The organism is Nostoc sp. DedQUE09 (assembly GCF_034530915.1).
Lineage (GTDB): Bacteria > Cyanobacteriota > Cyanobacteriia > Cyanobacteriales > Nostocaceae > Nostoc.
In genome coordinates this window covers 114975-172311 of the sequence record NZ_JAVRCE010000003.1, presented here as the reverse complement: position 1 = coordinate 172311, position 57337 = coordinate 114975, and the positions used below count along the sequence as shown (strand labels likewise).

Annotated in this window: 57 protein-coding genes and 3 pseudogenes (2 of these 60 only partly in view); 34 read left to right on the top strand and 26 right to left on the bottom strand. The window is 42.0% G+C overall.

Features of this window, described 5'->3' with window-relative positions:
- The 3 genes from RMY27_RS03200 to RMY27_RS03190 all read left to right on the top strand — a co-directional run.
- On the top strand, positions 1-334 hold the 3' portion of the coding sequence (locus RMY27_RS03200) for a 2Fe-2S iron-sulfur cluster-binding protein (RefSeq protein WP_322660352.1). The gene continues 20 nt to the left of window position 1, outside the view; only the last 334 of its 354 coding nucleotides appear in the window; its start codon lies beyond the left edge, outside the window; the stop codon is at positions 332-334.
- Positions 335-598: 264 nt separating this feature from the next.
- The gene (locus tag RMY27_RS03195) at positions 599-997 is read left to right on the top strand and encodes a phage holin family protein (RefSeq protein ID WP_322660350.1); all 399 of its coding nucleotides are present in this window, start codon (positions 599-601) and stop codon (positions 995-997) included.
- A gap of 132 nt (positions 998-1129) precedes the next feature.
- Positions 1130-1321, top strand: coding sequence for a YqaE/Pmp3 family membrane protein (locus tag RMY27_RS03190; RefSeq protein WP_100898558.1), 192 nt, complete (start codon positions 1130-1132; stop codon positions 1319-1321).
- Between the two features lie 406 nt (positions 1322-1727).
- On the opposite strand, the gene RMY27_RS03185 is transcribed toward RMY27_RS03190, so the two are convergent.
- Positions 1728-2549 carry a histidine kinase gene (locus RMY27_RS03185; protein WP_322660348.1) on the bottom strand — a complete coding sequence of 274 codons (822 nt, stop codon included), beginning with the start codon at positions 2547-2549 and terminating at the stop codon, positions 1728-1730.
- 191 nt (positions 2550-2740) lie between these two features.
- Here RMY27_RS03185 and RMY27_RS03180 point away from each other — a divergent pair, with 191 nt between their 5' ends.
- The 7 genes from RMY27_RS03180 to RMY27_RS03150 all read left to right on the top strand — a co-directional run bounded on the left by RMY27_RS03180 (position 2741) and on the right by RMY27_RS03150 (position 9578).
- Positions 2741-2965 carry a hypothetical protein gene (locus RMY27_RS03180; protein ID WP_322660346.1) on the top strand — a complete coding sequence of 75 codons (225 nt, stop codon included), beginning with the start codon at positions 2741-2743 and terminating at the stop codon, positions 2963-2965.
- 55 nt (positions 2966-3020) lie between these two features.
- Positions 3021-3356, top strand: a complete 336-nt coding sequence (petJ, locus tag RMY27_RS03175) for a cytochrome c6 PetJ (RefSeq protein WP_322660344.1) — start codon at positions 3021-3023, stop codon at positions 3354-3356.
- A gap of 97 nt (positions 3357-3453) precedes the next feature.
- Positions 3454-4473, top strand: a complete 1020-nt coding sequence (locus RMY27_RS03170; RefSeq protein WP_322660342.1) for an aldo/keto reductase — start codon at positions 3454-3456, stop codon at positions 4471-4473.
- Between the two features lie 81 nt (positions 4474-4554).
- Entirely contained in the window at positions 4555-8505 is a 3951-nt protein-coding gene (locus RMY27_RS03165) for a tetratricopeptide repeat protein (RefSeq protein ID WP_322660340.1), read from the top strand.
- A gap of 124 nt (positions 8506-8629) precedes the next feature.
- The gene (locus RMY27_RS03160) at positions 8630-8902 is read left to right on the top strand and encodes a hypothetical protein (RefSeq protein WP_322660338.1); all 273 of its coding nucleotides are present in this window, start codon (positions 8630-8632) and stop codon (positions 8900-8902) included.
- Positions 8899-9297 (top strand): type II toxin-antitoxin system VapC family toxin, encoded by a 399-nt coding sequence (locus RMY27_RS03155; protein WP_322660336.1) that lies wholly within the window; start codon positions 8899-8901, stop codon positions 9295-9297. The genes RMY27_RS03160 and RMY27_RS03155 overlap by 4 nt, the downstream gene beginning before the upstream one ends.
- Positions 9288-9578 carry a hypothetical protein gene (locus RMY27_RS03150; protein WP_322660334.1) on the top strand — a complete coding sequence of 97 codons (291 nt, stop codon included), beginning with the start codon at positions 9288-9290 and terminating at the stop codon, positions 9576-9578. The genes RMY27_RS03155 and RMY27_RS03150 overlap by 10 nt, the downstream gene beginning before the upstream one ends.
- A gap of 127 nt (positions 9579-9705) precedes the next feature.
- Here the strand turns inward: RMY27_RS03150 and RMY27_RS03145 are convergent, their stop codons facing one another.
- Positions 9706-10179, bottom strand: a complete 474-nt coding sequence (locus RMY27_RS03145; RefSeq protein WP_322660332.1) for a DUF4385 domain-containing protein — start codon at positions 10177-10179, stop codon at positions 9706-9708.
- A 77-nt stretch (positions 10180-10256) separates the two neighbouring features.
- On the opposite strand from RMY27_RS03145, the gene RMY27_RS03140 reads away from it, so the two are divergent.
- Entirely contained in the window at positions 10257-10724 is a 468-nt protein-coding gene (locus tag RMY27_RS03140; protein ID WP_322660330.1) for a VOC family protein, read from the top strand.
- A gap of 28 nt (positions 10725-10752) precedes the next feature.
- Positions 10753-11049, top strand: a complete 297-nt coding sequence (locus RMY27_RS03135; protein WP_185585967.1) for a hypothetical protein — start codon at positions 10753-10755, stop codon at positions 11047-11049.
- Positions 11050-11127: 78 nt separating this feature from the next.
- Here the strand turns inward: RMY27_RS03135 and RMY27_RS03130 are convergent, their stop codons facing one another.
- Both RMY27_RS03130 and RMY27_RS03125 read right to left on the bottom strand, forming a co-directional pair.
- Positions 11128-11808, bottom strand: coding sequence for a Uma2 family endonuclease (locus RMY27_RS03130; RefSeq protein WP_322660327.1), 681 nt, complete (start codon positions 11806-11808; stop codon positions 11128-11130).
- A 76-nt stretch (positions 11809-11884) separates the two neighbouring features.
- A complete protein-coding gene (locus tag RMY27_RS03125; protein ID WP_322660325.1) occupies positions 11885-12691 on the bottom strand; it encodes a class I SAM-dependent methyltransferase in 807 nt (268 codons plus the stop codon).
- 45 nt (positions 12692-12736) lie between these two features.
- Between RMY27_RS03125 and RMY27_RS03120 the strand changes: the two are divergent.
- From RMY27_RS03120 to RMY27_RS03105, 4 genes and pseudogenes are all read left to right on the top strand, one after another.
- Positions 12737-12988 (top strand): annotated as a pseudogene (locus RMY27_RS03120) (ABC transporter permease); the annotation flags it as partial.
- A 101-nt stretch (positions 12989-13089) separates the two neighbouring features.
- Positions 13090-13848 (top strand): ATP-binding cassette domain-containing protein, encoded by a 759-nt coding sequence (locus tag RMY27_RS03115; RefSeq protein WP_322660324.1) that lies wholly within the window; start codon positions 13090-13092, stop codon positions 13846-13848.
- Positions 13845-14477, top strand: a complete 633-nt coding sequence (locus RMY27_RS03110; RefSeq protein ID WP_322660322.1) for an ABC transporter permease — start codon at positions 13845-13847, stop codon at positions 14475-14477. Before RMY27_RS03115 ends, RMY27_RS03110 begins: the two co-directional genes overlap by 4 nt.
- A gap of 3 nt (positions 14478-14480) precedes the next feature.
- A complete protein-coding gene (locus tag RMY27_RS03105) occupies positions 14481-15380 on the top strand; it encodes a glycine betaine ABC transporter substrate-binding protein (protein WP_322660319.1) in 900 nt (299 codons plus the stop codon).
- A gap of 201 nt (positions 15381-15581) precedes the next feature.
- On the opposite strand, the gene RMY27_RS03100 is transcribed toward RMY27_RS03105, so the two are convergent.
- The 3 genes from RMY27_RS03100 to RMY27_RS03090 form a co-directional block, all read right to left on the bottom strand.
- Positions 15582-17141, bottom strand: coding sequence for a calcium-binding protein (locus tag RMY27_RS03100; RefSeq protein WP_322660317.1), 1560 nt, complete (start codon positions 17139-17141; stop codon positions 15582-15584).
- Between the two features lie 287 nt (positions 17142-17428).
- Positions 17429-20365, bottom strand: a complete 2937-nt coding sequence (locus tag RMY27_RS03095; protein WP_322660315.1) for a calcium-binding protein — start codon at positions 20363-20365, stop codon at positions 17429-17431.
- A 446-nt stretch (positions 20366-20811) separates the two neighbouring features.
- Positions 20812-21543, bottom strand: coding sequence for a phytochelatin synthase family protein (locus RMY27_RS03090; RefSeq protein ID WP_322660313.1), 732 nt, complete (start codon positions 21541-21543; stop codon positions 20812-20814).
- 100 nt (positions 21544-21643) lie between these two features.
- On the opposite strand from RMY27_RS03090, the gene ggt reads away from it, so the two are divergent.
- On the top strand, positions 21644-23401 hold the full coding sequence (ggt, locus tag RMY27_RS03085; RefSeq protein WP_322660311.1) for a gamma-glutamyltransferase: 1758 nt from the start codon (positions 21644-21646) through the stop codon (positions 23399-23401).
- A 54-nt stretch (positions 23402-23455) separates the two neighbouring features.
- Here the strand turns inward: ggt and RMY27_RS03080 are convergent, their stop codons facing one another.
- Together RMY27_RS03080 and RMY27_RS03075 are read right to left on the bottom strand one after the other, a co-directional pair.
- Complete coding sequence (locus RMY27_RS03080; protein WP_322660309.1) at positions 23456-23719, bottom strand: hypothetical protein; 264 nt, start codon at positions 23717-23719, stop codon at positions 23456-23458.
- Positions 23720-24234: 515 nt separating this feature from the next.
- Entirely contained in the window at positions 24235-24834 is a 600-nt protein-coding gene (locus tag RMY27_RS03075) for a DUF1802 family protein (protein WP_322660307.1), read from the bottom strand.
- Between the two features lie 71 nt (positions 24835-24905).
- On the opposite strand from RMY27_RS03075, the pseudogene RMY27_RS03070 reads away from it, so the two are divergent.
- Positions 24906-25433 (top strand): annotated as a pseudogene (locus RMY27_RS03070) (aldo/keto reductase); the annotation flags it as partial.
- Between the two features lie 704 nt (positions 25434-26137).
- Positions 26138-26860 carry a hypothetical protein gene (locus RMY27_RS03065; RefSeq protein ID WP_322660305.1) on the top strand — a complete coding sequence of 241 codons (723 nt, stop codon included), beginning with the start codon at positions 26138-26140 and terminating at the stop codon, positions 26858-26860.
- Positions 26861-27017: 157 nt separating this feature from the next.
- Here the strand turns inward: RMY27_RS03065 and RMY27_RS03060 are convergent, their stop codons facing one another.
- Entirely contained in the window at positions 27018-27950 is a 933-nt protein-coding gene (locus RMY27_RS03060; RefSeq protein ID WP_322660303.1) for an alpha/beta fold hydrolase, read from the bottom strand.
- Positions 27951-28097: 147 nt separating this feature from the next.
- On the opposite strand from RMY27_RS03060, the gene RMY27_RS03055 reads away from it, so the two are divergent.
- Complete coding sequence (locus RMY27_RS03055; RefSeq protein ID WP_322660301.1) at positions 28098-28979, top strand: shikimate dehydrogenase; 882 nt, start codon at positions 28098-28100, stop codon at positions 28977-28979.
- A 111-nt stretch (positions 28980-29090) separates the two neighbouring features.
- Here RMY27_RS03055 and RMY27_RS03050 read toward each other — a convergent pair whose 3' ends face one another.
- Together RMY27_RS03050 and RMY27_RS03045 are read right to left on the bottom strand one after the other, a co-directional pair.
- Entirely contained in the window at positions 29091-30473 is a 1383-nt protein-coding gene (locus RMY27_RS03050; RefSeq protein ID WP_322660299.1) for an aminopeptidase P family protein, read from the bottom strand.
- Positions 30474-30511: 38 nt separating this feature from the next.
- On the bottom strand, positions 30512-30766 hold the full coding sequence (locus tag RMY27_RS03045; protein ID WP_322660297.1) for a hypothetical protein: 255 nt from the start codon (positions 30764-30766) through the stop codon (positions 30512-30514).
- Between the two features lie 173 nt (positions 30767-30939).
- On the opposite strand from RMY27_RS03045, the gene RMY27_RS03040 reads away from it, so the two are divergent.
- Positions 30940-31746 carry a PhzF family phenazine biosynthesis protein gene (locus tag RMY27_RS03040; protein WP_322660295.1) on the top strand — a complete coding sequence of 269 codons (807 nt, stop codon included), beginning with the start codon at positions 30940-30942 and terminating at the stop codon, positions 31744-31746.
- A 455-nt stretch (positions 31747-32201) separates the two neighbouring features.
- Complete coding sequence (locus RMY27_RS03035) at positions 32202-32651, top strand: DUF4332 domain-containing protein (protein WP_322660293.1); 450 nt, start codon at positions 32202-32204, stop codon at positions 32649-32651.
- Between the two features lie 78 nt (positions 32652-32729).
- On the opposite strand, the gene RMY27_RS03030 is transcribed toward RMY27_RS03035, so the two are convergent.
- The gene (locus tag RMY27_RS03030; RefSeq protein ID WP_322660291.1) at positions 32730-33344 is read right to left on the bottom strand and encodes a TetR/AcrR family transcriptional regulator; all 615 of its coding nucleotides are present in this window, start codon (positions 33342-33344) and stop codon (positions 32730-32732) included.
- 151 nt (positions 33345-33495) lie between these two features.
- Between RMY27_RS03030 and RMY27_RS03025 the strand changes: the two genes are divergently transcribed.
- From RMY27_RS03025 to RMY27_RS03010, 4 genes are all read left to right on the top strand, one after another.
- Positions 33496-35187 carry a pitrilysin family protein gene (locus tag RMY27_RS03025; RefSeq protein WP_322660289.1) on the top strand — a complete coding sequence of 564 codons (1692 nt, stop codon included), beginning with the start codon at positions 33496-33498 and terminating at the stop codon, positions 35185-35187.
- 35 nt (positions 35188-35222) lie between these two features.
- On the top strand, positions 35223-36722 hold the full coding sequence (locus RMY27_RS03020; RefSeq protein ID WP_322660287.1) for a pitrilysin family protein: 1500 nt from the start codon (positions 35223-35225) through the stop codon (positions 36720-36722).
- Between the two features lie 401 nt (positions 36723-37123).
- Entirely contained in the window at positions 37124-37771 is a 648-nt protein-coding gene (locus RMY27_RS03015) for a Uma2 family endonuclease (protein ID WP_322660449.1), read from the top strand.
- 254 nt (positions 37772-38025) lie between these two features.
- Entirely contained in the window at positions 38026-39225 is a 1200-nt protein-coding gene (locus RMY27_RS03010; protein WP_322660285.1) for an alpha/beta hydrolase, read from the top strand.
- Positions 39226-39270: 45 nt separating this feature from the next.
- Here the strand turns inward: RMY27_RS03010 and RMY27_RS03005 are convergent, their stop codons facing one another.
- Positions 39271-39885, bottom strand: a complete 615-nt coding sequence (locus tag RMY27_RS03005) for a hypothetical protein (RefSeq protein WP_322660283.1) — start codon at positions 39883-39885, stop codon at positions 39271-39273.
- A 194-nt stretch (positions 39886-40079) separates the two neighbouring features.
- Between RMY27_RS03005 and RMY27_RS03000 the strand changes: the two are divergent.
- Positions 40080-40202, top strand: a pseudogene (locus RMY27_RS03000) (Uma2 family endonuclease); the annotation flags it as partial.
- Positions 40203-40368: 166 nt separating this feature from the next.
- Positions 40369-40800 (top strand): biotin carboxylase, encoded by a 432-nt coding sequence (locus RMY27_RS02995; RefSeq protein WP_322660281.1) that lies wholly within the window; start codon positions 40369-40371, stop codon positions 40798-40800.
- A gap of 195 nt (positions 40801-40995) precedes the next feature.
- On the opposite strand, the gene RMY27_RS02990 is transcribed toward RMY27_RS02995, so the two are convergent.
- The 3 genes from RMY27_RS02990 to upp all read right to left on the bottom strand — a co-directional run bounded on the left by RMY27_RS02990 (position 40996) and on the right by upp (position 42473).
- Positions 40996-41265, bottom strand: a complete 270-nt coding sequence (locus RMY27_RS02990) for a YggT family protein (RefSeq protein ID WP_322660280.1) — start codon at positions 41263-41265, stop codon at positions 40996-40998.
- 128 nt (positions 41266-41393) lie between these two features.
- Positions 41394-41747, bottom strand: coding sequence for a hypothetical protein (locus RMY27_RS02985; RefSeq protein WP_322660447.1), 354 nt, complete (start codon positions 41745-41747; stop codon positions 41394-41396).
- 75 nt (positions 41748-41822) lie between these two features.
- Entirely contained in the window at positions 41823-42473 is a 651-nt protein-coding gene (gene upp / locus RMY27_RS02980; protein ID WP_322660278.1) for a uracil phosphoribosyltransferase, read from the bottom strand.
- A 391-nt stretch (positions 42474-42864) separates the two neighbouring features.
- Here upp and crtH point away from each other — a divergent pair, with 391 nt between their 5' ends.
- On the top strand, positions 42865-44355 hold the full coding sequence (gene crtH / locus RMY27_RS02975; RefSeq protein WP_322660276.1) for a carotenoid isomerase: 1491 nt from the start codon (positions 42865-42867) through the stop codon (positions 44353-44355).
- A gap of 21 nt (positions 44356-44376) precedes the next feature.
- Here the strand turns inward: crtH and RMY27_RS02970 are convergent, their stop codons facing one another.
- Complete coding sequence (locus RMY27_RS02970; RefSeq protein WP_322660275.1) at positions 44377-44949, bottom strand: carboxymuconolactone decarboxylase family protein; 573 nt, start codon at positions 44947-44949, stop codon at positions 44377-44379.
- Between the two features lie 101 nt (positions 44950-45050).
- Between RMY27_RS02970 and RMY27_RS02965 the strand changes: the two genes are divergently transcribed.
- Positions 45051-45626: a TetR/AcrR family transcriptional regulator gene (locus tag RMY27_RS02965; RefSeq protein ID WP_322660273.1), complete on the top strand. Its 576-nt coding sequence runs from the start codon at positions 45051-45053 to the stop codon at positions 45624-45626.
- 114 nt (positions 45627-45740) lie between these two features.
- Here the strand turns inward: RMY27_RS02965 and purT are convergent, their stop codons facing one another.
- The 4 genes from purT to RMY27_RS02945 all read right to left on the bottom strand — a co-directional run bounded on the left by purT (position 45741) and on the right by RMY27_RS02945 (position 50409).
- A complete protein-coding gene (purT, locus tag RMY27_RS02960; RefSeq protein WP_322660271.1) occupies positions 45741-46904 on the bottom strand; it encodes a formate-dependent phosphoribosylglycinamide formyltransferase in 1164 nt (387 codons plus the stop codon).
- A 65-nt stretch (positions 46905-46969) separates the two neighbouring features.
- Positions 46970-47452 (bottom strand): pentapeptide repeat-containing protein, encoded by a 483-nt coding sequence (locus tag RMY27_RS02955; RefSeq protein ID WP_322660269.1) that lies wholly within the window; start codon positions 47450-47452, stop codon positions 46970-46972.
- Between the two features lie 203 nt (positions 47453-47655).
- On the bottom strand, positions 47656-49413 hold the full coding sequence (locus RMY27_RS02950; protein WP_322660267.1) for an ABC transporter permease subunit: 1758 nt from the start codon (positions 49411-49413) through the stop codon (positions 47656-47658).
- A 45-nt stretch (positions 49414-49458) separates the two neighbouring features.
- Positions 49459-50409: an ABC transporter ATP-binding protein gene (locus RMY27_RS02945; protein ID WP_322660264.1), complete on the bottom strand. Its 951-nt coding sequence runs from the start codon at positions 50407-50409 to the stop codon at positions 49459-49461.
- A 231-nt stretch (positions 50410-50640) separates the two neighbouring features.
- Here RMY27_RS02945 and RMY27_RS02940 point away from each other — a divergent pair, with 231 nt between their 5' ends.
- Positions 50641-50823, top strand: coding sequence for a hypothetical protein (locus RMY27_RS02940; protein WP_322660262.1), 183 nt, complete (start codon positions 50641-50643; stop codon positions 50821-50823).
- A 138-nt stretch (positions 50824-50961) separates the two neighbouring features.
- Here the strand turns inward: RMY27_RS02940 and RMY27_RS02935 are convergent, their stop codons facing one another.
- Together RMY27_RS02935 and rppA are read right to left on the bottom strand one after the other, a co-directional pair.
- The gene (locus RMY27_RS02935) at positions 50962-52242 is read right to left on the bottom strand and encodes a HAMP domain-containing sensor histidine kinase (RefSeq protein WP_322660260.1); all 1281 of its coding nucleotides are present in this window, start codon (positions 52240-52242) and stop codon (positions 50962-50964) included.
- An 81-nt stretch (positions 52243-52323) separates the two neighbouring features.
- Positions 52324-53004: a two-component system response regulator RppA gene (rppA, locus tag RMY27_RS02930; protein WP_322660258.1), complete on the bottom strand. Its 681-nt coding sequence runs from the start codon at positions 53002-53004 to the stop codon at positions 52324-52326.
- 140 nt (positions 53005-53144) lie between these two features.
- Between rppA and RMY27_RS02925 the strand changes: the two genes are divergently transcribed.
- The gene (locus RMY27_RS02925) at positions 53145-53531 is read left to right on the top strand and encodes a hypothetical protein (protein WP_322660256.1); all 387 of its coding nucleotides are present in this window, start codon (positions 53145-53147) and stop codon (positions 53529-53531) included.
- 44 nt (positions 53532-53575) lie between these two features.
- Here the strand turns inward: RMY27_RS02925 and RMY27_RS02920 are convergent, their stop codons facing one another.
- The gene (locus RMY27_RS02920) at positions 53576-54061 is read right to left on the bottom strand and encodes an SRPBCC domain-containing protein (protein WP_322660254.1); all 486 of its coding nucleotides are present in this window, start codon (positions 54059-54061) and stop codon (positions 53576-53578) included.
- Positions 54062-54228: 167 nt separating this feature from the next.
- The gene (locus RMY27_RS02915) at positions 54229-54411 is read right to left on the bottom strand and encodes a universal stress protein (protein ID WP_322660252.1); all 183 of its coding nucleotides are present in this window, start codon (positions 54409-54411) and stop codon (positions 54229-54231) included.
- A 290-nt stretch (positions 54412-54701) separates the two neighbouring features.
- On the opposite strand from RMY27_RS02915, the gene RMY27_RS02910 reads away from it, so the two are divergent.
- Entirely contained in the window at positions 54702-55259 is a 558-nt protein-coding gene (locus RMY27_RS02910) for a hypothetical protein (RefSeq protein WP_322660250.1), read from the top strand.
- 94 nt (positions 55260-55353) lie between these two features.
- On the top strand, positions 55354-57337 hold the 5' portion of the coding sequence (locus RMY27_RS02905; protein ID WP_322660248.1) for an HAD-IC family P-type ATPase. The gene runs 764 nt beyond the window's last position; the window shows 1984 of its 2748 coding nt (coding positions 1-1984); its start codon is at positions 55354-55356; its stop codon lies off the right edge, out of view.

Genomic DNA, 57337 nt, shown 5'->3' with positions numbered 1-57337 from the left:
ATTTATCAATCCTACACTTGGATTAGATCGCACCATTTCAGTACCAGACGAGCAATATATTCTGGATATGGCGGAAGAAGCTGGTATCCGCCTACCATCTGGGTGTAAACAAGGCGAATGTTCTGCGTGTATTGCTAAACTTATTAGTGGTGAAGTTGACCAAAGTGAGCAAAAATTTCTGCGTCCAAACGAAGTACAGGCTGGTTATGTTGTTACTTGTGTAACTTACCCTTTGTCTGATTGCACTTTAGAAACCCATCAAGAACAAATCTTGTATAAATCAGCCCTTTACTATCAGCCTGAGTCTGGAAAATCTGAGCGATCGCAACACTAATCAGTTAAGAAGATTTGTAGGTTGGGTTGTAGGTAGTGAAACCCGACAGAATCGTGAAAATGTTGAGTTTAGTTCCTCAACCCAACCTACCTCGGAGTGCTTTTTTAAGTAAAACCTACGCAGGATTGGAACCGCTATATTTTTTTCCATGATCGGCCTAACGGTAGAACCAAATTCTATCTTGCAAGAGAGGTTAAAACCTAGCACATAGTTGAAGATGAGATAAGAAGTTACAAAAAATCTTTTAGTGATTAGGTAAGAAAAATGTTAACACCATTATTAACCGCCCTAGCTACAGCTTTGAGCCTGTTGATTGTTGATTTAGTTGTTCCAGGCGTTAATATTGCTAACTTTCCCGCAGCTATAATTGCTGCTTTAGTAATTGGTCTAATTAACGGTTCAGTTAAACCAGTTTTGTCTGCTCTTTCTCTACCACTTAACTTTCTATCATTTGGAGCATTTTCGCTCGTCGTTAACGGTTTGTGTTTCTGGTTAGCAGCAGCCCTAGTTCCTGGGTTCGCAGTTCGCGGAATTATTGGTTTCCTTCTTGGACCGGTGATTCTAACTTTTGCAAACACTTTCATTAACAACTACTTTGTTGAAAAAAATCTGTTAGCCGGCAGTGGCGATGTAAAAACCCAAGGTGAATTACCTTCTAGATAAGTATTATTAAGGAGTAGAAAGACCAATTTTTTTCACGTCTCTACTCCAAATAAAGTATCCGAAGGTGGATTTACTAATTCTGTATATTCACCAGAATGTAATTAAAGAAACTCACAAAAATACGGCAAAAACATGAAATTAGTTCGTTTTCTTCTAGGTTTGTTAGTGCCTCCTCTAGGCGTTTTCCTGACAGTTGGAATTGGCCCAACCTTGTTTATTAACATCTTGCTTACAGTTTTAGGTTGGCTACCCGGTAGTATTCATGCAATTTGGGTTATTGCCAAGCATGATGAACAACTGAATAGAGAAGGAAATATTTACTAGTACGCAAGATGGATTTTAGGAAATATTAAGTATGGTGCGTTACGGCTTTAGCTGTAACGCACCATTTTAGTTTCTATCAGAATTAGAAGTTATAGCGATTCAAAAAATGTTTGCGATAGATTACCCCACCCTAACCCTCCCCGTATGTATTGGGGAGGGAACTAGATTCTCTTGTTTCCCCCCAATGCATCGGGGGGATTAAGGCGCTATAACAATAGTCCTAGTCCTACAATTATGGTAATTTAGATATTTTTCAGCTTATCAAGCGATGCCTTAGCCTTTAGCCAACGCACCCTACGAAAAGTGAGTATTTAATAATTCTACAAATACGTTAGTAGGGACACAGCATTGCCGTGTCCCTACTAAAATTCTATATGTATCAGGGTTTTGTGAGAAGCAGTCTAGCCTATTTATGAATAGTCTCCCGCTCTTTATTAGCAGGTTCCTTATCTTTGAATAAGTCAGCCGCCGTTAAGAGTAACTCTCTCAATGTTTGTTTGATTTGGCGCTCTTTTCTGGCTAGAGATGTACCAGCTTCACCCAGTTTATCTTCAAGCTGCGATCGCTTCTCTTCTACCTGCACAGCCATAGATTCTGCTTGGGGACGAGCCTTATCGTACCAGTGTTTAGCCTCGTTTAGATAATCCTGAACCTCCATATTACGTCCGCCATAGCGTGCAGCTAAGTTCGCTCGGACAATGGCTAGCTGCGCTTGCAGTTGCGCGTAACGTTTCTTTAACAATCCTGCCTCTTCACTATCTTTAAGGGCGTTGATAGCAGAATCAATTGCAGTTTTGGTACTCGCAGGTTTTTCCTTACTCGTCTCTTCAATTTCTGCCAAAATTACATCAACTTCTTGTTGAAGTTGTTCTTCTTCACCATCTAGTTGAGCTTGTAGCCTTTTTATATCTGTTTGAGTTTGAGCAATACTTTCGTGTCTTTTGCTATTAATCCCTTCCAGCGCTCCTTCAATAGAAGCTGTCACTTCATCTTTGAGTTCAGTACCCTTTTCTTTAAGTTCGCTACCTTTTTCTTGGAAGTTTTCAATTACAGCAGAAACTGCATCTCTAACAAGGGTACGAACTTCACTAGAACCTTGTTTGAACTCAGAAGCTACTTGAGAAACTGCGGATTTTACTATTTCTCGAATCCGCTCAGTTCTTAATTGTCCAGTTTCTTTTGCTTGTTGTAAGTCTGCTTGAATTTGTTGCTTGATATTGTTAGGCATTTTCAACTCGTAGAATTTAACTAATTGGGATAATATTTTCTAGAAATGTTCCTACATCCACATTATGGCGTAGCCCGATCGGGCTTGGTACTTCCTTAAGATAGAAAATTACAGTCTCAAAGAGGTGATGTGTAAGATGTTGCCCATTTGTGGGATGATGAATATTTAGTGGTAGTAATTGAGAGTGAAATATGTGGCGAGTAAATATTACTTGTTCGGCTGATGCCTGGAAAATCTATGGTGTTGATTTTAAAGTGATCGCAGAGAAATATAAAGGTGAATTAATTGGTTCCAAAAAAATGCCAGATGGTACGCGCATCATGTCTTATAAAATTGAAGATGTTAATGATGCAGAAGCTTTTCAAGAAGATTGTGCAAATTTTGCTGGATTTACAACTGACTTTGAATCCCTTTAGTATTGGTTTTGATACTTATGCTTACAACTAGTTTGTCAAAATCTGGAGAAGTTCATTGAAGAAACTACTTACATTAATCTTAATAACGTTTTTGTTATTTATCAGTGCTTTTACTTTGCCCGTTAGTGCAGCAGACACAGTTAATGGTGAACAAATATTTAGTGTTCATTGTGCTGGTTGTCATATCAATGGCAGCAACATAATTAGGCGAGGTAAAAATCTCAAAAAGCAAGCCCTGAAAAAGTATGGTATGGATTCAATAGAGGCAGTTACATCTATAGTTACCAATGGTAAAAATAATATGTCAGCCTACAAAGAACGCCTCAGCAAACAGCAAATCCAAGACGTTGCTGCTTACGTTCTCGAACAAGCTGAAAAAGGCTGGCATTAAAAAGTTAGGAGTTGGGAGTTAGGAATTATCAGTTATGATTTATCTATTAGTAATTGTTAAGTCTTCCCATTCCTAACTTTTCACTCATAAATTGAAAATGAACTTACCCGCAGCTAGTCGTCTCCAATTTACTCCTGATTTGAACATCTGCCGTATATTAAATGGGATGTGGCAAGTCTCCGGCGCACACGGACAGATCAATCCTCAAGCCGCTATTGAGACTATGTTCAAATATGTAGATGCTGGCTTTACCACTTGGGATTTAGCAGATCATTATGGCCCCGCAGAAGATTTTATTGGTGAGTTTCGCTGTCAACTAATTGATACTCGTGGTAAAGATGCTTTATCTCAGGTGCAAGCCTTTACAAAGTGGGTACCTCGTCCTGGTAAAATGACGAAGAAACTCGTCGAGGAAAATATTGATATTTCCCTGAGAAGAATGAATGTGCAATCGTTAGATTTGATGCAATTTCATTGGTGGGAATATCAGGATAAAAATTATCTGGATGCCCTCAAATATATGGCAGAACTTCAGACGGAGGGTAAAATTAAGCATTTAGGTTTAACTAATTTTGACACGGAAAACTTAAAGATTATTACTGAAGCAGGCATCAAGATCGTTTCTAACCAAGTGCAATTTTCCCTGATTGATCGCCGTCCTGAAGTTAATATGGTGGAGTTTTGTCAGCAGCATGACATAAAACTTTTTACTTACGGTACATTGTGCGGCGGTTTGTTATCAGAAAACTATTTGGGTAAACCGGAACCAAGAGGATTTGATCTCTCTACTGCTAGTTTGAAAAAATATAAAAATATGATTGATGCTTGGGGTGGTTGGCAATTATTTCAAGAGTTACTGGCTATCCTGAAGGAAATTGCTAATAAGCATCGGGTAAGTATTTCTAATGTGGCAGTGCGTTACATTTTAGATCAGCCAACTGTGGGCGGTGTGATAGTTGGTGCAAGACTTGGTGTATCTGAACATATAGAAGATAACGCCAAAGTATTTAGTTTTAGTTTAGATGAAGACGATCGCGATCGCATCAATGCAGTATCTCGCCAATCACGCGATTTGTACCAGCTAATCGGCGATTGCGGCGACGAATATCGACGATAACCATTAAGGCGTTGGCTTTGTTGACGATTGAATTTACTGATAATACGGTGAAGGTTATTGTGCAATCTACCCTTGCAAACCATGCCGCTAAACTTTGCCTTCGCCCTCAGTCAACAGCAAACTTTTGAACTGCGCTGTGATTATGGTTCACGCCGCTTGGATAAAACGGAGTTGGCAGCACTCATTGATTTGTGTGAGCAAAATTACTATGCTCAACAAAGAGATCGTCTACCCTATCTCACCCAGTTGGGACGGCAACTTTATCAATGGCTGGATGGTAAAGAAGGATGGCTGAGAAAGTCGCTGGATGAGGCGGATGAGCAAACGATTTATCTCGATTTGATTCAAACCAGCGAAGCGCAGGGGTTGAACCCGGAAACAGAACGGGTAGCGTTGGGATTGGCACATTTGCCTTGGGAATTGCTACATGATGGTGCAGGGTTTTTAATCGAACGCCAGAATCTTTCCGTTTTGCCAGTGCGTTCTGTGCAACAGCGTCAAACCCAAGTTATCGGCGTGCAAAATCGCCCGTTGCGGTTGCTTTTCATGGCAACTTCTCCTGAAGATCCCAGAGTTCCACCATTAGGGTTTGAGCAGGAAGAAGCGAACATTTTGCAAGCAACTAAAGATCAGCCCTTGGCGTTGATTGTTGAGGAAAGTGGCTCGGTTGCAGAGTTAGCCAATTTGGTGAAATCCTACCCAGAAGACTATTTTGATGTCTTTCACCTTACGGGACACGGGATAATTTATACCCAACAAGGCTACGGCTCTTTGCTGCCAAAAAGTGTAACCCTGGCAGACAATACCCCCTGCTTCATCACTGAAGATGAGGTGGGAAATATGCAACTGACTACCGTCAACGACTTAGCTAGAGCCTTTCACGGACGCTGGCCCCGTGTAACTTTTCTCTCTGGTTGTCATACGGGACAGGTTCCTAACAAGGGGACAGTACCCTCGATGGCGCAGGCATTGGTGAAAGCGGGGGCAGGTATCGTTTTAGGCTGGGCGCGTCCGGTGTATGACCGCACGGGTATTGTAGCGGCACAGGCACTTTATCAAGCTTTGGCGACGGGGGCAACTGTTGAAGAAGCAGTCAAAGCAGCGCAGCAGGAGATGATTGACAAAGAATGCACCGACTGGTATCTGTTGCGGATGTATCGGGATACGCGCCCGATTGCAGAACTGGTGACACCACTGAGAACAAAAAATCGTGAAAAGCTGAAGTTTACAGCGCCAGAGCAAGAATTTCTCGATGAGAATAATCTAGTTAAAGTTGCCAGTCGGTTTGAGTTTGTCGGACGCAGACGACCTTTGCAACGGTGTCTCAGGGCATTGCGGGAAACCAGCGACCAAATCGGGGTGTTTATTGCTGGGATGGGCGGATTGGGAAAAAGTACCCTGGCGGCGCGGTTATGTACGCGGGTGCAGACGCAGCGTGACAATTTTGCGCGAGTCGTTTTGATTGGCCCTCTGGATGAGTGGGGTTTGTTGAATAAGCTTTCTAATAAGTTTGAGCGGTTTGCAGATGTGCCAGCACTTTTGAATGAACCAAAGGTGTCTTTGAAAGGGCGGTTGCAAAACTTTTTTGCAGCGATTGAAAAGGAACACAACCAACCTTTGCTGCTGGTGCTGGATGACTTTGAGCAGAATATCCCCACAGCTAATATTGAAGATGGTTCGCTGTGGATGACGGCAGATGCTTACGAGATTTTAGGGGCGATTTGTGCGGCATTGGCGGAGAACGGGGGAGAAAGTCGGCTGATTGTCACCTGTCGCTATTTGAAATCAGACACTTTGCCACCTCATCGCCTGCATTTGGAACACCTGGAACAGATGAGCAGCAGTGATATTGATAAAATCTGCTTTCCCTTAGATAAAGAAGTTAGGCAGCAGTTAAGAACTCAGCAAATTATTCACATTGCTGATGGTAATCCCCGGTTGCTGAAGTGGCTATTAGAGGTGATTCAGCAGCCGGGATTAGCGGCGGATGAATTATTGAATCGTCTGGAGGAGACTGAGCAGAAATTCCGCGAAGATATTTTGGCACAAACTCTGCTGGATGCTTTGGAACCGGAAGAACAAAAGTTTTTGGCACGGTTGAGTGTGTTTCATCTGCCTGTGACGGAGGAGATTGTCAGGGCAATTTCTACCGCCGGGGGATTGGCAGTTTTGGGCAAGCTAACCAGCCTTAGCCTAGTTGAATCTGCCATCACTCACCCCAACCAGCCAGCTAATTATCGGGTGACGACAATTTTAGAACCGTTGCTGGAACCATTGTTGAGTGAGGAAGAATGGCAAGCAACACGACAGCAGGCGGTAAGGAAAATCCATCAAGTCTGGTGGGGGGAGTCTGAGCAAAAAACGGAAGCAGAAGCACTGGAAATTGTGCGGTTAGGGCTGCTGGCAAAAGAGCAGGAAATTGCTGTCAGCATTGGGGAAAAAATCGCTACTTTTTGGTCGAATACTTACCGTTATGTGGAAGTAGTACAACTTTGTTCTCAAATACTGCAAAATTTCTCGGATTACCGTATCTTGGCAAGCATTGCACCAGCAGAATTTGTATTAGGAAGTGCCGAAAATGCACTTAGCCATTATCAGAAAGCCTTGGATTGTTGTCCTGAGGAGGATGAAATTCGTAAAGCTACTATATTCCATAACACAGCAGGTCTAATGGCCCAACAAGGAGAAATTCATGGAGCGCTACAATTCTGGCAGGAATCACTAAAAATTAAGGAGTGCATTGGCGATTCCGAAGGAAAAGCTCTTACCCTCAACGATATGGCACGGGTGATTGCCCAACAGGGTGACATCCACAAAGCACTTCAACTGTCTAGACAAGCGTTGGAAATCGAGGAGCGCACAGGGAATCTCCAAGGAAAAGCTAATGTTCTCCACCAAATAGCGAGAGTCCTAGCCCAACAGAGTGACATCTCACAAGCACTGCAATTATGGCAGGAATCTTTAGAAATCAAGGACAAAATTGGAGATGCTCTAGGAAGAGCTGCTACACTCCACCAAATGGCAAGAGTCATAGCCCAACAGGGAGACATCCCACAAGCACTGCAATTATGGCAGGAATCTTTAGAAATTGATGAGGGTATAGGCAATGCTCAAGGAATTGCCGCTACTCTCAATGATATGGGACAAGTGATTGCCCAACAGGGTGACATACCGCAAGCACTGAAGTTATGGCAGCAAGCCTTAGAAATTAGTGAGCGCATAGGATCTGCCCAAGACCAAGCTTCCGCCCTCAGCGGTATAGGATGCGTACTTTTCCAAGAAGGCGATATACCGCAAGCACTGAATTTATGGCAACAAGCTTTGGCAATTAATGACCATATTGGCGATGCTAGAGCAAAAGCCTACATCCTAAATAACATGGGGCAAGCAACTCTCAAACAGGGTGACATACCGCAAGCACTGAATTTATGGCAACAAGCTTTGACAATTAGTGAGCATATTGGTGATGCCAGAGGGAAAGGTTTCACACTAAACAATATGGCGTGTACAGCTTTTGAACAAGGTGAAATTTATAGAGGTTCAAAGTTACTGGAATTGTCAGCACGAGCTTTAGGGGAGTCAAAAGCTTATGTAGACTTAGTAAAAGTCCTAATTAATTTGGGCGTAGCATCTGCAAGTAAGTGTCTTCTTTATCTAACTCAAGCTACATGGCTTTGTCTGAGGCTTCAAAGCCCTTTATCAAAGCCTATTGTGCCAATTATTGCTTTATATAATGCAGTACCTCAAGGCGATGAATTACAAGCTTTGCTAGGAGCAACGGCAATGTTCTTGTGCAATTACCGAGATGAAGGTCACCCGCAGTTAGAGGAACTCCAACAGCATAGTTTGAGGATGATATCAGAGGCGGCGGGTAGACAGGGAGTTAAGACACAGGAAGCGTTTGATGCTTGGGTTTTCCAGCAAAGACTAAATGATCCAGAATATTTCCTCCCTCGGCTCAACCAACGCCTAGAGGAGATTGTCGGGGATGGGTGGTTGTTTGACCCCAGTCAAGTTTCAATGGGTGAATAAGGAGAGATGCGATCGCCTTAATCTTAATGATTTTTGTTGGCTTGTCCAGAGAACTGATGCAATGAAGATAAGGGAGATGCGATCGCGTTAATCTTAAATTAATCGCTCACAATCTAACCAGCTTATGCAGTCCTTCAATATTACTCTGCCAGATGCGATCGCTAATGCTCTCAATGCCTATATCAAAGATCAGGAAGTTTCCATACCCGCGAATGTCGTTGCAGAAATTGCTTTAGAAGATTTTCTTTGTCAACGCGGCTATTTGGTTTCACGAAAGCAAGGTCTATCTCTTACTCCTGCACCAAAGGGAAGCGGATTTAAAGATGCATCGGTAAATCACGATAAAATTCTAGCTGAACAAGCATTTTTACAGTCATTACCACCAAACACACCTTGAGAGCCGTATTTGCTGACACTGGACCTTTGTACGCTGCTGTAGATGTAGACGACCAATATCATGAGCGTTCACAAGCTGAACTAAAACGGATCAATACAGAAAATTTAATAATCCTAGTTCCCTTTCCTGTTTACCTGGAAACATATAATCTTTTGCTATATCGTCTCGGAGCTGAACAAGCGATTAGCTTTGCTAAACAGTGTAGAGAAGCAGTTAATTTCGTTAATCCTTCACAGGAGCAATATACAGCAGCAGTGGAAAAAGCTGCAAATTTTCCAGATCAACGGATTACCCTGTGCGATGCTGTCACTGCTATTTTGTCAGAGGAAATGAAGTTACCCGTGTGGACGTATGACTATCATTTCGATTTGATGCTGATTCCGGTATGGCGATAAACAACTATTGCCCAGAGAAAGGATGCGATCGCGTTAATCTTAAATTAATTGGTGACAATACCACGTTCACGAGTATCAAAGACTCATTAAAGGAGTTCAAAGGCTCATTAATGGAGTTCAAAGACTCATTAAAGGAGTTCAAAGACTCATTAATGAAGCTCAAAGACTCATTAATGAAGCTCAAAGGCTCATTAAAGGAGTTCAAAGGCTCATTAATGAAGCTCAAAGACTCATTAAAGGAGTTCAAAGGCTCATTAATGAAGCTCAAAGGCTCGCCCTGACCAATGGAATTCACGGCTATACAGACAAAAGCTACCGATCGTGGGTTTCCAATTCCTGAGTCCGCGCAGGCGGACTTTGTTTGTATAGCCGCGATTTCTAATCGCCCAGTATATTTATTTACAAAGGTCAGATACTCTCATACATCTGCTTATGCTTGGCTAAAAGCTCTTGATATTTCTCATTTGTCTTTGCTTCTACCCACTTAGCTTTAAATATTGCTGCTGATTCCGCTTTAACTGCGTCTACTTCATAAGGAAGAATCTCTTTTTTATCACCTGAAGCATCCGAATTTTGTTTATATTTCCTGCCACTTTTATGATTAGCATAACGGCGAGAGCGAGTATAACCCATTTGGATAAACTTTCGTGCCATATCCGCACCGACAAAATCATCTTGTTCTAGATAATCAAGAAACATCTTGTAGATTTTTTCACTCGACTCTCTAGCAATATCAGGGGTTTTAAACCGCCAGTAAGGAAGAATTTCTGATTTGTATGGTTCAACCAAAAGTACACCCTGCTCACCCTTGCCAACACGATAGAGTTCAGGATGTTGGCGAAAATCAATATTTTTAAAGTCTAAAGAATAATCAAATGCCATGATAGATTTTTATTATGAATACTAAACTTTAAGTAAAAAGTTCAGCTTCTATCAAAATATTGAGATTTTGTTTTACTATGCTATCTAGCACCCAATCCGCGAACAGTGTCCTTGCGCCAGGAAATCTGCGTAAAGTGCATCACATTGCTCTCAACGTCCGGGATATGCAAGCTTCCCGCCACTTTTATGGCACAATTCTGGGTTTGCACGAACTCACAGGTGACGAAGTACCCGCAACCCTGGTGGAACTTGTCGCATCTGGGAAAGTAGCCAACTTCATCACCCCGGATGGTACGATTCTCGATTTATTTGGGGAACCAGAATTATCACCACCAGATCCCAATCCAGAGAAGACATTCACCAGAGCATACCATCTCGCCTTTGATATTGATCCGCAGTTATTTGATCGCGCGGTGACAGTGATCAGAGAAAATAAAATAGCGATCACACATGGCCCAGTCACTCGTCCTACTGGTAGAGGAGTGTATTTTTACGATCCAGATGGCTTTATGATTGAAATTCGTTGCGATCCAGAAGCTAGTTAACTTAGGGGTAATAACAAAAGTATTTACTATGGCTGCAAATCTCACGCAAATCTTTAAAGTAATTGAAGACACAATCACAAAACCGCCAATTCCACACGAACCATACAAGCAATCACTGAAAGCCTGGGCGATGTATTGTTTGCGAGACAAAGGTTTTATAGTCGCTTATGCTCAAAATGCCGACTTTGCCATTGAAAGAAAACGTGAAGAAAAGCTATATTTTAAAGTTTCAAACAGCCCCGATGATTTAGATAATTCTTTTAACTGGATTGTTTGGGATAGTGTAACCAAAAGCGCCAGTCTCATTCCCCAAAAAATAGACTGATGCCAAACTAGTCATCAAATCTTTTCCTGATTCTTTAACTATTCTGACTCCTGTTAGCGCAGCGGAGCATAGCCCATTCTAACTAGACAACTTCTGCACAAATATTTGATGTTCTGGTGAATTTAATCCCAACTGCAATACAGCCAATACTTGTTGCATATTGCCAGCAATTAAATCGGACATTGATAGCCACAAACCAGGAAAGACTTGACTTTTGATAATTCCATCGGCGTTCACTTCCAAGGAGACATATTCTCCTTGTTGCAGGCTAAACCAATCTAATTTGTTTTCAAATATTTGCCAAACAATATATTCTTTTACTCCATTACGACCATAAACTTTTTTCTTGTCATGTAAATCAATAGCAACGCTGCTAGCTGCTATCTCAATTACAAGTTCTGGCGCACCTTCGATGTAATCATCACCACTAAAACGAGATTGTCCTTTAGCTGCTGGTGTGATTAATAGCACTCCATCAGGTTGCGGTTCATTGTCTCGATCTAAGCGGACTGTTGGCTTAATTCCCAATCTCACACCAGGGGTTGATGCTTCATAAACTCCCAACCAAGTTATTGTATGGCCATGTGGTTCAGCATGACTTTCAAAGCGTAACGGCGATGCTAAGTATACAACTCCTTCAATTAATTCTGCCTTTTGATGACGGGGCATTGCTTGATAGCGTCGTTCAAATTCGTAGCGAGTGAGGCGATCGCCATTTTCTAAATGAGGAATTTGCTGCTTGAGTGATAGGTTGACCATGATTTTCTGCTCTGGCAAGGAGTCTTACTTTCTTATGGCTTGGTACATATTTTTCTACGGAAATACTGCCCAAGCCTCATTTTGTTAATAAATCGCTAGAATCAGGTTTTTCAAATATCATTAAATGCTGTTGAGGTAACAGGTTTTTAGTTTCCCGCCAAACCAAACCAACAGCTTGCATTTCTTTACGGGCTTGCTTTTGAGTCATTTTATGCAGACGTTTAATCATAATAAAGGGATTTTCACCCCGATACTCAACCAGCACCACCTTTCCACCTGGTTTAAGTGCTTTCACAACTCCTTGCATCACTTCTTGGGGATACTCAAGTTCATGATAAGCATCTACCATCAAGGCTAAATCGATACTTTCAGATGGTAGGTTGGGGTCAGTAAAAGTTGCTAAAATCGGCTCAACATTGGTGATATTTTTCTCTTTTTTGAATAACCCAATGATTTCCAACATTTCTGGTTGAACATCAACAGCTAACACCTTACCTGTTGTTAATAAAGGTGCGATGCGAAAGCTTAAGTAACCTGTACCAGCGCCAATATCCGCCACCACATCATTAGGTTTCAGATTCAGGAGGCTGACTACCTTACTTGGCTGTTCTTCTCCCTCTCGACTTGGACGTTCTAGCCAGCCTGCGCCAGTGTATCCCATAACTTGGGCTATTTCGCGTCCCATGTAGTATTTGCCGATACCATCTGGACTGTGGATTAGCCGTTGTTCGTAAACTGCGTAGGCGTAGCCCACACTTCGGCAAGGCTCAGTGATCATCGTAGACATCGCACTAGTTGCAGCTTGTGCTGTCAGGCTTGGATTCAGCAGCGAGCAACTCAATATCACAGCAAGAGTTACTATAAAGTGTAGAAAATTTGACATTTGGTTATGACTGATCTAGATACTTATAAGCAACAACTAAGAGAATTTTTTGCGATCGCAGCATTAATTTTTGGCAGATGGCATCCTGTGGGTAGTGCTTTGGCTTGTTTGCTGTTTGGGGCTACAGAAGCTTTACAATTGCGAATTTAGGCATTAGGGGCCAATATCCCTGACCAATTTTTAATAATGCTACCTTATGCGATCGCTTTATTGGCATTAGTGGGTAAATTGGGGAAATCTACACCCCCTAAAGCTTTAGGTACTCCTTACTTTGGAGAAAATCGCCACTCAGACTAATTTAATAATTTGCTCAAACCCCTTATCTGGCAAATCGGGGGTTAGCACGCTAGCAAAATCAGCACATAATACATATAGCTAGCGTCCACCAAAAGCCATTAATGCCGCAAAATAACCAAACAACCGTCGAATTCCGCGATGTTACCTTTAGCCGCAATCATCGCCCCTTGGTGTCAAACCTCAATTTCACCATTCGCCAAGGAGAAGCACTAGTATTACTTGGGCGCAGTGGTAGCGGCAAAACTACAACAATGAAGCTAATTAATCGCCTATTTACACCTACACAAGGCGAAGTTTTATTTGATGGTATTCCCACAACTGAATGGGATGAAATTAAACTGCGGCGAAAAATTGGTTACGTAATTCAAGAAATTGGTTTATTTCCCCATTTCACTGTAGAACGCAATGTGGGTTTAGTCCCGTCTTTAGAAGGTTGGCAACCGAAACAAATTAAAATGCGGGTTTATGAATTGTTGCAACTTGTAGGCTTAGAACCAGCACAATTCGCCGGGCGTTACCCGCACGAACTTTCGGGAGGACAAAAGCAAAGAGTCGGTGTAGCCAGGGCTTTAGCAGCAGATCCGCCAGTGTTGTTGATGGATGAACCCTTTGGCGCACTCGATCCAATTACGCGCCTAGAACTGCAACAAGAGTTTCGGCATTTGCAGCAAGAGTTAGGTAAAACAGTTGTTTTCGTCACCCACGATATTCAAGAAGCCTTTGTCTTAGCATCGAGAATTGGTTTAATGTCTGGCGGAGAATTGATAGTATTGGGGACGACAGATGAATTTATGCGATCGCAACACCCAGAAACCCTTGCCTTTCTTCAATGTCTGCGTTCCTTGCAAGATACTTTATGAAAAATTTCTTCCTCGTTAAGTATGCCCCAGAAATCCTTCAGCATACTCTCGAACATCTATTTTTGGTAGGCATTGCCATTGGAATTGCCATACTTGTAGGCATTCCTTTAGGTATTTTGATTACACGTAAAACCTATCTCCGCCAGCCAATTCTCGGCATAGCAAATATTTTTCAAACTATTCCCAGTTTGGCGCTGTTTGGCTTACTCATTCCTGTTCCCATAATTGGCGGAATTGGCGCAGTACCAGCTATTGTTGCTCTGACTGTATATTCCTTGCTGCCAATAATTCGTAACACTTACACAGGTATTACTGGCGTAGATCCAGCGATTCGAGAAGCTGGGAGAGGCATGGGAATGACAGATAGACAATTATTGTTGCAAGTTGAAATTCCTTTAGCACTGGGATTTATTTTGGCAGGAGTGCGAGTAGCAACAGTCATTGCCATTGGTATTGCAACTATTGCAGCGGCTATTGGTGCAGGTGGTTTAGGAGTGTTTATTTTTCGCGGCATATCAGTAGTGAACAATCAGTTGATTTTAGCTGGTGCAGTTCCGGCGGCGGCAATTGCATTACTCGCTGACTTCGCAATTGGCTTGATGGAGAATAAATTAAAAATTAAAAGTTAAGTAATGAAAAGATTTTTGGCATTGTGCTTTTTAACTTTTGCTTTGTTGCTGGTAATCGCTGGCTGCACGGGAAATATCAATAGTAATAAAGATGCTAATATAGTTGTTGCTTCAAAAGATTTTACTGAACAAGATATTTTAGGCGAATTGTTAGCGCAGCAAATCGAGGCGACAACTAATTTAAAAGTAGCTCGTCGTCCCCGTTTAGGTGGTTCATTTGTTTGCCATAACGCTATTAAGGCTGGCATAATTGATGCTTATATTGAGTATACAGGCACAGCTTTGACTGCAATTTTAAAGCAAAAACCAGTTAATAAATCCGAAGAAGTTTACGAAATCATAAAACAAATATACGCCCAGCAATTCAATCTGGAAGTGATGCCTAGCTTAGGTTTTGAAAATACTTTTGCGATGATTATCCGAGGTGAAGATGCCAAGCAGAACAATATTCAAACTCTCTCCCAAGCTACTCAATATACACCGCAGTGGCGTGGCGGTTTCGGTTACGAATTTTTAGAACGCGAAGATGGTTTCCCAGGATTAGCTAAAACTTACGATTTGCGTTTTGCTAAACCACCCCAAATTATGGACTTGGGTTTAATATATCGTGCTTTGATTCAAAAACAGGTGGATATGGTAGCAGGTAATTCCACTGATGGGCAAATTTCTCGCTTGGGTTTAGTTGTACTCAAGGATGATAAACATTATTTTCCACCTTACGAAACTGTGCCAATTGTTCGACAAGAAATATTAAAAAAATATCCCGAATTAAAAACAGCGATCGCTTCCCTCTCTGGAAAAATTTCGGCAGATGAAATGCGGCAATTAAATTATTTAGTTGAGGGGGAATTACGTGATGTTAAAGATGTTGTTCAGGAGTTTCGCAAATCGAAGGGATTATAATAATTCGTAATTAAGGGTTAGCGTAACTTTCCAATCTCCCAAAAGCTTCAACACCGCGCCAGGTGGTAACTCGATTCTTTCTGCTGTAATTACGGTATCCATAATTAGCTCATATTTTAGATATTGGCGTAGACGCGTTCGCGCAGCGTCTTGTAAAGAAGCGGCTTGTCGCCAGACATCGCATCACATGGAGGACAAGGATTAAACAACCACAAAATTGTTGTTCGTTAGTGACAATCCGGCAGATAATCCGGCAAATTGTACCTGAGTAAATGCGTCTGCACTACCATCAGAGTCAAAGAACAATGCACCTGTAGTGGAGTTATAAATAAATCGCTGGAGAAGAGTGGTTGCAGATTCTCCAAGTGTAAACTGACTTGCCTGAAGTACACCTACTGATAAACCGCCACCAAAACCAGCAGCCGACACCTGAATTAATTCATTCGGTTCATTAATGCTACCGAAGTCACGTATCAGATCAAGACCTTCATCGAAACTATTGAAAACAAAGGTATCAGTGCCACCTTCCCCAAAAAGCCAATCATTACCACCACCGCCTGTAAGGCTATCATCGCCATTACCACCGTTGAGGGTGTTATTACCACTGGCACCAGAGGCTGTTAGAGTATCATTACCATCGCCCCCAGAGAGGAGGTTCTTGCCAGATGAGCGAGAGCTGGAGTAAACATCAAAATATTGGTACGAATCGCCAGAGATATCGAGAAAATCATTGCCATCGCCTCCAAAAAGCAGGTTATCGCCTGATGAACCTGTAGCATCCAAAATATCGTTACCAGCACCACCGTTGAGGGTGTTATCGCCATTTGAGCGAGAGCTAGACGATTGGAGATCAGTGCTGGTTTCATTCCCAGAGATATCTAGAAAATCATTGCCATCGCCCCCATCTAAGAGGTTATCGCCAAGTGAACCGCTAGCATCCAAAGAATCGTCACCAACACCACCGTTGAGGGTATTATTGCCTAAAGAGCGATCGTCGAGATTTTTGCCGTATATGGAGACGTATTCGGATAAGCTGATGTCGCTGCCAGAGGCGAAGAGAGAATCATTGCCATCGCCACCATTAAGCAGATTATTGCCTGAGGGGAAGTCAGCATCCAAAAAGTCGTTATCAATACCACCATTAAGGGTATTATTGCCCGCACCACCCCTCAAAATGTCATTGCCGCTTAAGCCTTCAATAATGTCATCACCCCCTTGACCATTGATCACATCATTGGAATTGTCAAATCCGCTAACATTGTTGTTGAGGTCGTTTAGAAAGGTGACTGTATTTTTTTTAAACACAGTGCTTTGGGTGGAGTTGGCATCGAAGACATCAAAGCTGTCGGTGATGGTAGTTTGCCCAAAAAACAGAATATTGCCCAAATCTACAGTGGCTCCAGTAGATTTGGTGAGGTTTTCCAGGTTGGACAGGGCAAAGTTTTCCAAAATGATTTTGCGACGAAAGGTAGACTCTTGAAAGTTGATTTCCAGGTTGTTGCCATTCTGGGTAAGGATCAAGTCTTGGGCAGTGAAGCCACTATTACTCTGGAAATTTAGGGTATCCACTTCAGCAATGACTGCTGCTGTTGGGTTTGTTGTTTTACCTACTCCACCAAAATCGGTGATTACACTCGTATAGGAGGGGTTGGCGCTCTCAAAAAATATATCGTTGCCACCGCCACCAGTTAGGGTGTCATCGTAGCCACCTAAAGCGCCCTGTAGGGTGTCGTTACCGCTGGTTCCAATGATAATTGCCATAAGTTTTTCCTACTTGAATCGATTTTGGGAGTAACTTCAGTTGTCATATCATGTTCGCTTGATTACTTACTAAACCCGAAGAACCCCACCCCGCCAAAGCTACGCTTCGTCTCCCCTCCCCGCAAGCGGGGAGGGGATTAAGAGGTGGGGTGCAATGACTGTGGAAATCATAACTAATTAGGCGGACATGATATCAATAATCGAGTTGGTGTTGTTTGATGGCACAAATAATCTGCCAAAAGTTAAAGCTTTCAGCATACTTTATTCAATGACATGAAGGATAACGATTAAACAACCACAAAATTATTGTTCGTTAATGACAAACCAGCAGATAATCCGGCAAATTGTACTTGAGTAAATGCGCCTGCACTACCATCAGAGTCAAAGAACAATGCACCTGTAGCGGAGTTATAAATAAATCGCTGGAGAAGAGTGGTTGCAGATTCTCCAAGTGTAAACTGACTTGCCTGAAGTACACCTACTGATAAACCGCCACCAAAACCAGCAGCCGACACCTGAATTAATTCATTCGGTTCATTAATGCTACCGAAGTCACGTATCAGATCAAGACCTTCATCGAAACTATTGAAAACAAAGGTATCAGTGCCACCTTCCCCAAAGAGCCGATCATTACCCTTGCCACCGATGATGATCGCATCGCCAAAGCCACCTCTGAGGGTGTCATTACCATTGCCACCTTTGAGGGTGTTATTACCAGTGGAAGGAGAGGCTATCAAGGAATCATTACCATCGCCCCCATCTAATATATTGTCTGCTGAACTGCTAACATCCAATGTATCGTCACCAACACCACCGTTGAGGGTGTTCTCACCAGAGGTGTTAATAGCAGAGAGGAAATCATTACCATCGCCCCCATCTAATAAATTATCGCCTGCTGAACCGTAAATATCTAATGTATCGTTACCAACACCACCGTTGAGGGTGTTATCGCCAGATATGCTACCCCCAACGTAATTTCCAAGTTCATCGTAAATGTAACTCAAGGCCTGTAAAGAATCATTGCCATTGCCTCCATTGAGGAGATGATTCCCTGTTGAAAAACTAATATCCAAGATATCTTCACCAGCGCCGCCATCTATTGTATCGTTACCATTGCCTGAGCGGAGTGTATCATTACCATTGCTTCCCAAAAGATAATCATCGTAGTCTGTACCTGTGATATTTAATTGTTCGATATTCTTGTAGCTAAACACTGTTGTGTCCGGTGTCGAAGAAATTACTACAGTGTTATTAGTTGGATTGAAAGTCGAAGTAATTCCGGTGGTAGCACTGCTATAACTGAAAGACAAGCTGTCGTTACCTGTTCCCCCGTCTACTGTTTGAGTTACTAACGTAGATAGGGAGGGGAAATTTAAAGAATCATCGCCATTGCCGCCATTGAGGGTGTTATTGCCATCGTCACCATTGAGAGTATCATTGCCATCGTCACCATTGAGAGTATTATTGCCATCGCCACCCCTCAAAATGTCATTGCCACTTAAGCCTTCAATAATGTCATCACCCCCTTGACCATTGATGACATCATTTGAATTGTCAAATCCACTAACATTGTTGTCTAGGTCATTTAGGAAGGTGACTGTATTTTTTTTAAAGACAGTGCTTTGGGTGGAGTTAGCATCGAAGACATCAAAGCTGTCGGTGATGGTAGTTTGCCCAAAAAACAGAATACTACCTAAATCTACAGTGGCTCCATTAGATTTGCTGAGGTTATCCAGGTTGGAGAGGGCAAAGTTTTCCAGGATGAATCTGGTATCACCATTTCCTTGAAAGCTGATTGACAAACTTGTGCCATTCTGGGTGAGAAGCAAGTTTTGAGCAGTGAAACCACTATTGTCCTGGAATATCAGAGTATCCACTTCGGCTATGACTGCTGCTGTCGGGTTTATTCCTTCACCTACTCCAGTAAAATCGGCGATCGTATGAGTGCCAGTATTAATTGTGTAGTTGCTTAGGCCTTTGTAAACAAATTTATCCTTACCACCGCCGCCTGTGAGGCTATCATTACCATTACCACCTGTGAGGCTATCATCGCCATTACCACCGTTGAGGGTGTTATTACCAGTGGCACCAGAGGCTGTTAGAGTATCATTACCATCGCTCCCAGAAAGGAGGTTCTTGCCAGATGAGCGAGAGCTGAAGTAGGAGTCCGAATATTGGTAAAAATAGCCAGAGATGTCTAGAAAATCATTGCCATCGCCTCCCAAAAGCAGGTTATCGCCTGATGAACCTGTAGCACTCAAGATATCATCACCAGCACCACCGTTGAGGGTGTTATCGCCTTCTGAGCCAGAGATAGACGCTGAATACTGCTCACTGCTTCCACTTCCAGAGATGGAAAGAGAATCATTGCCATCGCCTCCATCTAAGAGGTTATCGCCAAGTGAACCGCTAGCATTTAAAGTATCATCACCAACACCACCGTTGAGGGTATTATTGCCTAAAGAGCGATCGTCGTAGTCTGGTGCGTAGGAATAGTACTTGTAGCTGCCAGAGATGGAGAGAAAATCATTGCTATCGCCACCATTAAACAGATTATTGCTTGAGGGGGAGTCAGCATACAGAGTATCGTCACCAACACCACCGTTGAGGGTATTATTGCCCGCGCCACCCCTCAAAATGTCATTGCCACTTAAGCCTTCAATAATGTCATTACCACCTTGACCATTGATCACATCATTGGAATTGTCAAATCCACTAACATTGTTGTCTAGGTCGTTTAGGAAGGTGACTGTATTTTTTTTAAACACAGTGCTTTGGGTGGAGTTGGCATCGAAGACATCAAAGCTGTCGGTGATGGTAGTTTGCCCATAAAACAGAATATTGCCTAAGTCTACAGTGGCTCCAGTGGATTTGCTGAGGTTATCAAGGTTGGACAAAGCAAAGTTTTCCAGGATGAATTTGTATCTACCAAACTCTTGAAAGCTGATTTCCAGACTTGTGCCATTCTGGGTGAGGAGCAAGTTTTGGGCAGTAAAGCCACTATAGAGGTGGAAATTTAGGGTATCCACTTCGGCAATGATTGCTGCTGTTGGGTTTGTTCCTTTACCTACTCCACCGAAATCGGCGATCGTATTAATGTAGTTTGAGCCGCCCTCAAAAAATATATCGTTGCCACCGCCACCAGTTAAAGTGTCGTATTCCTCGTAGTAATCAATAGCGCCCTGTAGGGTGTCGTTACCGTTGGTTCCAATGATAATTGCCATAAGTTTTTCCTACCTGAATCGATTTTGGGAGTAACTTTAGTTGTCAATAATCGAGTTAGTGCTGTTTAATTGCACAAATAATGTACCAAAAATTAAAGCTTTCGGAATACTATTCAGTCTTTAGATAGAGCCACAAATTATTCATTAAAGATTTCCCCTTTAATTCGCTTACAAACATTACTATCCGAGTATTGAGGACTATCTAAGTCTTAAGCACTGTACAAAATTTAGTTGGTTTGTCAACGCATAAGTCTTACTAGTTTCAAATAGCTAGGAAACACTTAAGACAGCATAAAACAGGAAATCTGTATGCATTCGTTGTCAGCATAGCTTGCCGCCGTAAGCATCGCCCGTGAATTTCTATCTAGAAAGTAGGAAACATCAAAATCACTTACATACAGGATAAGCGATCGCAGGATTGATAAATTCAATGAACAGATTGTTAATTAAAGGTTTTTGCTTACAAATACAAAGCCACGGCTCTTCTTTGATACGGAATCATTTGTCAGCATTGCTTTCCATAAATCTGTTGTTTTTACCCAAACTGGTGGATACTTATAACGAGAAACATCAAGAATTAAAAATCTATCTGTTTGCTCATTATATGCCGCTACAGGAGAAATATGTCCACCTTTCTCTTGACCAATTTCTTTGCGTAAATAGTTTACTAAAATGAAATTTTGCGGTTGTTTTAAATTTTCTGCTGCTTGTTTGCGGAACTGCTCTAAACTAGTGTCGGCAGCGTGGTAAACATTAACTTTAACGCCATAACTAGCTAGTAATTGCCCTAACTGTTCTAGAGTCATACCTTCGCGAGACACAGCTTCGGGAGTTAGCACTTTTTTTGTATTATCATTACTAAAAAAGTTTTCTTGAGTAAATACTCGATATGGCTTGTATTGTGGTACTTCTGGTGCTGGAATTTTTAGACTATTCAGTACCATAACCATACTAGCAACACCACAATATGCCTGATTATTTTGAGTGGTGAATTGCATACTCAAAGGAAAGAAGTCTTGATTGGACTTACTCTCAAATAATAATTTTTCACCTTCAGGTGTATTAAAACCAACTAAATTAGAGGATAGCGGTAATGTTTGAGAGAGAACGCTTCCACTAGAGATACATAATCCAATAGTTAAAGCTTTAAAAAATGTTTTACTTATTTTTCGCAACATAGGATTTATAAGTAATGTAAAATTTTCAAATCAGCTTGTATTAATAATCTCACACCACGATGCTAGACAAATATAAAATTTTAGGAGAAATTGTATAAAAATGCTTACTGTTGCTAAACCTAAGCGAGTTGCCAGCGTAATCTTTTCTTTTACTGTCTTACTTTACAGCCAAGTCGCATCAGCCGCCTTAACTTTACCTTTACGCAGCAAGAAGGGAATGGTGGTTTCAGCCCATCCTTTAGCAAGTGAAGCGGGAATTTTGATGTTACGTAAAGGGGGTAATGCAGTGGATGCAGCCGTCGCTACAACCTTTGCACTTTCTGTAGTTGAGCCTTTTTCAGCCGGAATCGGTGGCGGCGGATTTTTACTGATGCACTCTGAGAAAACTGGCGAGATGAAAGCGCTAGATTTCCGCGAACGCGCACCCCTAAAAGCCACAAGAAATATGTATCTAGAGGCAGAAGGAAAAGTGCGTCCCAATGCAAGTATTAATGGTTATTTGGCAGTAGGGACACCAGGAACGGTAGCGGGACTTTATGAAGTGCATCATCGCTATGGTAAGCTTTCTTGGCAAGAGGTGGTGAAACCTGCGATCGCACTCGCTAAAGATGGTTTTATTCTTAGCAATATGGTAACTTGGCGTTCTCTGCAAGCAAACGATCCCCGCAAGCAAGTAGTTCTCAACAATCCGGCAGCGCGGGAAATTTTCACTCGCAAGGGTGAATTTTACCAACCAGGGGAAAAGCTAGTGCAGCGTGATTTGGCACGCACTTTAACAGCAATTGCCGAAAATCCCCAAAGTTTTTACACCGGAAGTATTGCTCGTGCGATCGCTTCTGATATGGTAAAAAATGGTGGTTTAATTACTCTCGAAGACCTAAAAGCTTATAAGCCAATCTGGCGTACTCCCATTTGTGGCAATTTCCGCAAAGCTAAAATTTGCTCAATGCCACCACCATCATCAGGAGGCGTTCACCTATTGCAGATTTTAAATATTATCGGTGACACAGATTTGAAATCTTTGGGATGGCATGATCCAGACGCGATACATTTAATGGTAGAAGCAATGAAGATTGCTTATAGCGATCGCTCAAAATATTTAGGCGATCCTGATTTTGTCAAAGTCCCTGTACAAGAACTGCTCAGTCCAGCTTACGCCAAAAAACGTCGTCAAGAAATTAATATGCAAATGGCTCGACCCTCCACCGAAGTCAAGCCAGTAGATTTAAATTCAAAATGTCTGCGTCTTCCCTCATTCCCTTGTCTTCCCCATGAATCTCCCCAAACCACTCATCTGACTGTTGTGGATGAACAACACAACGCTGTAAGTCTGACTTTCACGATTAACCTCATTTTTGGTGCGGGTATTGTGACACCGGGAACTGGAATTGTTCTCAACAATGAGATGGATGATTTTGCCGTTGCGCCAGGAGTACCTAATGCTTTTGGTTTGGTTGGTAATGATGCCAACAGCATTGCACCCCGCAAAACTCCTTTATCCAGCATGACTCCCACAATTGTCACAGAAAATGGTCATTTTCGGATGGCAGCAGGCGCGCCTGGTGGTAGCACCATCATCACCCAGGTTTTGCAAGTAATCCTGAATGTGCTGGAATACAACATGGATGTTGGTGCAGCTATTTCTGTTCCACGCATACATCATCAATGGCTGCCAGATGAGTTGCGCGTTGAATCCTGGGGCTTGGATGCTTTGACTTTGCAAGACTTACGCCGTCGGGGGCACAAAATTAAGGAAACTACTCCTTGGGGTAATGGTAACGCGATCGCTGTTACATCTGATGGAACTTTAGAAGGAGCCGCCGATCCTCGCGGTGAAGGTTCCCCCAGAGGTTTGTGAGGAAGACGCCGGGACACAAAAAATAACTAATGACAAATGACAAATGATAAATGACTATTGATTTTGGATTGTTGACTCTGCGTAACTGCTGCTGCCAAACTCGTTTGCCCGTGCGCTAGGTACTAGTGTCCAACCTGCTTTCAAAAGTTTTTGATAAGTTGCCCAACCTTTAGAGCCACCTGGTATTTGATAATCTGGGACTGTAAAATGTCCAAAAGCTGTATAAGGACGCCAGGGTTGATTGGGTTCTGTCTGCAAATACAAAATTTTCTCTCCGTCGCCACCAGACTTAGATAACCAGCACATTTGTCGATGCATTGCAAACTCCTTTGCTTTTAGCTAATGATGCATAATAGCTGATCTTTGTCAAGCTAATTATCACCCTTGGGGATAATTTTTGCCTAATACTTTAGACAAAATGTAATTAAGTTCTATCCACTGCGGGATAATTGCTTAACAACTCATAGCCTGGAAGACAGCTGCTAACGGGACATAAAGATAAACAGTTTTGCCTCACCTTGTTTATTGGGTGAGATTTTTCCCATGTTATCCGCGTTTTTTGCGATCGTGTGTAACAATCACTACTATTTTGGCTGAGGCTCGGAATCAAACTATTTGTTTTTCTGCTGAGATATATAAGCGCAGATTCTAGAAGTTAGTTATAAAGTTTCGTTGATTAAACACTCTGAGCAAACAATATAAAATCTATTTTGATGTTGGTTGTCTATAATCGTCCGTTTGATGACGAGATACAATTTCGTATTTATCTATAAGCTAAATTTAAATCCCCGACTTTTTAAACAAGTCGGGGATTTGAGCAACAAGTTGGGTTACTAGAAGGATGGAGCATACAATTTATCGCCGACAATCTCGCGAATTGTCTCTACTAGTTGGCTGTATGCAAAGTTAGATAAAACTGGTTGTGCTGTTTGCAACTGAATTTCTCGATCTAAATCAATCCATGACTTGCAGCCACCGTATTTGGCGTAATAAGGAATTTCTTGCTCAAGCGGTAGTTTATATGTTCGTAAGAGGAGAATATAAAGGGGTTGACGTGCTTTCCATTTGAGGCGATCGCTAATAAAATGCTCGTTCCAAATATGGAAGGGAAGTAAGTTGTTAACAATAGATTCGTCACTACAGGGCAAAATATCTGTAATTTCAGCCCAACTACCAATGCGAACTGTTTCAGGATGCCAGCCTGATGTTACTGGATAGACATTATTGGCATATTCAGCTTTCAGCATGAAAGCTTGTTGATGTTCATAAGTAGGATAAAGCAGAATTTGCTTGTGAGCAACTTGGAAATGTCCATTTCGTTCGTGGATACCGCCTTTGCGGAGCAACATAATTGTTTTGCCACCTTCCAAGGCATTTATGGCAACTGCCCATTCTTTGAGAGCATGAAAAGTTGTAGTCAATTCCATCGGCATCTACTGTAACTCTGATTTAATTTGAAGTTAAGGCTGACAAAGTATGAACCTATCCAAGGCAATAAATTAGGAAAGCGATCGGTGTTTCCAATTTTTCTGGCGTCCAGTTAGGAGAAGCAGCAAGTTATGGACGTATTGATAGTTTACAACCATCCTATTCTTTATTCTGGAGACAGGTAGAACAAGATGCATTGCCCTATTGTATCGAAAACAATATTTCTATCCTTGCTTATTCGCCTTTAGCTCAGGGGTTGTTAACAGGAAGATTTGCTCTCAGTCACAAATTTGACCCAATAGATAACCGTGCTAAAAATAAACTGTTTCAAGGCGAAAACTTTGAACGTGTTCAACAAGCGCTAGAAAAACTGCGTCCTATAGCCCTTCTTTATAATTGTACCCTCGCTCAGTTAGCTTTAGCCTGGTTAATTGCTCAACCTCAAACAAATGCGTAGACGCGTCTTAGCGGCTTGTCGGCAGACATCGCTGGAGGGCGTTATCCCGAACAAGCACGAGATAACGCTTTAGCCGCCCAAATCCCAGAAATTGATGCCATTAGCCGTATTGTCATCGACCATCTGGATGACAATCAGATTATGTAGGATTGATGACAATGCAGTTTGGTTACTATGCTTAATCTATTCAATATCCCTATAACTTTCTTTAAAAGATAGCTGGGGATCAAATTTATGGTTCTAGATTGCAAAATCTAACAAAACGTCAACTTTCGTAAACTAAGGATTGCAACTCACAAATTAAGTGATAACTTAAATAGTAGGACACCAAACCAAATAAAACCAAACAAAAAGGGTCAATGACTTAGTGTCCCCTTGTCATCAGCCCAAGCAAATTTCAGCATATCAAATGTGATAAAAGTGGCAAAAAGCCTAATGTAGAAGGCAAAGCCAAATCCTAAAGCGGAAAAACGCAAGAATGCTGAGTTTGTTAGTTTTTTAGTCCACCCTAGTTATTAACCTTCAGTTAGTTAATTAGTTTAAAATTTGAAAGCTGTAAACTCGATAAAACCTGGTCAACCTCGACCAGGTTTTTGGTATTTTACTGTAATATAATTTTCTGAATACGGCAGGATTCTTGGTGGGGCTTTGTTAAGTTGAGCGACAGATAAACCCAACAAAGTCTTGATAATGTTGGTTTACCCTTGGGGAAGCAAGCTACATTCCTCAAGTCAACCTACATCAGTATAATTTTTAGTCTTAACTGAACTAAATTAAAGCGTACTGGACTCTAGCTAATTTTCTAGCAGGGAATAAAATAGGACAGCAACATATCCTGCTAGGAGAATTTGATGATAAATTATCGCTTTTTAAATAAAATTACTACAGTTATGATTGTAACTGCCCTTTCTTTTTCCTGTAAGTCTTCTGTTATTAGAAATACAGAACAGGCAAAAGCAACTGAGAAACCGAAGCCACAACAAAATCTTATCTATGGCGATTTAATTATTAAAGAGCAATCAGATTATCTAATGATTCCTGTTAGTCTTGCAGAGCAGAATGAAGATAAAGGAATTGATTTAAACCTTTCACGTTCTTATGAATATGAAAGGAGTAACCAATTATTATATAACATTATCTTTTATCGAAAGCAAGATGGTGAAGCTCATCTTTTATTAAATAAAAAAGCCGCGATCGCCTCCTTCGATTTACTGGAGGTAAAAGCGGCAAACAAGCCAACTACAAGAGTTTGGTTGTATAAAATCATTGACGAAGACACAAATACAGATAAAAAACTCAATAGTGAAGATGCTACTATTGGCTATCTATCTGACTTATCAGGTAAGAACCTCCAGCAAATTACCCCAAATAATAGTCGAATAATCAGTTGGGTTATTGTTCCAAGTCAAAATGCAATTTTTCTAAAAATTATCAAAGATTCGGATAATGATAAAAAGTTTACAAAAGAAGATAAAACGAATTTTGTAAGGGTTAATTTCGATAAAATCGGTATGGGAACCGAGATTATTAGCGATCAAATAGAGCAAGAAATTAAATCTTATGTTTTTAAGTAACTTGGTTGTAGTAAGCGCCTGAAGTCACTTACTACTAACCTTTAATCCAATACGGTTCAGTGCATATAATTGGTCTTTCAAGACGCGATTTATCGTGTCTGTACATAGGGTTTTGGGTTTATCTGAACTGTATTGACCTTTAATCATTCATGCCCACTTACTTAGACAAAACCCAATCGCATAAAAGTTGGTTTACTTTATCCGGTATTTCATCATGAGGACAATGACCTGCCGTTAAGAAATATTCTGTTAATTCAGGACAATATTGGCGAAACTTTGGAGAACGTTCTCTAGTATTCATCCAAGGGTCAGCTTCTCCCCACAACATCAATAAAGGACAAGTTAATTGCTTTAGTAGCACATCAACTTTTTCCCCTTGAGGACTGCTAAAAACTGAAACAAACACATCCAACGCACCCGGATCAAAAGCAGGACGAGAAATTTCTTCTACCAATTGGTCTGTAACTGCACTTTTATCAAGATACACCTTTTCTAAAGTTTGGCGAATTACCCAACGTTGTCGCACATATTGAAATAACAGAAACTGAGCTAAAGGTTGTTGAAACATCCATTTAACCGAATCACCCAAGAGTTTCTCTAAAGAAGAGGGTTGTTTGGGTGGCTGAATTTCGCTTTGTAAAGCTTCAGGTTCAGATGTCGGTTGGCTTTCGCTAAAAGGCCCGGCACTATTGAGCAACACTAATCCAGCTGCACTGTCGGGACGTTGTGCAGCAACACACAAGCAAGCATAGCCACCAAGGGAATTACCTGCTAATACTGCTTTTTGACCAATCACTTCGCTGATAAAATCATGAAGTTGATCGCGCCACAAGTCGCCACTGTACTGCAATTTTGGTTTAGCCGATCGCCCAAATCCCAAAAGGTCGATCGCAAATACTTCAAAATCTTGACACAATCCTGTGATATTCTTGCGCCAGTGGTCTGTAGAAGCACCAAATCCATGTACTAAAAGTAAGGGCGGACGTTGCGCTTGCTTCTCTCCCGCACGCACATAGTAAACGTTGTGCCCGCGCCACTGCCAATATTTGCCAGGAATTGGAGTTGTAGAGGAGGCTGTAGTTACCTGCATGATTTAAAGAAATGTTAAGTAGCTTTTAATAATTGTAAGCTAGATGCAGGGATTGGGGCAGGGAAGCAGGGGAGCAGGGGAGCAAGGGAGCAGGGGGGATAAATGACAAATACTTCGGCTTCGCTCAGTACAAGTGACTAATGACAAATGACAAAAAAAATTACAGGTAAAACTAAACTACTAGGAGTCATTGGACATCCTGTGGAACATTCGCTGTCGCCAGTGATGCATAATGCTGTGCTCGCACAATTAGAATTAGATTACATTTATTTACCTTTTCCGATTGAACCACAGAATTTAGAGATGGCGATCGCAGGTTTAGCTGCTGTTGGGGTTGCCGGCTTTAATGTGACAATACCTCACAAGCAAGCAATCATCCCCCTACTGTCAGAAATTACGCCCCTGGCTCAAACTATCGGAGCCGTGAATACTGTTAGCCGCCAAAATAACCAATGGGTAGGTACGAATACAGATATAGAAGGATTTATTGCCCCTTTACAAACAACATATAAACAAGATTGGAGTCAGAAAGTAGCGATAATTTTAGGCAATGGTGGTGCAGCTAGAGCAGTTGTAGCAGGTTGTACTCAGCTAGGTTTTGCCCAAATTCATGTTGTTGGGCGCAATATGCAGAAATTAGAAGAATTCCGCAATAGTTGGAGCAATTCATCTCTAGCTGAGAAATTCCAGCTTCATCAATGGGAGGAATTGCCAAAGCTAATTCCCCAAGCAAATCTGCTCGTAAACACAACTCCGATCGGGATGTATCCCAAAGTTGACGAATCGCCTTTGAGTGTAGAAGAAATAGCGAATTTACCAACGGGTGCGATCGCTTACGATTTAATATATATTCCTAAACCGACGCAATTTCTCCAGCAGGCTGAAAAACAAGGCGCAATTGCGATCGATGGATTAGAAATGTTAGTCCAACAAGGGGTAGCAGCATTAAAAATCTGGTTGCAGCAGGAAACTTTGCCTGTAGAAGTGATGCGCCAAGCCTTACAAAATCACCTTGGTTTAGGGGAGTGATGAAACTTAATTACCCCCCTTAATCCCCCCGATGCATTGGGGGGGAAACTAGAAATCCGGTTCCCTCCCCTTTGCAAGGGGAGGGTTAGGGTGGGGTAAAATTTAGCAAACTCAGCCATTAACTAAATTTTCTACACTATCAGCATCGTTCGGTAATGCAGCTGTTAAAACTTCGCTGCCTTCTGTAGTAACTAAAACATCATCTTCAATGCGGATACCACGGACATCAGCGAATTCAGATAAACGCTGCCAATTCACCACATTCTGATATTTTGAACGAACATTAGCATCATTTAAAATTGCTGGTACTTGATAAAAACCAGGCTCAATTGTGACTAACATTCCTGGACGCAGAGGGCGATTTAAACGGAGATAGCTTAAGCCAAAGCGATCGCTCCTTGCACGTCCCTCTTCATACCCTGCTAAATCGCCTAAATCTTCCATATCATGAACATCTAAACCCAGTAGATGACCGATACCATGAGGAAAAAACAGCGCGTGAGCATCCATCTCTACTAAATCTTGGGGATTTCCTTGTAGAATGTTTAACTCTACTAAACCTTCCGCGATCGCTGTAGCCGCTTGCAGGTGAATATCCCCATACTCTACACCAGGCTGGATTTTGGCAATGCAAGCATCATGGGCTGCCAACACCACATTATAAATATCTCTTTGGGTAGATGAAAACTTGCCGGAAACTGGCCACGTGCGAGTCACATCACCTGCCCAACCCATCTCAGTTTCAGCACCAACATCGGCAAGCAGTAAATCACCTGGTTGCAAACTATGGTGATAATGCTCGTTATGCAAAACTTCACCGTGAACGGTGACAATACTGTTGTAAGAGGTAGTCATATTGTGGGCAATAATTACCCCTTCCATCGCTGCCCGAACTTCTGCTTCTAGTTTGGCTTGGGGTGTTGCTGCCATTCCAGCTTTGTGAGCTTTGACAGTGACAGCCGCAGCTTTTCGCAACTCGGTTAATGCACCATCATCGTGGGTGAGGCGGAGAGAAACGATCGCCTTAGCTAACTCCAAGTCAATTCCTTGGGGAGGACTTTGTGGTAAAACCCATTTATTTAACACCTGTGATTGCTGCGTCCAAGTAGCTGCATCTTGGACAGCAAGTGTAGCGGCATTGTCTACCCAAGACTCTAATTCTGCCATTGGTCGAGCCACATCCGCCCCAATCTTCTCGGCTATTTCCTCGCGTGTTGGCATTTCTCCATGCCAAAGGGCGCTACTGGGTGACGGATCGTCGATGAATAGTTCTAGCTTGCCCGCTTCTAAACGAATTGCCGCTTTTGGTAATGGTATTCCGGCGAAATAGAGGAAATGACTGCTAGCACGAAACGGAAAGGGATTTGCAAGAAAGTTGCGTGGATTGTTACTACCTGACCACAGAATTACTGGAAAATCAATCAGGTTGGCTAGTTGTTGCCGTCGCTGGCGTAAAGTATCGACTAGGGAAGTAGAAGTTTGTTGGATAAGCATAAATGTCAAAAGGATAAAGGTGATAATTTTGCCTTTATTTAGTCGTTATCTTCTTTATCGTCATCGTTTTGATCATTTTTGCGATCGCCATCTTTGTCGTCACCATCTTTGTCGTCGTCATCTTTGTCGTTCTGGTTAGGTTGTAACTCTGGTTTTTGTTGCTCAATTGGTGCAAGTGGCCGCGGGGTTTCAACAACACAACTAACTAATCCTCCAGAAATTAGCGCTAAGTTGACAGCAGCAAAGATGCTTCTGAAGATTTTTATCCTCGCGTTTTCGGTTTGCTTTAACATTGATTCTAGTTTTTAGAGATTGTATTCCTAATTTCTAAGGTACTGTATATAACGATTCTGATTTGGATTAACACAGGGTAGAGCGCACGATATGTAATCGCAACGGTCAGCATAAATCTCTAACGCACTCCTGATAAATAATATATTGCTGTCTAATTTTCAAGGCGACTCTAATGGGACAAATCATTACTCAAGTTGATGCTTTTACCAATCAAGCTTTCGCAGGTAATCCTGCTGCTGTCTGTGTTTTGCCTACTCCCCAAAATGAGCGCTGGATGCAGAACGTAGCGCAGGAGATGAATTTATCTGAAACGGCTTTTTTAGTCAGACAGGATGATGGCTTTAATCTGCGTTGGTTTACGCCTACGGTGGAGGTGCCGCTTTGTGGTCACGCAACCTTAGCTAGTGCCCATGTACTTTGGTCAGAGGGACATTTGTCGCCTGATGAAGTTGCACGTTTTTATACTAAAAGTGGAGTGCTGATTGCGAAGTTACAAGGTGAGTGGATTGAGTTAGACTTTCCTGTAAATCACTCACAAGCAGCGATCGCACCTCCAGAACTGGGCCAAGCTTTGGGTGTACCCTACAAATCTGTCTTGCAGAATTCAATAGGTTATCTAGTGGAATTGGAATCTGAAGAATTAGTGCGGCAAATACAGCCTAATTTTCAACTGCTAAAAACCTTACTGCTTCCGAATGTTATTGTCACCAGCCTCACACAATCTGATTCTCAATATGATTTCGTCTCTCGCTTCTTTGCACCCGGATTAGGTGTTAATGAAGACCCCGTTACAGGGGCGGCTCATTGCTGTCTAGCTTCCTTCTGGCGCGATCGCTTGCGCAAAAATGAGTTCTTGGCTTATCAAGCATCTAGTCGCGGTGGAGTAGTGAAGGTATATTATGACGGAGGCGATCGCGTCTTTCTCGCTGGACAAACGGTAACTGTGCTACGAGGGGAGTTATTTACCGCATCAACCTAATATTACAAATCAATAATATCCAGCAAAAAGTCACTATCAAGAACTTGGGCAATAGAATAACCTCAAGAAAGTTATAGGAAGCGATCGCATCTTTTTTGCCATACAAGCTGTAATGCGCTTATCTTAGACTGTTTCGGTAAAAGTTAGACTTACCTCTTTTTTTAGTAAAGGTGTTGCTCTCTACATAATTTTCGTAAAGCGAAACAATCGCATTGTTAGGCAAAACAATCGCATTGTCAGGCGAAACAATGGCATTGTCGGGCGAAACAATGGCATTGTCGGGCGAAACAATGGCATTGTCGGGCGATGCAATGGCATTGTCACGCGATGCAATGGCATTGCAGAAGGTTGACTTAAAATTGTACGTCAATACAACACACTAAACCGCAAGAGCGTACTTTTGCGAAGAAACAACTGTCACAATATTTAAACAAGCCTATATTTTTATTTCAAAAATGTCTGCTAAACACCAAGATAGTAGAAATACTATCCAATCTCGTGATTGGCCAATTGAGCAATTACCTGGACTGAGCCATGAGGAACAATCTCAACTCCAAAATTGTGGGATTACTAGCACAGTAGCCTTAGTCAAACAAGGTAAAACTCTAGAGTCAAGACTAGCGTTAGCAAATAAACTACAGATTCATCTTCAGTATGTAAATAAATGGATAGCTTTAGCTGACTTGGCACGTATTCCCAGTGTCGGGACACAATATTGTGGTTTATTGCTCCATGCAGGTATTGGTTCTGTAGTGCAGTTAGCTCAAACTCCTACTCACAGATTGCACCAACAAATCATGCGTTTGCAGGTAGCAACAATGCAGCGCCGAGATTTGTGTCCAGCAATTGAGCTAGTACAACAGTGGAGTCAGCAAGCGAAAGTAGTGCTGAGTGCTGAGTGCTGAGTGCTGAGTGCTGAGTGGGAAGCAGGGGAGGATAATTAATGACAAATGACAAATGACAAATGACAAATGACAAATGCCCTACTCTTTAGCTAAAACACCATTAAGGAAAATATCAGCGAGTCCTTCGGCCATTTCCTGCATTTGTTGGGGAGAGGCATCAGGTTCGATGAGGGTGTTGTTAGAAAAACCTGCGATCGCAAACATTCCTAAGAAAACTTTCGCAACTAGCTTTGCGTCCCCTTGACGATAAATGCCTTTATCCATCGCTGTTTGAAAGAATGCTTCGCCGACATCAGTCATTTTGGTAATAACTTCTAATTGAATGCGATCGCGCAAATCGGGGTGAAATTGCACCTCCATAAAACAAACACGCATCAAATCGGCATTCTTTTGGAAATTCCACATCCGACGGCGCATCACCTGAGCGACGGCTTTATAGCTGCCCATTTCACTTAATTCTGTGAGCAAATCTGTAAGAATCTCTACCCAGCCATTCGTGGCTACTTCCACCAAAATTGCTTTTTTATTTGGAAAATGACGAAATAGAGTACCTTCAGCTATACCTGCCGCTTGTGCTAAATCACGGGTGGTAGTACCGTCAAATCCCTGAGAGGCAAACAACCGTTGCGCTGCCTGTAAAATCCGGGTGCGCGTCTGAGCCTCTGAGGGCGGGGAAGAATTAAAAACTCGCATAACAGTTATGGTTAGATATCCGTAACAAAACTTGTAGCATTATTATCTAATGTCAAGTGCAAAGAGCCACTGAAAGCTTAATACAAGATTAACGCTCTTTTGCTAAGTATCCTGTTATTTAGGTAATGTAACTTTATCTTAATTCTCGCTTATGAACCAGAGCAGTCGGTCAATTTTAGATTTTAGACTTCGGCTACGCTCAGTCGAACGATTGGGGACTTCGACTTCCCTCAGTCAAACGATTTTGGATTGGTCAGATCGAGTATCTGTCATATTGCGGCGGTTGTTTGTTGCTTTGTTAGCTTTGATCGTTCTCTCATGGGGGTTACTACCAGAAGTCGCTCTAGCTCAAACTCAGACAGCACCTCCTCCTCAAGAAACCAAAACTCAAACCCCGCCAGTTCAAAGTTCAATCCAACCTTATCTCGATCGAGTTATTAAGCAGTTAACGGAGTTTCGTCTCAACAATGGTTTGAAATTTATTGTTTTGGAACGACATCAAGCGCCCGTGGTTTCTTTTCTAACTTATGCGGATGTGGGCGGTGTGGATGAGCCAGATGGCAAAACTGGTGTAGCTCATTTTTTGGAACATTTGGCGTTTAAAGGCACAACCCGCATTGGTACACAAGATTACAAAAAAGAAAAACCGCTACTAGATACCTTAGAGCAGTTGAATGCTCAAATTAAAACAGCGAAAGCCGATGGCAAAAAAGATGAGGTTGCTCGGTTAGAAACTGAATTTAAACAAGTGGAATTGCAAGCAGCCAAGCTTGTCAAGCAAAACGAATTGGGGCAAATTGTCGAACAAGCGGGAGGTGTGGGTTTAAATGCCAATACTTCAACTGAAGCTACCCGTTATTTGTACAGCTTTCCTGCCAATAAGCTAGAACTTTGGATGTCATTGGAGTCGGAGCGATTTCTTGATCCGGTAATTCGTCGTGAGTTTTATAAAGAGAAAGATGTAATTTTAGAAGAGCGACGGATGCGGATAGAGAATTCACCCATTGGATTGATGGTAGAAAAGTTTGTCGATACTGCTTACAAAGCCCATCCCTACAGGCGTCCGGTGATTGGTTATGACCAAGATATCCGCAATTTGACACCAGAAGATGTCCAAAAGTTTTTTGATACTTACTATGTACCAAGTAATTTAACCATTGCCATTGTCGGAGATGTCAATCCAGCTGAGGTGAAAAAACTGGCGCAAACCTATTTTGGCCGCTTTCAAGCCAAAACCAAAGCTGTTGAACAAATTCCGGTAGAACCGCCACAACAACAAACACGGGAAGTGACTTTACAACTACCTTCTCAACCCTGGTATTTAGAAGGTTATCATCGTCCGGCGATTACTCATCCAGATAATGCCGTCTATGAAATCATTGGCAGTTTATTAAGTGATGGGCGCACGTCGCGGCTATATAAGTCTTTGGTAGAAAAGCAGCGTTTGGCGCTAAATGCTCAAGGTTACAGTGGATTTCCTGGAGATAAGTACCCAAACCTGATCTTTTTCTATGCTCTCACAGCTCCTGGTCATACAGTTGATGAATTGGCGGTGGCTTTACGTCAAGAAATTGACAAATTAAAAACTGAGCCTGTAGCAGCGGCTGATTTGCAACGAGTGAAAACCCAAGCGCGGGCGAGTTTGTTACGTATTCTCGATTCCAATATGGGCATGGCTCAACAATTGTTGGAATATGAGGTGAAAACTGGCTCTTGGCGGAATTTGTTTAAGCAGTTGGATGAGATTTCAGCGGTGACGACGGCTGATATTCAACGGGTGGCAAAGGAGACTTTTACGCCGAAAAATCGCACGATTGGGAAGCTGTTGTCGAAAAAAGGATGAAAAACGAACCGCAAAGGGCGCAAAGGAAGAGAGATATGCAGAGGTATAAGGTGAAGGGTAAAAGGCAGATAGCGTTGAAAATTCAAAATAGGAAGGGGCTGCTTTATGTTTTAGTTGCTGTTTTTGCGTGTTTACTTTTAACTTGTAATTTTTCTCTGGCGGCGACGGCTGAGGCGAAGCATTACACAGAATTGCAGTTACCACCGCTACCTGAGATTAAGTTACCCAAGTATGAGCGGTTTGTGCTGCAAAACGGCTTGGTTGTGTATTTAATGGAAGATCATGAGTTACCGTTGGTGAATGGTACAGCGTTTGTACGGACAGGGAATCGCTTGGAACCAATGGAGAAAGTTGGGTTGGCTGGTTTTACAGGCGCAGTAATGCGAACTGGAGGAACTAAGAAGCATTCGCCTGATGAACTCAACGAGATGTTAGAACAACGGGCGGCATCTGTGGAAGTTGGTATTAGTGAAGCTTTTGGTAGTGCTAGCTTTGACGCACTGAGTGAAGATTTAGAAACGGTGTTTGGGCTGTTTGCTGAGGTGCTACGATCGCCTGTATTTGCTCAAGAAAAGCTAGACTTGGCGAAAACTCAAGCCAAAGGTGGGATTGCCCGTCGTAATGACAATCCAGATGGGATTGCTAATCGAGAATTTAAAAAATTAATCTATGGCAAAGATAGCCCTTATGCTCGCACGATAGAGTATGCAACGGTAGATAAGGTTGAGCGTGAAGATTTGCTCAAGTTTTATCAGCAATATTTCCACCCCAATAATATGATTTTGGGGATTGTGGGTGATTTTGATAGTAAGAAAATGCGATCGCTGATTCAAGCTAAGTTTGCCAATTGGCAGCGTAACCCAGGTATTGCTAAACCCACATTACCAAAGGTTTTGCCAGCTAATACAGGTGGAGTCTTTTTTGTCAATCAGCCACAATTAACCCAAAGTAGTGTGCTTATCGGGCATTTGGGCGGACGTTTCGACAATCCTGATTATCCAGCGCTGGATGTATTGAATGGGGTGTTAAGTGGATTTGGTGGACGCTTATTTAATGAAGTGCGATCGCGTCAAGGTTTAGCATACTCTGTCTATGGCCAGTGGAGTCCCCGTTTCGACTATCCTGGCATATTTATTGCAGGTGGACAAACGCGATCGGATGCTACTGTCCAGTTTGTCAAAGCCTTACAAGCTGAAATCAAGCGCACCCAAACTCAAAGAGTGACAGCAAAAGAACTAGCTTATGCCAAAGAGTCTACACTCAACTCCTTTGTGTTCAACTTTCAAGACCCCGGCCAAACCTTATCACGGTTGATGCGATACGAATATTACGGCTATCCTGCTGATTTTCTCTTTCGCTATCAAAAAGCTGTCGCCGCCACCACAGCAGCCGATGTCCAACGGGTAGCACGAGAATATCTTAAACCAGAAAAGATTGTGACTTTAGTAGTGGGGAATCAAACCGCCATTCAACCGCCATTGACACAGTTAGCTAAACAGGTGACACCAATAGATGTAACGATTCCTGGTTCGTAGCCACAGGCTAAGAATTAATAGCGTAGATGGGTAGATACTCAGTATCCAAATAAAATCGCAAGCCTTAGATCCCCGATTTCTTAGACAGTCGGGGATCTTGTTTTTAAAATAATTTTTTCCATTATCGGGAAATGACCGAGGACAAATTGGAGTAACAAGTAGAAACTAAATCAGGAACCAAAACCTCTGGGGTTCCCAGAGGTTTTTCTCTACTCTATTCATCTTTATAGGAGCGATCGCTCCAGCATACACTTCTATAAAAGGCTTCTTCAAGCAAGCGATGTCTAACGACAACCTGCGGCATATCTGAGAATCTAGCGATGAAGCAGCAAAAATTGTCGCAGCGAATTATTGAACTAGAGTAAGCTAAATTTAGGTTTCAACTATCGGGAGTGGAGATGATGTTGTTGGAATTAAAGCGCATCCATGTTCCACCAGGACAAAGAGTGCTACTACGAGATGTAACCTGGCAGGAATTGGAAGCAATTCTAGAAGATTTAGGGGAACACCGTGCTGCACGAATTGCTTATGACAGGGGAATACTGGAGATTATGGCACCGCTGCCAGAACATGAATATGACAAAGAAATTATTGGTGATTTAGTCAAAGCGCTTCTAGAAGAGTTGAGTACTGAATTCATCAGCCTTGGTTCTACCACTTTCAAAAACCAAGCAATGGCTCAAGGTATAGAACCCGATCAGTGTTTCTATATAAAAAATGAATCTAAGATTCGCGGCAAGAAGCGGCTAGATTTAGCAGTAGATCCTCCTCCAGATTTAGCTCTAGAAATTGATATTACTTCTCGCACTCATCCTAATATTTATGAAGCGCTAAAAGTACCTGAGCTTTGGCGTTTTGAGCGAGGAAAGCTCAAAATTAATGTTTTGCAAGACGGACATTATGTAGAATCTCAACAAAGCCTGAATTTTCCTTTATTCTCAGTAATTGAAGCAATTCCCCAGTATTTGGAGCAAAGTACAACAGCAGGCAGAAATGCAACGCTCAAAGCTTTTCGTCTTTGGGTACAAAAACAGATACAACAGCAATAACTTATACTGTCACCATAATTCACAACACACAGTAGATTTCAAGTTAGCGAAGTATATAAGCTAGTCTACCGCAAAGCATAAATAAATACATTTGTATAACCCAAAAGCCAGATGTAGAGGCGTGATAAATCGCGTCTTGAAATACCCTGAATTCTGACTCCTGAATTCTGAATTCTGCTATAGAACTATTGCCAAACTTAGCGTTAGCAGATAAATTGTATTTCTTTGAAGTCATTATTCCCACATTTTAATCGATGTTTCTTAAACCCAAAATACTTTTATCATGGCTGGCATTATTACTCAGTTTTGCAACTCTATTTCTTAGTTCTTGGATTATTCTTCCTGCTCCAAATATGTTTTTACTCACACTAGCAGTAGGAGCGCCAGAAGTCAGTCCTTGGTTATTTTTATTAAATTTTATCTTTTTATTGCTGTCTTTATTCTATATCCGTCGCCGTAAATTACAGCGTTTAGTTTGCATTTTCAGTTTAATCGGATTGCTAATTTGTGGATGGGTGCTAGTGAATATCCCACCAACTCAGATGCAGATGGCTAAAGCGATGAAACAAGGGCTGGGAGTAAATTATCTAGAGCAAATTCCCGTTCAAGTCAGGGCTAAAATGCAAACCCATCCCTTTAACTTAGTTAATTTCTTCTGGGGTATTCCATTAGGGAAAACGCGTCATCAAAAAGATATTCTCTTTGCTTCTCCTGGAGGAGTACCTTTAAAAATGGAAGTTTACCAACCCCCAGAGGTAGGGAAATATCCAGCAGTGGTAGTAATTTATGGTGGAGCTTGGCAATATGGCAATACTCATGCCAATTCTGAGTTTAATCAATATATTGCTAATCATGGATATACGGTATTTGCGATCGACTATCGACACGCACCTCAATATCAGTTTCCATCTCAATTAGATGATGTGCGTACAGCCCTAAATTTTATTCGCAAACATGCAACTGAATATGAAGCCGATTCAGAACGTATGGTACTTTTAGGACGTTCTGCTGGGGCGCATCTAGCAATGCTAGCGGCTTATCAACCCGATGCACCACCGATTCGTGCTGTGGTGAACTATTACGGGCCTGTTAACTTAACTGAAGGATATAAAACACCACCAAATCCCGATCCTATAAATTCTCGCGCTGTTTTAAAAGCATTTCTTGGTGGTTCTTTAGAAGAATTGCCTAATCAGTATGAAATTGCTTCACCGATAAATTATCTAACGCACCCTTTACCGCCAACTTTATTAATTTACGGTAGTCGTGACCATTTAGTGCAAGCGCGATTTGGCAGACAGATGTACGAACGTTTACATGATGGCAACACTGCGGTTTTTCTAGAAATTCCTTGGGCAGAACACGCTTTTGATGCTGTTTTCAACGGTGTGAGCAATCAACTAGCGTTGTATTACACTGAGAGGTTTTTGGCTTGGGCGTTGTTCAGGCAATGATTTTATTAACAGACTCATTCACAAGTATTAAAAACTCAGCACTCCTTACTCCTTTTGAGGCCAGCGCCAATTGTAGCGATTCCATTCATACATTCCTTGAATTTCATACTCAGCGCCGTTAAAGAAGCGGACGACGCAATTAGTAGAGGAATCATCGCTATCGCTAGTTTCCTCGACCTTAATCACCATACACGGAAACCATTCCCGCTTACAAGGCCCATCCTCCTGCACCCATTCCCATAGTGCATTGGAAACTTCAATGCGATCGCCTACTCTTAACTTCAATGCATCCTCAAAATAAGAATACTTGTCAAAATGATATGACTCAACACGATTCAACCACTGTAAACCATAGCGTTGGCGAATAAAGTGTACCGTTCCAGAGTCCTGTTCTAGTAACCAGTCGTTGAGTAATTGCACTTTCCAAGTACGATTGCGTTGTTCTTCATCCTTAACAAATTGTAAAAATGCTTCTAACTCCTCTGGGGTAAGTTCGTCTAAAGGATTAGCAATATTTGACTTCCCAGAGGTAGAATTTCCCTGAATTTGCTCGATCACTTGCAGTAATATCTGTTTCTGCGTGTCAGTGAGAGGACAGCTTGCTGCATCACAATCATTAAAGGCTGCGAACATAGCTACTTCAATCTCATCTGGAGTCATAAGTTCATAGCAATTGAGGGGTTATTCCCCTAATTATTACAAATGTTAAATTCAAGTCTCCAATCACCCTGTAGTTAAATCATAAACATAATTAAATGTAAGATGCCTAATATTCAAGGAAGTCAGGAGTCAGCAGAAAAACTTGATTCCGTCTCCTGTCTTCTGAGTTCTTGGTATCGGTTTGGTATTTTCTAATGTTGACCCAAACTCAGCATCCCACAAAAGTCCTGACTTTTGAAGAATTTCTGGCTTATGACGATCGCACTGATACCCGCTATGAATTAGTGGATGGAGAGTTAGTAGAAATGCCACTCGAAGGGGACGGCGACCATTGCATCAGATATAGTACCTGATTGGGAATTGACCGTGGAGCAGGTATTTGCAGTGGCGAATTAATCAGGGAAGTAGAGAATAGAGAGTAGGGGTATGTTGTAAGCTGAGGTTATCAGTTAATAATTATTGAATTAAATCACGGGGTCTTTTATGCGGTTGCGTTCACTCACGGTCGTTTTTATTTCATGTCTCATTACCCTTCTATCGTGGGTGATTATTCCTCCAGCTGTAGCCCTGACACAGATTAAACTATTTGATGTCTCTTATAAAGATTGTCCACCAGAACTAGCAGAAGGGGCTGTTATCAGTAGTGGTAGCGCTGCTGCCAATTGTTTTCTTGTCATTGGCAAAGCAGAAAATGGCACTAATAAAACAGTCTACGACGCAGATATTTTTGGACGCATTTATGATGCAAATAATGACTCGGTAATGCAAAACCGCACTCGTTTAGGCTCTATTACCGAGGTGCCACCAGGTATTAGCGATTTTGAATTGAGAATTTCTGTACCGGCGAATCAGCCTACTCCGTTGAAGCTGAAGCAATTTAAGGCTGCGGGGTTTAGTGGTCAAGTGCGTAAGTAATTCTTAATTCCTAGTACTCCCCAAAGGCGAGAAACAGGCTAGGTAATTAACGTAAGTTGCTAGTTAGTGTTGTATAATAGTATTTTTTGATAACTAGCAACTTGGGTTAATTAGTAATTCGTAAAAAATTGTAGAGACGCTTGTATACTTAACGTCTCTACACAATTTTTTACCAAGGTAGTAATCAAAATCTTTCTATAAGGGCAGGTTGGCTGGAATGGCACTCAAAAGCCCGCTAACAAGATTGAGTGCTAAGAAAGCTAAGATCGGCGAAAAATCCATACCGCCCAGTGGGGGAATAATTGAGCGGAATAGATTCAGATAAGGGTCAGTTATTTGGGCTAAAGCGGCAAATGGCTGGTTATACCAGTTGATTGTCGGAAACCAGGTTAGCAAAACCCGGATAATTAGCAAATAGCTATAAAAGCTGACAAAGGTAATTAGTGTCGTAATCAGTAAACTCATGGATAGCTTTGTTTCCTCTAGGTGTCAAACGCGGTCTTATCTTTTAATTTTAATTTAGTCCAAAGTCAAAAGTGTTTGCGAATTTCACGTTTACCACACTTGACACGTTCACCACGCCTGAACAAACTTCAGGAGTCTTTAGTGAGGGAGCGATCATTGGCTGCTTGGGGTGAACTGCTATTAACATTTCCCAGTTGCTTTCGCACTTCATCAATTGTGGCATTTAGCTGGGCAATTTTATCTTCTAGCGATCGCCTGGCCGTTTCTATGCCGATGCTTTCACTTTCTGAGGCTTTCATCTGACGCCGCTTTGCTGCTATTTTCTTAGCTTCGGCTTGGCTATCTGTCAGTTCTGTCTCCTCTTCTATTAGCAATTCTGGATCGCGTCGAGAAGCAATCAGCGCCCCGATCACACCGCCAAATATGCCACCAACAAACGCCCCTGCTACAAAACCACTGCCAAAACCATCTCGCTGACTCATATCTTTACCGCCTTCAACAAACCTTGCAACTTTTACAGTAGTTATGCTATTTACCTGCCCTAGCTGCATACTAGCTTAAGTCCCAAAGATGCGATCGCCTGCATCTCCTAATCCCGGTACAATATACCCCTTGCTGTCCAGCTTTTCGTCAATAGTAGCCGTGTAAATTATTAAACCTGGATAAGCTTCACTCAATTTTTGCAAAGCTGGTGGAGCCGCTACTACACAAACAATCCGTGTCAGGGCTGGGTCAGCACCCCGTTGTGTCAATTCTGCCATTGCCGTCATAATTGACCCTCCGGTTGCCAACATTGGATCGGTAACTAACACTCGTGTTTGAGGGTCAAATTTTTCTGGTAACTTGTTCAGATAACAATGAGGTTGCAGTGTTTCTTCGTCTCGTGCCAAACCAAGGTGATAAATCGATGCTAAAGGCAGTAAAGTCTGCGCTCCCTCTAGTAATCCTAGCCCAGCCCGCAGAATCGGCACTACTGCTATAGGTACTTGCGGATCGATCACCGTTGCTGGACAGGTATCTAAGGGACTCTGTACTGCTGTTTCTTGAGTCGGCAACCAGTCTCGTGCAGCTTCATAAGTCAGCCATCTTCCCAACTCAGTCATGGCACTGCGGAACAATACTGAAGGCGTGCCTGCATCACGGGCAACTGCTAGCCAGTGCTTGATCAGGGGATGAGGTGGAACATAAACGCGCAATTGTAGCGTCATAGCCAGAAATAGGCGCCTTTTTATTGTATAAGAACTGAAACACCATAATACTCTTTCCTGCATCCGGCTGACAGCTTAAAATTAGCAATCTCAATTTTATTGATAAAAATTTTCATTAGTAGTTGACATTAATTCTCAATCAAGGCTATATTCATATACAGTGTTCTCCTCTCTTTTAAGGATCGGCAGACGGGATTAGTCAGCAGTAGCAGGCTCGTCCCTCTTTTTTTTTGATTAGTCATGGTCTTTTGTCATTAGTCATTAGTCATTAGTCATTAGTTAAATTAAATATTGATTAACTCTAGACAAAGGACAAATACTTCTCTACGGGACGCTACGCGTAGCTTGTTTCCCCGGAAGGGGTAAGCTCAGTACAAAGGACAAATGACAAATGACAAATGACGTAATCGTGATTGGGTCTGGGATTGGAGGATTAGTAACAGCGACCCAGTTGGCGGCGAAGGGAGCGAAAGTGCTGGTACTGGAACGTTATTTGATTCCAGGTGGTAGCGCTGGTCGTTTTGAACGCCAAGGCTATCGGTTCGATGTTGGCGCATCGATGATTTTTGGGCTGGGACAAAACGGCACTACTAACTTACTCACCCGTGCATTATCCGCTGTAAATGTCAGCCAAGAAGCGATCGCAGATCCGGTGCAGATTCACTATCATCTACCCCAAGGTTTAAACCTCAAGGTTGACCGGGTTTATGAAAAATTTTTGCAAAATCTTACTGCTCATTTTCCCCATGAAGAACAGGGGATTCGTCGCTTTTATGACGAATGCCAAAAAGTATTCAAGTGTCTCAACAGCATGGATTTGTTGTCGCTGGAAGAACCTCGGTATTTACTGCGGGTATTTTTCCAACATCCTTTAGCGTGTCTCGGTTTAGTTAAGTATCTGCCCCAAAATGCGGGAGATTTTGCAAGACGCTACATCAAAGACCCGCAATTATTGAAATTTATCGATATGGAATGTTATTGCTGGTCGGTTGTGACCGCTGACATGACACCAATGATTAATGCTGGGATGGTCTTTTCTGACAGGCATTATGGCGGAGTGAACTATCCCAAAGGCGGAGTGGGACAAATTGCCCAAAAACTGGTGGAAGGCCTAGAGAAGGCTGGAGGTAAAATTCAGTACCAAGCTAGAGTCACGAAAATTCTCACAGAACAGGGAAAAGCGGTAGGTGTGCAACTGGCAAATGGTAAAGTATATCGAGGTAAACGCATAGTTTCAAATGCTACACGCTGGGATACATTTGAACAATTACTACCAGCAGAAGAAATGCCATATAATGAGAAAAAATGGCAACAAAATTATCAAAAATCTCCCAGCTTCTTGAGTTTGCATATAGGGGTAAAAGAGTCAGTTTTACCTGCGGGGACAGAGTGTCACCATATTTTGCTAGAAGATTGGGAAAATATGACAGCAATGGAAGGCACAGTTTTTGTATCGATTCCCACATTGCTCGATCGAGATTTAGCACCAAATGGATATCACATCATTCATGCCTTTACACCTCACTGGATTGATGATTGGCAAGACCTTTCTCCAAGCGAGTACGAAGCTAAAAAAGAAGAGGCAGCTTGGCGAATTATTGACCGCCTAGAGAAGATTTTTCCCGGTTTAGATGCCGGATTGGATTATTTAGAAGTGGGGACACCCCGCAGCCATCGCCGCTTTTTGGGTCGTGAAGATGGCACTTATGGGCCAATTCCCCGGCGCAAGTTGCGGGGGTTATTAAGTATGCCCTTTAATCGCACAGCTATTCCAGGACTTTATTGTGTGGGGGATAGTACCTTTCCGGGTCAAGGTTTGAATGCAGTCGCTTTTTCTGGGTTTGCTTGCGCCCATCGGATTGCCGTAGATTTAGGATTGTGAAGTAAACCCTTTAGAGTTCCGTCAAATGCTATTGACGCTCTCGATTCCAGGCTTTGACCAAATGTATGGCTGAAATGGTTTATCAAGAGGCGTTTTAGCAATGTGGTTTGTGTAGTTGTGCATCACTTTAATTGCTATGCCCAGAATGACTTCTAGTATTTGTTGCTTATCATAACCAACTACTAAAAATTCCTGAATTTCAGCATCTTCAACCCAACCTCGTGCTTGAATCATTCGTTGCGTAAAACGGCGTAGTGCTTGCAATTTTGGCTCTTTGAGTGGTGTATTCTCACGTAGCGCTTGAATATCTTCACTCTTCATACCCATCATCTTTGCCAAGCCAGAGTGGGCTGCCATGCAGTAGTGACACTCGTGTTCATAATTTACAGTCAAATAAATGATTTGCTGTTCAATTGGGCTGAAACTTGTCGTAGCAAACAAATCCCATAGTGCCATCGAACCTTTGAGCAATGCAGGTGCTTGGGCGAAAACTCCCTCTAAATTTGGAATAAACCCAAACGTTTGTTGTGCGTGGACTAATGCTGCTTTAGAGTCTTCAGGCGCGGTATCAATCGTGTAAATGGTAAATTCCATTGGTTGTTGCCTCAAATGTACAAAAAAAGTAGACAAACTTGTCTACTAAAAGTTGGTGCTATTGTATTTCAAAGGAGACAAGCTTGTCTACTCGTTTAACTATGACTACTGAATCAAGTCACGCTCGGCAACAAATCCTGGAAACGGCTTCTGAACTTTTCTACCAGAAGGGCATTCAGCATGTCGGTATTAATGAAGTCATTGCAGCCTCAGGTGTTGCTAAACGGACGCTTTACCGTTGGTTTCCTTCCAAAGACTTATTAATCGAGGAAGTGATGAGATATCGCGCTATCCAGTGGTTGTGCTGGTTTGAGGATGCAGTTTCAGAGCGAGGCATTACACCTAAAGAACGTTTATTAGGAACGTTTGATGTGTTGCGTGAGTGGTACTCAAGTCCCAATTTTCGGGGTTGTCCGTTCATCAATGCTGTTTTGGAAATTGCCGATGCATCTCATAAAGCACATCAGGTTTCGATAGGCCTACGTGAGTCAATTCGACAAATTATTGTGCGCTTGGCGGTTGAGGCTGGCGTTAAAAATCCAGAATTCTTTTCGCAACAGTACCTTCTGCTGATTGGAGGAGCCAGCTTAATGGCAACAATCGAACAGTCACCGGACGGAGCAACATTTGCTCAAAGTGCGCTCTCGGTTCTGATTGATGCCAACATAGGAAATTGACATGGACACATGGTCAATTACACAAAAGAAATTAGGTAGACTTCGTTTATATAGCCGCGACTTCTAGCTGTTCGGTGTTCTGGTACAAGATGTAAGTCAGCTTAGTTAACAGAGCTAGATGATTTTAATTTTCCTTGCAGCTTTTGTAGCTTTTTCCCTAGCCTCTTGGACATTAATACCTTTCGCTAAAGCTACGCCCATTCGCCGATATGGATGAGCATTAGGTTTACCAAATAATCTAATATCTACATCTTTTTCTGACAAAGCATCGGCTACACCACTAAAAGCAATCAAATCAGAGTTTTCTGAAGCTAAAATTACTGCACTTGCTGAGGCTCCTAGCTGTTCTATATGAGGAATTGGCAAGCCTAAAATAGCTCGCAGATGAAGTTCAAATTCATTTAAATTTTGTGAGATTAATGTCACCATTCCTGTATCGTGAGGTCTGGGAGAAAGCTCTGAAAAAATCACTTCATCTTTGGTAATGAAAAATTCAACGCCAAAAATTCCGGCTCCTCCTAAAGCATCTGTGACTTTGATAGCTATTTCTTGAGCTTTTAATATTTTATCTTCAGAAATTTCTGCGGGTTGCCACGATTCTTGATAATCGCCTCTTTCTTGGCGATGACCAATAGGAGAACAGAAAATAGTGGGTGCATTCCACTGTTTAATTGTCAGTAAAGTTATTTCAATTTCAAAGTTAATAAATTCTTCTACGATGACCTTTTGACTGTCGCCTCTAGAATTAGCGATCGCATAATTCCAAGCCTTCTCAACCTCAGTCTTATCCTGCACTACAGATTGACCTTTCCCTGATGATGACATCACAGGTTTAACAACATTGGGAAAGCCAATCTTATCCGAAACTGCAATCAATTCTTCTAGAGTTGTTGCATAGCCATATTTAGCTGTTCTGATCCCCAATTCTTCATGTGCCAGTTCCCGAATTCGATCGCGGTTCATTGTATAGTTAGTAGCAGCCGCAGTCGGTATAACTGTAATCCCTCGCTGCTCAAATTCGATCAGTTTTTCTGTTCTGATTGCTTCAATTTCTGGTATAATAATATCTGGTTGATATTTGGTCACTACAGCTTCTAAATCATCAGCACTGAGCATAGAAATAACTTCATAAGCATCAGCAACCTGCATTGCCGGAGCATTGCTGTAGCGGTCAACGGCAATCACATAATTACCAAGACGTTGAGCTGCGATCGCAAATTCCTTACCTAGTTCTCCTGAACCCAGCAGCATCAATTTTTGAGGCAATTTAATACTCATTAGCTTATCCAGATCAATCTTAATCCAATAATCTTATAATTTTTTGTGTTTTAATTATCGCCTTCTCAAGGGTTAAATCTAGCTCCACGCAGTTGTAAATCTTGCCGTTGTAGCGCAGTTAAACCAGTACCAACGCCAAAGTTACACTTATCTACTAGAGCCTCTAACCAAACAGTATCATTCAAAGTTGCACCTCGTAAATCTGCATTTCTCAAATCGGCTTTCATCAAATTTGCAAATAAAAGGTCTGCATTGATTAAACTACTACCTTGCAGATTTGCTCCAGACAAATTTCCTCGGATAAAGTTTACTCCATCTAAAGTTAAATCAGATAAATCTGCTCCTATTAAATTCGGAAATTTTAGCTGACTTGGATATTTAAAAAACCGCATTATACAGATGATGTTTGCTTCATTTAGTCGCATTTTTGTTAAAAACTCATAACGAGCTATGCCGAGTTGCTTAAGAACTTGTAGACGCTGTGGGGGACTTTGTTCTAAAAACTGGATGGCTGTATGGCGTAAGTCTTGAGTTGGTAGATTTAGCATTATTGTTAAATTATCATGATACTTATGCTAATAAAAAATTTAACCTTAACGCAAGAACCCCAACTTCCTCAAGAAGTCGGGGTTCTAATGGATAACTATTTACCTAGTACAGCGCGGCGGAAATAAACAACCCATTCCAAATCAACAAAACGCCTACGCTTTATTGATTTTGACTTTTGACTCTTGACTTTTGCCTTGCGGTACTAGCGTCCTGCTAATAGTGCTTTCGTAGCAGATTCGCCTGCTAATCTCACCTGCTTTGTCAACTGGAAATTCAACAACGCTAAAACACTCAACTGAGCGAGGAATGCCATTAAAACTGTTGTCGCTTCAGAGTATTGTATCGCTGCCCAAGGAAAAGTTGAAAACAGCCATACAGTAGGATAGTCCCACGACGATATGCCAAGAAATCCTAGAATCATTGGTGGTAAGAATGATACCACGCCTATAGTACCTATTGCCCAGAAAGAACGTTTGGGAGTTTTCAGCAAAAGTATTAATTGGGCAATTGTAGCGTAAATCATGATTATGCTGACAGACAAAGCTACAGTTAAAAGTACTTTAAACCCGCCAATATTACTATTTAACCAATTGTCTGTATATAAAACAGATGTAATTAAAATCCAGACTAGCAAAGGGATAATAACAATTGCCAGATTAATAGCGATCGCCACAAGTGCAGGGCTTTTTTCAGCCCAAATTAGATCCTGCCAAACACTCTTGCGGCTAGAAACTTCTTGATGTCGATATCTTGCCCAATCTTGTACATCTTGACGATGAGGGGAAAGAATAGCAATCAAACTGAAAATTAACCCCAAGTTGTATATTGCCAGTAAAATTAGATTTGGCTCAAACTGTCCGTAAAAGCTGGAATTCTTTTGCCAAAATTGTAAGCTAAATCCCCAGATCATCACCTGGCAAAAAGCTACTAATAAATAACTTTGTCCCTTGCTGATGATTGAAGCTTGAGGATTACGAAAGCAACGTTTTAGAGCTTGTAAGATTCCATAACTACACAATCCCAAGTTTAACAAGTGGAAACTAACAACACTAACAACATTTTTTCCTAATGGTAAAAAGAAAAACTCCAAGTTTTTCATGGGAGAATCATTGGATACACGTAACAAGTTAGGAAACAGATAATTTACTGTATCCCAAGGAGCGAAAATTCTTAACCAAGCAGTTGAATTATTTATACCGTTGTTATAAGACGATGCCATCAATAGCGTTGTGAGCAAGAAAAGCAAAACTGCGCCACTACCTAACCAAGGCTGAAAACCGCTAAACCAGCGACTAACTAAGCCAAATAGTAGTGCAGCACTGTAGAAGAAAATACAGCTAGCAACAAGAATTGCGTAGTAAGTAAAAATGTAACTAAAGGCAATTTTGGCAGAACTTCCAGCTAACAAATGTAAAGGAACTGCTGCTAAGATAACAAGATAAATTAAACTCGGAACTCCTAGTAACTTGCCAGTCAAGATACTTGTTTCTGATTGAGGGCTGAGACGAATGAAATTCAGTGTACCGCGAGTTTCTTCTTTAGCTAAATCGTTAATCAGCAAATAAGTTCCCGCAACTAAGAGGGTAAATACAAAAATTACACTCAAAGAGAGGAATATATATTCCCAGTGATCTCGCCACCATAACTGCCAATCAATTTCGTTTTGCGGACAAAAATTCTTTGATAAAAAATAATTGAAATCATCAATTTGAGATTGATTTGATTGCTGGTAAAGCTGGTTTTGCTTCAGTTCATATACTTTATGCAAACGACAGTATGGAGCAGTTAGCGAGTATTCATCATTAGGAAACTCGCGTAACTGATATAAAAAAACTACCAGTTGTAGAAGTAGAGATGTAGCAACTGCGATCGCTACATTAAAAATTTTTAGGCGTCCTTTGAGTTCCCGTAATAGTTGCGGATTCCAATCGCCGATTTTGTCTATTAAATTGAGCATCATAGGAAAAAATTTCTCCAAAAATGGGGAGTGATATTTATTGACGCATTAAGATGCTTGTTTGTGACCTAATTTTAAGAAAATAGTTTCTAAGTCTTCTTGGGTGCAATGAAAATCAGTCACAGGAATGCCTGCTTTAATGAGCGATCGCAACAACTCAGCACTATCTTCATCTTTGCCCGAAAAATTCACCCGCACGCTGTTTTTTCCTGATATCACCTCCCACTCTTCTACTAAATGATGATGTTTTAATTCCCTTAATAGTGCTTCTAGGTTCCCCAGAGTTGATATCACAATTTGCTGGTGGGCAAGACGTTGATAAAGTTGCTGTAAAGAGGTACTTTCTACCAAAAAGCCAAGTTCCATAATTCCCACAGAAGTACACAGTTCAGCTAAATCACTGAGAACGTGGGAAGAAATGATTACAGTCATCCCAGCTTCTTGCAAAGCCTTGATGATTTCCCGAAAGTGCATCCTAGCGATAGGGTCAAGCCCAGAAACAGGTTCATCCAGTAGTAGTAAAATCGGTTCGTGGATAATGGTTCGCGCTAAACTTAAGCGCTGTTTCATTCCCCGCGACAGTGTAGAAATGCGACTATTGCGTTTATTACCAAGTTGGATTAGTTCTAAAACTTCATGTAAGCGTTGAGTGCGGCGTGGTTCTCGTAAACGATAGAGACGCGCAAAATAATCTAGGTAATCCCAGACTGTCAAATCCTCATACAGTGGGTAGTCATCGGGTAAGTAGCCAAGACGACGCTTAAGTTTAGGATTACTCTTGTCACGGAGTAGGCGATCGCCATTAATATAAATCTCACCCGTAGTTGGTTCCTCAGCAGTTGCCAACATTCGGATGAGAGTTGTTTTACCCGCGCCATTCGGCCCAATTAGTCCATATACTTCCCCCGCCTGTATTTCTAAATCAACATCATTGACAGCAACGTGACGGTCAAATTGCTTAGTTAGTCCACGGGTGCAAATTGCTAATTCTTTTACCATCGCGGCTAGGGTGCGGCTTGTGATTAACAGTTAAGCTAACCTTTTTCTACAACTTTTGTCAGGCTTGTTTCGGAAATTGAAACTGGCTTTATATAAAGCTGCTTTTAGTCATAGGCATTATTTAACCTATCTTCACTAAAGTTTTAAACCATCCCAATTATTAAGTTTTGCGACGGGGAATACTAAAGCTAGAAATCTCTAGACCTTCTCAGTTAATTAGGTAAAAGCTGTATGGATTTTGAATCGATTATGAATATGCCTGCCATTGCTTATGCTATTGAAGATGGTAGGCAATGGGAACTATCTTTTGCCAACAATTTTTATTGGGTAGGTAATAGAGATAATATTGCAAAAATGATGAATGCTTGCGGACATGCAGTGATTGCTTTTATCAAGGCTTGGAACAGGTTATAAATTAGCAAAATATGTAAAGCCTAGTTAGAGGTGAATAAACCTCCTTAACCCGAACTGAGGTTATTTAGTAAAATTCTCAGATTCAAACTTGACTGTTTAGCCTAGTAGTCCACCAAAGAATCATCTCTTAAAGGTGATTTAGGAATGGCTCATCAGCGGTAACTTTATCTGGAAAGTTGAGCCTTTACCCTCATTGCTCATCACATAAATATGACCACCGTGAGCCTGGACAATTTGTTGAGCGATCGCTAATCCCAACCCAAATCCGCCGCTTTCTCTGGCACGTTCTGTATCAACTCGGTAGAAGCGATCGAAAATGTAAGGTAAATCTGCTTCTGGAATTCCAATTCCAGTATCGATGACCTGAATTACTGCCCGATCTGGGTGAGGTTCTAAGCGTAACCAGACAGTTCCACCAGATGGAGTGTAATTACAGGCGTTATTGAGCAAGTTTTCAATAGCTAACCGCAATAAATCGGGGTCAGCCCACAACTTAATGGGTTGTTCTGGTAAATGGCTGATCAACTTGATCGAGGCTTTTGCAGCAACAGTATTGTAATAAATAGCTAAATTCTCTAGCAAGCTATTAATATTAACCTTTTTGAGAGATTCGGGAGTTAATTTTCCCTGATGCCGAGCCAACAGCAGTAGGTTATTGACTAAGGTACTCATCGACTTGGCGCTATCGATGATATTCTCCACAGAGGGATGGATTTGAGGATGGTCTGCTGCCATTAGTAACCCAACTTGGGCATTGGTCAAAATAGCAGAAAGGGGCGATCGCAACTCATGAGAAGCATCTGATGTAAAGCGTTGTAGTTGATTATAGGCTTGCTGAACGGGTTGCATAGCTATGCCGCCAAGTACCCAACCTGTAAGTCCAATTAACCCCAGTGCTACAGGCACAGCAAGGGTCAACATTAGCTGAAATTCTCTGAGATCGTTTTGAGTTTCTGTCAGCGGGATAGCAACTTGCAGATAACCGATGACCGAATTTCCTCCTTGAACAGGTAGGGTGACTTGACGAAGCCAAAGCGTCTCACCTGTAAACTGGTCAACGGATTTAATCGTGAGAAACTCAGATGCTATTCCCAACTTTTCTGGAGGTGGAGTACCAAAAAACCGCTTGAGTTTACCATACGGGTCATACCAGCGAACATACACCAGTTCAATATCAGCAGGGTGAGAACCACTACCTAATAGCGGTATATTGCTCAGATCGACTTGTTTTTGTCCTTGAAACAGCCGATATTGCGAACTGGCTGCCATTAGCTCTGCTCTTTTATAAAGCAGTTGATCTAATGCTTTGAGCTTGTCTTTTACCTCAAGATTGTAAATGACTCCAGCAAAGAGAATCAGAATGCACCCCATTGAAAGGGTAAACCAACGAGCTAAATTACGACGACTGCGGTTAAACACAACTTATGCTAATTCGTAATTACAAGACTTTTCAAGTAATTGAACCACACAACTTTAGTCTCGTCTCAGCCATATCAAGTTTCAAGATGGTTCTGGAGGGTTGAGGCGATAGCCCATACCGTAAACAGTTTCAATCCAATCGGCTGCTGCTAATGTTTGCAAACGTTGGCGAAGTTTACGAACTAGAACGGTGATTGAATTGCTTTCTGGTTCACTACCCCACTCCCATACAGCTTGCTCAATCTGGTTACGAGTCAGGACTTGCTTAGGATGACGCATGAAGTACTCTAGCAACTGAAATTCTTGGTTGGAAAGGGATACGATCGCTCCTTGTCGCTCCAAAATTAGTCTATCGAGATGAAGTTCGAGGTCTGCCAAGCAGAGGGTGTCTCCTTGCCAAAGAGGCGATCGCCTTCTCAATGCCCGCACCCGTGCCATGAACTCCACGATATCAATCGGTTTGACGAGGTAATCATCAGCTCCGGCATCTAATCCTATGACTTTATCGGGTGTGGTATCTTTTGCCGTGATCATTAATACGGGAGCTGTTTTTCCCGCCGCCCGATACTGTTGACACAAACTTACTCCACTAATCCGAGGTAACATCCAATCCAAAATCAGCAGATCGTATTCTTTTTCAGCCAAAAGCCATTGAGCAGTTTCACCATCCTTGACACCATCGACGCTGTGTCCCGCCTGAGAGAGAACCATTTGCAGTGGCATTAATTGCTTTGGATCGTCCTCTACCAGTAAGATTTTCATCACCTTTATACACTTGTGCTTGTTTAGAATAATCTATTGAAGCAATCTCAACGTCTTTCATCAGTAAGATTTCAGAGGATTGTCTACCCCATTACGATATACATGAAGTGTGACCTAGCAAAATCAGAAGCAGGTGTAGTGTGTGGCGTATTAGTAAACGTTGGCTGCAAGGGCTGGGATTAGAGTTTTGGTTGCCTCTACCACTGGTAGCGATCGTGTTTTGGCTTGGCTGTAGTTTCATTGCTGCTCAAGAGTTAAGGCGACCCTACTCCACCGAGAAAAAACTTCAGTCAGATACTCAGCTTGAAGCACGGGTATCAGTCAATGTGTTGCTCATTAACGCCGCCGTCAACCGAACTAAAAGAATTACCCAGGTAGAAGTAGAAACAGCAGACCCCATCCTGAAGCGATTGGAATTAGAACTTCCAACGATAGAATTCAGTCAAATAGAAGCGACAATTGCCCAAGAACTAGGTCTACCCCGTGAAGATGTTAGAAAGTTAGTGCGCTATGAGATTGTGGAATAACATCGATCCGATTTTAGGCTATTACTATAGTTGAAAAAAGCTGATTATATAAACTTTCTGACCTCCTGATTTTTATTTTCAATGTGTTCTGCCTTGGTTTTCAATGTTTGGTTCATAGCTTCAAACCCTTGGCGAACGTCGATATTTAATCGACGAGCCAGCAAAGGTACTAGTAAACCCTGGAAAGATTCTTGCTGAATGAAGCGAACGCGTAGGTGTAGCCCGTTGTAGACATCGCTTACTAACGGTTCAATGATAAAGCTATGTTCAACGTCAAATAATCCTGGTATCAAAAAGTGCCATAACCAGCGCAGTTTGCGATTAGGTTCTACCGTAATCACGGTAGGTCGAAAAATCACAATATCTCTACCCGGAGGCTGAAAGTGAACGGTTAGCTGTGCCCCTTCACTCAGCAAACCACTAATTTGACGAATAAACAGATTCCAATGTGGAAAACTCACAAAATCAGTGAGTAAGCTCCAGACTTGCTCATCGGATGCCTGAATTTCAATTTCAGTGTAGATTTTCATGGGTATGAGTTGATAGGAAAACCAGAATTAAAACGGTTATTCCTGCTAAAAACAACCCCATGTATTCTAGTCCTAGTAATCGACTAACCCAAAAATTACGGGTGAAGGTAGGTAGATAAAGCAGGGGGAGAAAAGAACTTGATTTTCCTACCATAAAATATTTGTGCCTATCGTGTTTCTATTTCCAGGTCTACTAAGTTCATAGTGAGTTGACTAGAAGCTGCTAGCTCAATGCTGTGACCAATCATTAACTGAGCAGCATCTTTTTGGGCTAAATCTAGGGCTTTTGCAAACACTGTTGCAGTAGCAGGTGAATCATCGACCGCCACCAAAATCTTCTTAAAGCTCATATCTAGCTCTAATAATCAATTACTTCATTGACTTGTATTGTCTTTTAGCTTGAGGGACAAATGTGATTTAAAAGTGAAATTAGGTAGATAAACGATTTATTCACTTTTCGTTCACATTCATCAGCAATCCTAAAAAAGAAGCGGATAAACGAAACTAACTCAACTGAGGTTTAAAACGAATACCTAAACTAATACGGTTACTACTCACACTAGAAAACTATAGTTTTTTCCTATTTGGAGATTAATAAAGCTTCGTTTTAAACTTACTGATTTTTATAGGAGATTTTGTTATGAATTTTAGTCCAGTTAAAAATGCAATCGGTATCATTTCTACCCATCAGGCTGTAACACAGGTGCTTGATGAACTCAGAGCTATTGACTTTCCCATGCAGAAAATTTCTGTGTTCACTTTAGACTCTGAAGACGAAAAGTTGCACGAGGATGCTAATGCGGGTAAACATCCCATAACTCCGATCGAAGGTGCTAAAGCAGGTGCAATTACAGGAGGAACAGCCGGGGGCTTGCTGGCACTGACAGCCGGACTTGGGGTATTAGTTATTCCCGGTGTTGGGCCGGCATTAGCGGTTGAATCTGTGGTGAGTACACTGCTAGCGGGTGGAGCGAGTGCGATTTTTGGCAGTGTTTATGGCGCATTTCAAGGTTGGTTTGCTCCCGAAAGGCAAGCTAGGCTCTGTGAGCCAGCTACCTGCCAAGAAAAATTTTTGGTGAAGGTAGAAGGAACAGCAGATGAAATCTGGCAAGCAGAATCGATTCTCCGTTATTGGGGTGTGCAAGAGTGGCATGTTTATGAACTTAGCAAAAGATTCTCGTTAGCAACACAAATTTGAAAAAAGGTAGAGATTCAAACAGAGAAATCGATATTAAATCTGATGAGTCTTAATTACGAATTAGTTTAAAGGTTACTTCAATTTGGAGACTGAGATGACAGCAAATACGATCGCTACAAATACTTTTGCTCAGACAACAGAAGATTTACTCAACTATGAATGGCATACTCTGGGCGAACAAAAGGTTGTGCAAACCTTAGCCAGCCATCCTGAAGCGGGTTTGAGCCATGAAGAAGCTACCACCCGACACCAGCAGATGGGTGCAAATCAACTGACTGCTAAAAGTGGAAAAAGTCCTTGGCTACGATTTTTAGAGCAATTTAATCAACCACTACTATATATTTTGCTGACGGCGGGACTGGTGACACTGCTGCTCAAAGATTGGATAGATGCGGGAGTAATTTTTGGTGTCACCCTGATTAATGTCATCATTGGCTACATTCAAGAATCAAAAGCAGAAGGCGCGATCGCTGCTTTATCCAAAGCTGTCACTACCGAAGCAACTTTGATTCGCGATGGCCAAAAAACCCGTCTGGCTTCGACTGAACTTGTTCTTGGTGATTTAGTATTGCTGGCATCTGGGGATAAAGTACCCGCCGATCTGCGGTTATTAAGTGTACGTGGGTTGCAAGTTGACGAGTCTGCCTTAACAGGCGAATCCGTTCCGGTTGAGAAAGCAACGGCATCACTGCCTATCGAAACACCATTAGCCGAACGCAGCAATATGGTGTATGCCGGAAGTTTCGTCAGTTTTGGACAGGCAGAAGGGATTGTAGTAGCGATCGCAGATGCCACAGAAACCGGTCGCATTTCGCAGTTAATTGAAAGCAGCACAAATCTTAAAACACCACTAACACGAAATATTGACAAATTTAGCAAAAGCTTGTTGTATGTCATTTTAGGTTTAGCTGCCCTGACATTTGCAGTCGGATTAGGACAAGGCGAATCTTGGATTGATGTTTTCAAAGCGAGTGTGGCTTTGGTAGTCAGCGCGATTCCCGAAGGATTACCTGCGATCGTTACCGTCACTTTGGCGATCGGAGTTTCCCGGATGGCACGACGTAAGGCGATTATTCGCAAGCTACCTGCTGTGGAAACATTGGGAAGTACCACTGTTATTTGCTCTGACAAAACTGGGACGTTAACTGAGAATCAGATGACGGTTCAAAAGATTTATGCGGGTGGACAACATTACACCGTTAGCGGTATTGGTTATGCCCCAGATGGTGAAATCCTAATGGATCAACAGCCTGTTGATTTCAATGCAGATGGACATATTGCTCTTTGGGAATCCCTGGAAGCAGGATTGCTCTGCAATGATTCTCATATCGAATGGGGAGATGGACAATGGGACTTAGTAGGAACCCCAACCGAGGGAGCATTGATTACGGCTGCCAATAAAGCGGGATTGACGCAAGCCAATCTAGAGCAATTACCCAGAATAGACACCATTCCCTTTGAGTCTCAATTCCAATACATGGCGACTTTGCATGAATTGGATGCAAAGCGATCGCTCAATATCATTTATCTCAAAGGTTCTGTAGAAGCAATTCTCCAACGATGCGATCGCATGTTCGATGCTCAAGGACAACTCGCTCGTCTCAATCCTGCCGCAGTGGAAGAGGAAGTTGCTGCTATGGCAAACCAAGGGTTACGAGTGCTAGCTTTTGCCAGCAAAGAAGTTGCCACTAAGCGATCCTTGGATCGTAATGATATCGATCGAGGACTGGTGTTTCTAGGACTTCAAGGCATTATCGATCCGCCTCGTGAGGAAGCGATCGCCGCAGTCAAAGCTTGTCAATCTGCGGGGATTCAGGTGAAGATGATCACTGGGGATCATGCGCTAACAGCAGCTGCGATCGCCCGTCAAATGGGAATTTGCTCGACTGAAGAACAGGTGTTCACCGGACAGCAATTAGCTCAGATGGATGAAAAAGAATTCGCCCAAGCGGCCGAGGAAGGTATGGTTTTTGCGCGAGTTGCCCCAGAACAAAAATTGCATCTGGTGAAAGCGTTGCAGTCTCAGGGTGAAATTGTTGCCATGACTGGAGATGGCGTCAACGATGCTCCCGCTCTCA

Coding starts and splice junctions, on each gene's coding strand:
- RMY27_RS03195 (WP_322660350.1), top strand. CDS start 599: ATGTTAACACCATTATTAACCGCCCTAGCTACAGCTTTGAGCCTGTTG.
- RMY27_RS03190 (WP_100898558.1), top strand. CDS start 1,130: ATGAAATTAGTTCGTTTTCTTCTAGGTTTGTTAGTGCCTCCTCTAGGC.
- RMY27_RS03185 (WP_322660348.1), bottom strand. CDS start 2,549: ATGCCTAACAATATCAAGCAACAAATTCAAGCAGACTTACAACAAGCA.
- RMY27_RS03180 (WP_322660346.1), top strand. CDS start 2,741: ATGTGGCGAGTAAATATTACTTGTTCGGCTGATGCCTGGAAAATCTAT.
- RMY27_RS03170 (WP_322660342.1), top strand. CDS start 3,454: ATGAACTTACCCGCAGCTAGTCGTCTCCAATTTACTCCTGATTTGAAC.
- RMY27_RS03165 (WP_322660340.1), top strand. CDS start 4,555: ATGCCGCTAAACTTTGCCTTCGCCCTCAGTCAACAGCAAACTTTTGAA.
- RMY27_RS03160 (WP_322660338.1), top strand. CDS start 8,630: ATGCAGTCCTTCAATATTACTCTGCCAGATGCGATCGCTAATGCTCTC.
- RMY27_RS03150 (WP_322660334.1), top strand. CDS start 9,288: ATGGCGATAAACAACTATTGCCCAGAGAAAGGATGCGATCGCGTTAAT.
- RMY27_RS03145 (WP_322660332.1), bottom strand. CDS start 10,179: ATGGCATTTGATTATTCTTTAGACTTTAAAAATATTGATTTTCGCCAA.
- RMY27_RS03140 (WP_322660330.1), top strand. CDS start 10,257: ATGCTATCTAGCACCCAATCCGCGAACAGTGTCCTTGCGCCAGGAAAT.
- RMY27_RS03135 (WP_185585967.1), top strand. CDS start 10,753: ATGGCTGCAAATCTCACGCAAATCTTTAAAGTAATTGAAGACACAATC.
- RMY27_RS03130 (WP_322660327.1), bottom strand. CDS start 11,808: ATGGTCAACCTATCACTCAAGCAGCAAATTCCTCATTTAGAAAATGGC.
- RMY27_RS03125 (WP_322660325.1), bottom strand. CDS start 12,691: ATGTCAAATTTTCTACACTTTATAGTAACTCTTGCTGTGATATTGAGT.
- RMY27_RS03115 (WP_322660324.1), top strand. CDS start 13,090: ATGCCGCAAAATAACCAAACAACCGTCGAATTCCGCGATGTTACCTTT.
- RMY27_RS03110 (WP_322660322.1), top strand. CDS start 13,845: ATGAAAAATTTCTTCCTCGTTAAGTATGCCCCAGAAATCCTTCAGCAT.
- RMY27_RS03105 (WP_322660319.1), top strand. CDS start 14,481: ATGAAAAGATTTTTGGCATTGTGCTTTTTAACTTTTGCTTTGTTGCTG.
- RMY27_RS03100 (WP_322660317.1), bottom strand. CDS start 17,141: ATGGCAATTATCATTGGAACCAGCGGTAACGACACCCTACAGGGCGCT.
- RMY27_RS03095 (WP_322660315.1), bottom strand. CDS start 20,365: ATGGCAATTATCATTGGAACCAACGGTAACGACACCCTACAGGGCGCT.
- RMY27_RS03090 (WP_322660313.1), bottom strand. CDS start 21,543: ATGTTGCGAAAAATAAGTAAAACATTTTTTAAAGCTTTAACTATTGGA.
- ggt (WP_322660311.1), top strand. CDS start 21,644: ATGCTTACTGTTGCTAAACCTAAGCGAGTTGCCAGCGTAATCTTTTCT.
- RMY27_RS03080 (WP_322660309.1), bottom strand. CDS start 23,719: ATGCATCGACAAATGTGCTGGTTATCTAAGTCTGGTGGCGACGGAGAG.
- RMY27_RS03075 (WP_322660307.1), bottom strand. CDS start 24,834: ATGCCGATGGAATTGACTACAACTTTTCATGCTCTCAAAGAATGGGCA.
- RMY27_RS03065 (WP_322660305.1), top strand. CDS start 26,138: ATGATAAATTATCGCTTTTTAAATAAAATTACTACAGTTATGATTGTA.
- RMY27_RS03060 (WP_322660303.1), bottom strand. CDS start 27,950: ATGCAGGTAACTACAGCCTCCTCTACAACTCCAATTCCTGGCAAATAT.
- RMY27_RS03055 (WP_322660301.1), top strand. CDS start 28,098: ATGACAAAAAAAATTACAGGTAAAACTAAACTACTAGGAGTCATTGGA.
- RMY27_RS03050 (WP_322660299.1), bottom strand. CDS start 30,473: ATGCTTATCCAACAAACTTCTACTTCCCTAGTCGATACTTTACGCCAG.
- RMY27_RS03045 (WP_322660297.1), bottom strand. CDS start 30,766: ATGTTAAAGCAAACCGAAAACGCGAGGATAAAAATCTTCAGAAGCATC.
- RMY27_RS03040 (WP_322660295.1), top strand. CDS start 30,940: ATGGGACAAATCATTACTCAAGTTGATGCTTTTACCAATCAAGCTTTC.
- RMY27_RS03035 (WP_322660293.1), top strand. CDS start 32,202: ATGTCTGCTAAACACCAAGATAGTAGAAATACTATCCAATCTCGTGAT.
- RMY27_RS03030 (WP_322660291.1), bottom strand. CDS start 33,344: ATGCGAGTTTTTAATTCTTCCCCGCCCTCAGAGGCTCAGACGCGCACC.
- RMY27_RS03025 (WP_322660289.1), top strand. CDS start 33,496: ATGAACCAGAGCAGTCGGTCAATTTTAGATTTTAGACTTCGGCTACGC.
- RMY27_RS03020 (WP_322660287.1), top strand. CDS start 35,223: ATGCAGAGGTATAAGGTGAAGGGTAAAAGGCAGATAGCGTTGAAAATT.
- RMY27_RS03015 (WP_322660449.1), top strand. CDS start 37,124: ATGTTGTTGGAATTAAAGCGCATCCATGTTCCACCAGGACAAAGAGTG.
- RMY27_RS03010 (WP_322660285.1), top strand. CDS start 38,026: ATGTTTCTTAAACCCAAAATACTTTTATCATGGCTGGCATTATTACTC.
- RMY27_RS03005 (WP_322660283.1), bottom strand. CDS start 39,885: ATGACTCCAGATGAGATTGAAGTAGCTATGTTCGCAGCCTTTAATGAT.
- RMY27_RS02995 (WP_322660281.1), top strand. CDS start 40,369: ATGCGGTTGCGTTCACTCACGGTCGTTTTTATTTCATGTCTCATTACC.
- RMY27_RS02990 (WP_322660280.1), bottom strand. CDS start 41,265: ATGAGTTTACTGATTACGACACTAATTACCTTTGTCAGCTTTTATAGC.
- RMY27_RS02985 (WP_322660447.1), bottom strand. CDS start 41,747: ATGAGTCAGCGAGATGGTTTTGGCAGTGGTTTTGTAGCAGGGGCGTTT.
- upp (WP_322660278.1), bottom strand. CDS start 42,473: ATGACGCTACAATTGCGCGTTTATGTTCCACCTCATCCCCTGATCAAG.
- crtH (WP_322660276.1), top strand. CDS start 42,865: ATGACAAATGACGTAATCGTGATTGGGTCTGGGATTGGAGGATTAGTA.
- RMY27_RS02970 (WP_322660275.1), bottom strand. CDS start 44,949: ATGGAATTTACCATTTACACGATTGATACCGCGCCTGAAGACTCTAAA.
- RMY27_RS02965 (WP_322660273.1), top strand. CDS start 45,051: ATGACTACTGAATCAAGTCACGCTCGGCAACAAATCCTGGAAACGGCT.
- purT (WP_322660271.1), bottom strand. CDS start 46,904: ATGAGTATTAAATTGCCTCAAAAATTGATGCTGCTGGGTTCAGGAGAA.
- RMY27_RS02955 (WP_322660269.1), bottom strand. CDS start 47,452: ATGCTAAATCTACCAACTCAAGACTTACGCCATACAGCCATCCAGTTT.
- RMY27_RS02950 (WP_322660267.1), bottom strand. CDS start 49,413: ATGATGCTCAATTTAATAGACAAAATCGGCGATTGGAATCCGCAACTA.
- RMY27_RS02945 (WP_322660264.1), bottom strand. CDS start 50,409: ATGGTAAAAGAATTAGCAATTTGCACCCGTGGACTAACTAAGCAATTT.
- RMY27_RS02940 (WP_322660262.1), top strand. CDS start 50,641: ATGGATTTTGAATCGATTATGAATATGCCTGCCATTGCTTATGCTATT.
- rppA (WP_322660258.1), bottom strand. CDS start 53,004: ATGAAAATCTTACTGGTAGAGGACGATCCAAAGCAATTAATGCCACTG.
- RMY27_RS02920 (WP_322660254.1), bottom strand. CDS start 54,061: ATGAAAATCTACACTGAAATTGAAATTCAGGCATCCGATGAGCAAGTC.
- RMY27_RS02915 (WP_322660252.1), bottom strand. CDS start 54,411: ATGAGCTTTAAGAAGATTTTGGTGGCGGTCGATGATTCACCTGCTACT.
- RMY27_RS02910 (WP_322660250.1), top strand. CDS start 54,702: ATGAATTTTAGTCCAGTTAAAAATGCAATCGGTATCATTTCTACCCAT.